Below are 44,874 nucleotides of genomic sequence, written 5' to 3'. Positions count from 1 at the left end.
ATGCAGTTAGCAAGATCCAGAGCAAGAGGTTATAGAAATCCCGAGAATTTTATAAAAATGGTGTATTATTTAGGAAATACCTAAAAAATGCAAATCCACTAATTTAGGCGAAGAACCTTCTTGAATTTCATTTTCTTGTAAAAAGCATCAACGATTATTGTCTAAAAAAAGGCATTTGTAGTTGAATACAAAGAGGCTTAAGTATAGCATCTATTCAATAAAAGCGGGGTGTTCTTTGTAAAAGGAAAGGGATTTACTGAAAAATTAAATAAGTAAATTATTATTTATATTTTCACCAAAACCAAACGCAACAACAAGTAGCTATACAGGCCAATAGTTCATTCACCAGATTGTTTTGGCATATTGGCGATCATCCATCAACCAAAGTATTCTACAAAATAAACATGCCGAATACGGAAAACACTTACGGAAGATATTTTGAAGAAAAAAATCTTCGACGAATGATGCAATTTGCTGATCAATTTTCAGACAAACAAATTGTCGTGACACTGTCACGACAATTGAGTTGGCCCCATTTTTTAGCTATATTACCCATCAAAAACATGGATGCCAAGTGTTTTCTATGCACACCAAGTGAGCAATCAGTCAATGAGCGTTATGGTTAAGCGTTGTTATGCGTCTTTTTTCTTTAGACACCGCCCTCTTGGCTCATCACCCTCATGAAGCACAATTTCGGAATGTAGGAACTGTGCGGCCTCCGCTGAATCTTTCACTTTGGAAGCACTTCGTTCTAACATTTCTGATTCAAACTCAGTTAATACACTTTCCCTCACACCAGCTTTTCTCCATTGAGATAAAGATCTACATCCTCTTGAGATTCCCCGAGCCAGCGTCAGAGCATCAAGCAGAGCTTGATTCGCCCCCTGTCCTTTGAATGGACTCATTGGGTGAGCCGCATCTCCGATCAGAGTCACTTGCCCCCCTTTCTCCAACAATTCTGACGCGAGTAATTCTCGGTCATACACGGGATATCCTGAAATCTGGGCTTCCAGCGTCGCCGTTAAAATTTGAGGAATGGGATCGTGCCACTGAGTTCTACGACACGCTTCTTCTTTGAGTGCTTGAGGTCCTTTAGCACTTAATGCCTTAGCTTCTTTTTCTGGCACTGGGAAGCTAAGTTGCCACATCACCGAGTCTGACGTATAAGGCATCATGTAGATCCGCTCATTGCCATTGGCGGTTTGAAATACAGTGGCCGAATCCAGTAAAGAACTGGTAAGACCTTCGAGAGCCCTCAAAGGACAAATACCCAATATCACAATACAACCTAGGTAACGTAAAGGGGTAATATCCTCACCAATCAGCAACCTCCGCACCGAACTACGAATACCATCGGCTCCAACCACAAGATCCGCCTTAAAACTCTTCATCTCCCCGTCCACTTGAAAGCTTAGATCAACACCTTCACCCGTACATTCCTTAAAATCTACTAACTGGTGCCCCCACTGTATGGCATCATGTCCGCCGAGCTGCTCAAGTAGAGCTAAGCGTAAAGATTGCCGTGCGATATGTACATTTGAACGTTTCGGAGTCGTTTTCGCATCTGACTGCATCCACTTTCTGATCCCCCATTCACCAATCACTTTTCCTTCTGTAGTATGAACCACATGTCTTGTCGAAATCACCCCTTCTTCTAACGAGAAAACACCCAATCCCTCGATCGCTTTACTAGCTTGTTGCAAAGTGAGCCCGTAACCCTGAGATCGAGCGTCAAAGTCGCTATCGCGCTCATAAAGAGTGAAGGGGATTCCACGGTGCAAACAAGCCACAGCTAGAGCCACTCCTCCTATACCACCACCAATAATAGCAACGTGCGGGTAGTTTTCTTTATCCGCTATAGGATGGCTTGCAGAATGAAGCAACCCAGATCCGCAACAGGTCAAGCACGAGTATAGATGGCCCTTAGGACGAACTGGAGCCGTACCCTTGCCTTTCGTTTTTTCAAATTGATCGAATGCAATCTGGTAGCGGAGTCGTACTTTATTGCTGAGCCCTCGACTTTTTTTGCCACGCCCCTGACATTCCTGACAAGTAGTCCAGCTTGCTTTTTCACTTTCCACTTTTTTCAATTCCTCTTTATTTAACTTGATCTTGACTCCCCTCTATAAGAAAAAACTTAGCCGATGCAATTAATGCTGGACCTAATAGTAAAGTAGTCATTTTGACTTTCGTTACTTCTATATAATTTGACGAGAGAAATTTATATTTTTCAGCATTATGCCGCTTGTGGCAGTTGCGCAAATTTAAGACAAAAGATTACCAGTACAAAACTACCAGAATTTTCGGAGAAAACTCCAAAACACAAACTGAATCAGCAATTGCTACAAAGGTTTGGTGACAGTTTTACTATTGTTTTACTATAAACTTAAAAGGATTTCTCAGAGCTATTTTATTGAAAATTTCTTCAAATTCTGCAAAAAATGGTTCGCAAACAAATTCTTAAGAACCACAAAACTTCTCAAGAAATTGAGAAGTTTTTTTGCCCTTTTGTAAAATTATTGAATTAACGGGAATCAAGGGGATTAAAATCGATAAAAAAAGTAGCCCAAACTTAGTTGCCGTCACAAAGCCCAAAAGACTTCCAAGAAAATTATTCCTAATTGGAAATTCTGAAAGTAAAATAAAAACAATTAAATTTTCTAGTAAATCAAAAGATAACCAAATAAATGGTAAAACAATAATGGCATTCACTAAATATTTAGATAATGAGGTTCGCTGTGTAACAAATCGAGCCAGTGTAATAAGAAAACTAAAAAAAGTGAGTGGAAAAATTATGTCAATTGTATAAGTGAATCGCTTATATACCTCCAAACCTTCTAAAAGAAAGGATTGTAAACGATTATAAACTTCGTTGCTTGAAAATGATGGTTGTTTATCAAATATCTCTAAACCTCCTAATGCATTATGCACTATTTCCAATCCGTATGGAACAGGAAATAAGTGAGTAACAATAAATATACAAATAAAAATAAAAAAAGTGAATAGCAAAATCTTCCCTGATGTCCCTCGCGCTGAATCAGGCAATTCAGAATGTGTTACTGTCAGTTTATTTCGTCTTCTTTCAGAAATTAATGTTCCAAATAGGAACCCTAGAAGGAAATGGTTGGAATAAAAAAAATGTGTTGAAATGTCATTTTAACTATCTTTTTTGGTGTTGATTTTTGAATGTTTTTTAAACAGATTACAGTTTCGCTCTGGATTGGCTGGTCAACGAAAAAAGCTACAGGTAAGTCAGAACTCACCGTAATATAACTTTTATTTAACTTGAATTTATTTTTTAAATTTTAAATTTAAATTCATTTTTAAAACTGAAACTAATATGAAACCAAAAAAAATATGGGCAAATCTTGGCGTAAAAGATGTTGAGCAGACCAAAAAATTTTATAGTGCATTGGGTTTTAAACGCAATGGACACGGTAATGCAAAAGAACTTGTCAGTTTCTTTATCGGAAATGATGACTTTATAGTACACTTCTTTGCAAATGACACTTTAAATAAAGCTATGGAAGGAACACTTTCTGATCCGAAACAGGGAAATGAAATTATGTTCACTCTTTCTGCCGAAAATAAAGACGAAGTGAACGCATGGGCAGAAGAAGTTAGGAATGCAGGCGGAAATATATTCAGTGAACCTGCTGAATTTGGAGAAGGCTATTATGGCTTTAGTTTTGCAGACCCGGACGGGCACAAATGGAACGTGTTTTACATGTAATAAAAAAGTCGCATAAAAAGTCTTTTAGGCTTTCTCATTGTTTAATGTTACTTCACGACTATTGCGAGGAAAGAAAAGGATCTGTAATTTGCAAAGATCTGATTGAAGAAAGACTTACTTGACATGAAGTAAACCAGACTACCTTAAGATTTATGTTTTATATCAATCACATCAGGCTTCTCCTGACACTAAACCGTCAATACATAATTTAAAAACGGTCTTGTCTATGAGTAGTAAGGAACATCATGGCTCATTCTCCTCAAATTACCGATCATTCAATCCCTTTCCACTGAGAATTTGCTGCATCCATTTTTCAATCCTTGACTCCCGGGTTTTGGATTGTTTAGGGGCTGAAAAATGCAGTATGTATGCTCTTTGCCGTCCCGGCGTCAATGCATCAAAAGCAGTTTTCAAGGCGGGGATCTCCTTTAATTTATTTTGAAATTCCTCGGGAATGACGAATTCTGTACTCTTCTTAAAATTCACTTTCAAACCAGCTTTTTCCACTTCAATGGCTTCGTAAATATAGGCTTTTATGATGCTTTCCATCTCAGCTATTTCTTTAACGTTGGAGAACCGAATCAGGCGCGCCGACTGCGTATTGTCCCCTGGCCTGCTCAAAACACCAGTAGCATCTTCTAACAAGGCTCCTTTGAAAAAACTAAGCACGCAGTATTCTTTTAATCCACCTATTATAACTATATTTTTTTTCTGAAACGTATAACAAGCAGCGCCCCACTTCAATTCTTCGGTCAGCGGACAGTCAAGAAGTATCCTTCTCAATTGCTCCAATTCTTCCCGCCACTGTTCTACTTTCCTTAAATATTCATCAACCTTAGGATTCTTTTTATTCATATATTGATAATCTGAAATTGATTAAGTAATATTGATTAACTGAAATGATTTTCTATCAGCTGGCCTGAAAGACCATAGCACTACAATCAGCATTAGAGATAAATAAGGAGACTATTTCATCACTAATCATTTAATCCCTTTCCATTGAAAATTTGCGGCATCCATTTCTCAACCCTCGACTCCCTGGTTTTGGATTGTTTAGGGGCTGAAAAATGCAGTATGTATGCCCTTTGCCGTCCCGGAGTCAATGCATCAAAAGCAGTTTTCAAGGCGGGAATCTCCTTTAATTTATTTTGAAATTCCTCAGGAATGATAAATTCTTCAGTCTTTTTAAAATCCACTTTCAAGCCGGCTTTTTCCACTTCAATGGCTTCATAAACATACGCTTTCAAAACAGTTTCCATATCAACGATTTCCCGGACACTGGCGAACCGAATCTGGCGCGCCGCCTGCGTATTATTCGTTTGTTGGATTAGAATGCGATGGGTATCTTTTAACAAAGCTCCTTTGAAAAACAAAAGCGCACAGTATTCTTTAAACACGTGTATTAAAACTATGTTCCTTTTCTGAAACGTGTAACAAGGAACGCCCCACTTCAATTCTTCGGTCAGCTGGCAGTCAAAAAGGATCATTCTCAATTGCTCCACTTCTTCCCTCCACTTTTCGATTTTACTTAAATAGACATCAACCTTAGGATTCGTTCCAATCTTCGTCATAGCGTGTTATTTTATTTCAAGTGTTTGTCTGTAAGTTATTTAAATTTTAGAAGCCCTTTCATTATAGTTGTAAAATGGCAGTTATGAGCTCAATTTATGTTAGACCTGTATCATGAATTCATTTTGTTTAGCTAATATAAAACTTATTTAATTACAAATAACAAACTGCTTTATGACAAATTCTCCAGTGGCAGCTACACCCAATTTTACCATTATTTTCAGGTTAGCTACTTCAAATCAGGTATAAATTGGCTCGTAAATAGTTGCTTCCGCATGGTCCCTCAAAAACGAACAAACCTCCAAAGGCTTAGCTTTGGAGGTTTGTGATGGTTCGAAAGAGTGGGTGCCTACCAACTCCTGAATTTAAATTAAACGGAATCCCTGTCAATAAAATTGAATGGATTTTTTACTTTACCTATTTCTTTATTGAGAATCATCCTTGCCGCGGTTTCCCCCATCATTTTAAAATCTGTTGAAATCACCGTTATTCCCAGCAACTCTTTTAAAGGGGTATCATTATAAGAAATGACCCCTATGTCTTTTCCTAATTGAAATTCATAATCTCTGATCTGTTTTATTAAACTAACCAGATCAGATTCTTCAATTGTTATAAATAAATCGCCTTTTATCAAAACCATATCATCACAGATCTCCTCCAGGATTTCAAAATCTATAGCATGTTCAATGCAGAATTTCTTAAAACCATGTAAAATTCTCCTGGGATAGGGATAAACAGCATGCTCCGGATAAATTAATATTAATTTATCATACCGGGCTATTTTGGAAAGGCCTTCTTTCAAAGCATTATAAATGTCATTTTCAAAATCTTGGTAAATCTCAACGATTCCATCTTCTATTAAACTATTTTTTTCATCTAAAATAATTAGTTTTTCCTTTGGTATTTTTTTTATGACTTTTAACGCTTTATCAGTAAGGCTGACATGTTTTAAATCTTTTGTTTTAAAATGAGGCATGATAACATACTTGTCATAAGCGAACATATTTTTTTCTAATAAATTTAAAAATAAGGTTTCATCAAAATGATATACATGAAGATCCACATGTGAATTCCCTCCTATACTATCAATAAAAGAATTAAAAACACTCATCTTATACGAACTTAATTTATTGACCAGAAACAAAATATTTATTTTAGAAATTAATTTTGTTCTGGTAACATAATAGCCTTTGCCCAGGATTGGTGAAATTACATTTCTCTCTTTTAATATATTATAAGCCTTTTCTACAGTATCCCTTGACAGATTAAACCTTTCACTAAGCATGTTAATTGATGGGATTTTCTGATCCATTGAAAGCTTCCCAATCGATACATTATAAATAACTGAATCTACTATTTGTTTGTATTTTGGCATCCTGGAAGTTTCATCAATTTCAATATATTTAAATGTTTCCATTAGAATAGTTTTTTAGGTTAAAAGAACAGGGTATTAATAACTCATAGTATAGATTGGTGTGTCCATAAAAATCGGACGATTCCGTAACATTTCAAAAATAACAACAAGTCCTCATTAAAAAAAGCTTGTTCCCCAACAAAAAAATGCTGTATTTCATTATTTTTAGTGTTTAACTGACGTACTGGCGGCGGTTGGAACTGTCGCTTTCTGACCAATTATGACATCATTCATTGTTACATTTTCAGCGTTGAGAATAGTCAGCCCGTTTTTCGCTGATTTAACTTCTACAGTATCCAAATATACATTTCGCACTTTTTTTTGTGCATATCCCTGAATAATAATCGCAGTTTCTCTTACTTTTGCACAGCTAATATTGGACAGGAAAATATCGGATACATCCGATGGAAAACCGCCAGTACCTTCACCCATATAATTAGCTGTGATGTAAATGCAATCTTCAACTTCATCCAACTGAAGATTTCTGACATGTATATTTTTAATAAATCCACCTCTATCGGCATTAGTCTTCAAATAGACCGCTCTCTTTAAATATCCGCTTGTCCTGCAGTTATCAATAAAAATGTTTTTAACACCCGCCGACATTTCACTGCCAATGACCACGCCATGCAACCCCTTGAAATTACAATTGCGAATCACTATATTTTCACTTGGGGTTTCACTATTAGCTCTGCCTTCATGATCCCTGCCCGCTTTAATGGCTATATTATCATCTCCATTATCAAAAGCAATGTTTTCTATTAAAACATCTTTGGCATACTCGGGATCAACCCCATCATTATTGGCGTTCAATGCTTTGTATTTTAAACCTCTAACGGTGATGCTTTGTGATTTTAGTAAATGAAGACACCAGAATGGCGAATCTTCAATTTTTACATTTTCGACTAAAATGTTTTTGCAATTAAAAAACTGAATCAGTTGCGGTCTCAGAAAATGTCCAGCACCAAATTTTCTGTCCTTCAAAGGCACATTATTGTGATTCATGTCACGCGTTAATTTTTTATCATCTCCTTCTTTTGCTTTGTAACTATTCCAAACGTTACTTCCTTCTCCATCAATAGTTCCTTCTCCGGTTATGGCAATATTAGTGCAACCAGAAGCATAAATAAGCGGGCTGTAATTATAAATCATGGTTCCTTCCCAACTCGTGAGAACCATAGGTAAGTACTGTTTCGGATTGTCACTAAAGCGGATTTTAGCCCCCTTTTCAATTAATAGCTTTACATTACTTACAAAGTGAATCGGTCCATTTAGCGTGTAAACACCTTTAGGAACAATGACTGTTCCTCCCTTATTCTTTTTACAAAGTGCCATGGCTTTGTCAAAAGCAGGTTTGGCATCACTAATGGAATCCCCTTTTGCTCCTAATCGTGTGACTTCAATTTTAAACGAGGGAATTTGAGGCAATTGAATCCGTTTGACTATAGAATCAACGGTGTCAGATGGAAAACTACTGTTTTGGGCTAAACAATTTAAAGAAATAAGCAAGAAAATGAGCAGTTTATGTTTCATGATTTTTTATTGTAACGCTGCTGTGAAAACAACTTTGTGAGGATTTATTTTGACCTAAATGGAATTCTTTTATTTTGTTAGAGAAGTCCAATCCTTAAATATTTTTTCAATTGTATAGTCTGACTGAAATTGTTGGGCTGTCAGAACATGTGACCAAGCCACCCGGGCTTGTACATCAGCGCCCACCCCTTTACATTGATATTCTGCATAAAACAGCGTTCCCTCCGCTTCCGGCCTACCCCAGTTATCCCACCCTGCTGATTTGATATGATTGCCCATTTTACATTTAATAAAAACAGTCCGGGCATAATTTTCCCATGGCCTTCCTAAATAAAAAGAGTTATTTGCAGCGCTGCCTGTTAATTTACAATTCACAAACACAAAACCATAAGGATTTGCCTTGGGTGTATTAGCTGCTATAATATAAGACCCTCCTGCTTTTGCAAAAATTTCACAATTCTCAAATACGGCTGTTGCCGCTCCAAAAATAAAATCTGTAGTGCCTTCTATATAACAGTTTTTATAATATTGTCTGCTCTTATTGCCATGAGAATAAAGCGTGTCCTGAAATCCAAGGAATCTGCAGTTGGTAAAAATCACTTTATCACCGTCTATTCTTACGGCAACGGCCTGACCCACCGGACCGGAAGAATTTTCAAATGTGATATTTTCAGCTTTAAAATTAGCTCCGTTAACAGCAAAACTATAAGACCCTGAAGTTCCTATATTTTGTCCCTTTTCATTTTTTTTAGAAGCATAATCATCGTACGTAAGAATCGTTTTATTTTTATTCTCCCCTATTAAAGTGATGTTTATTTTATTTTGTGGCAGGATTAATTTTTCCTTATAAACACCATTTTTAATGAAAATAAGGGTCTCTTTCGCTTGTAGAAAAGGCACTGCATTTATTGCTTCCTGAACCGTTACAAAATCGCCTGTCCCTTTAACATCCACAATTATATCATATAATTTGGTTGCTTTATTGGAATTCCCGGCAGAACAACTAAGAATGAACAAAGAAACAATACAGAGATATGCGTTTATCATTTTCATTTTTACTACAGTGTTAGACCTCATGCGTTTTAAAAACAGTATAAAGTTGTCCTTTTGAATACTGATTATTTTTTAATTGCTTTTTTCAGCGTGCTAACTAAAGGGCTATCCAATAATCTGATTTGATTTACAACTAATTTTGCAACCTCAGTTGCCCCTTTTACACAAAGATGCGTATTGTCTTCCTTCCCTTCCGGATAATACGGAATTTCTCCTGCCTTATAATGTAAATGCAATTTTTTTGATTTTTCCGGTCCGTAAGACAGCTCCAATAGTTCTGTATAATATTCTAAATCAATAAATGGTACCTTGTATTCCTGAGCGACCAAACGAGTTTCTAAAGGGTATTCCCCATGCGTGGCTATCAAGACTCCATTTTCATTAAAATTTCTTCTGACTATGGAAGAGAATAATATTGGTATGGCACCTTTTTCTCTGCTTTCTTTTACAAAACGGATTAAGTTATAGCGATACGTTGTATGTGGATTGGTGTACCGAGTTGAATCAGCAAATTTTTCATCATTATGCCCAAATTGAATAAAAACATAATCGCCTGGTTTCAACGCTTTATAAACGGAATCCCAACGTTTTTCAGTAATAAAACTGCGGCTGCTTCTGCCATTTACCGCTCGGTTGTCTACCTTTATATTATCATTGAAAAAAGAAGATAACAGCTGTCCCCAACCTCGTTCCGGATTTTCTTCCGGCTTAATTTTATTAGCCATCGTAGAATCACCTATAGAATAAATAGTTGTTTGCTGAGCCAAACAGTTTATCGAAATTAGCAAAAAAAGGAAGATTCGGTATTTCATGATTTTGTTTTTAACGTTGTTAAAAATTGCTTGTTTGTTGCCTTACTTTAATTTCAGATACCATTCTTTTATTTTGTTGGAAAAATCCAATCCCATGATATTTTCGATTGTGTATTTATTTGCTTCCGCCTTTTTTAATTGGTGTGACCATGCAACTCTTTTTTCAGGACGATATCCTTCCCCCGTACAATTATATTCACCATAAAAAGAGGTCTTTGCCACTTCAGGTTTAGACCAGTCATTCCAGCCCTCAGGCTTTATGTGTTTTCCCATTTCGCAGTTAATAAAAACCGTTTTTGCGTAAATACGCCATGGTCTGCCGAGATAAACTTCAGTTGCTTTTGCAGCAGCGGTAAGGGTGCAATTCTTAAATACAAGCCCATAGGCTGCACCTTCAGCAGTAGAAGCTGCAGTAACATAAGCATTTTTCAAACTGTGAAGCACGCAGTTTTCAAATAAAACCGTTGCATTACCAAATATAAAATCGACCGTTCCGGCTATATAACAATCTTTCAAATACTGTTTGTTTCCCGCTCCGGTTACGTACAAAGTATCCTGATTACCCAAAACATTACAATTTGCAATAGCGACCCTATTGGCATGCAGTGCTAAAGCAATTCCCTGACCCACTTCTCCGCAACTGTTTTCTATGGTTAGATTGGCAGCAAAAAAATCATCCCCTTCAACTAACATCGTGTAGGTATAAAAAGTACTGTTTCTACCCAAATTTATCTTACTAAAATAATCCCCGTTGGTAACAATAGTTTTCTCTTTACTTTCTCCTATTAATGAAATATTGGTGTTCCATTCGTGAATTTTAATTTTCTCCTTATAGATTCCATTTTTTACGTTAATCGTAACGCGTTTATAAGGAAAGGATGGCGAATTGTTTATCGCTTCCTGAATACTTGTATAATCACCGCTTCCGTCTTGAGCAACAGTCACATTAAATTCGTCTTTGGCTTTATGCTGTTCCACCCCTGCTTTAGTCGCTGTAATTAAATGCTTTTCTTTCCACACCTCATATTTTTCCAGCACCTCTTTTGGTTCATTTGAATACCAGGAATATCCATTTCTGCGTTCCTCGCCGATTTCAGCTAACGATCCTTTTTTTATACCATCCCGATCACAGAAAAAGGGAGTATTGTTATCCAGTTCCATAAAACGAGCCCATAGATCAGGAGCATTTGCATCTGAAACCATTTTCTTGTTGCTTATTTTACCTTTTTCATCATAAGAACGTACTTCTCTCAGCCCTTTAATTTTTGCTTTATCAAACCATGCTGCAGCAAAATGAACTGCATTTATTATTTCTTTTGATGGATTTTCAATGGACATTAACAGCAATACAATTTGTGCCGATTCTTTTCCGCTCAAAGAAGGCAATTCGTAAGCACGTGCTTTCGCCGGAGCCAAGCTGTATTCATCGTGCTGCGCACACCAGCCTGTTAAAACCCCATTTTGCCTGTATTGTGTTTTTAGGATACAATCAATACCTTTATCAAATGCTTTCTGTGCTCTTTTAACCGTTTGTTCAGATGGCTTTATGGAGAAATAATCTGTTGAACTAATAATTTCTTTTAAAATATTCAGAATATTCACCATCGAGTCATCGTTATACGTAATATGCGTATAATACCCTTTTTTTAACGGATAAAACTGAGGCCATCCTCCATTTTCATATTGTGCTTCCAATACATAATCAAGTCCGGAAAGAAAGGCTTTTTTATATCTTTCATCAGGTACCTGTCTATAGCTTTTAGAAAGAAAAATCATTTGTTGGAATGTAGCACCATTGTCTGTGGTGATTTCGTTAGGATCGCTTTTAAGTGCAATTAAATGTTGCTTTTCATCATTCGAAAGCGTTCTCTGCATCTGAATGTTTTTGGGCCATCCGCCAATATTGCGCTGATATAACAGCACATTTTCGGCTATATCTTTTGCTTCATTTGAAGCAAACCAAGTCCCTTCTTTAGTAGTAACAATCTCTTTCCAGGATTTACCGGGATTTTGCGACTGTACACTAAAACTTCCCAAGCAAGAAATAATTACAATACTTGCAACTTTTTGAAAATAGTTCATTTTTTATTTATTAATTCGAATCCAATCAATACGAACACTTCCTGCGTCATTTATTATTCCGTTTCGAAGCGCTAAAAAACCTAATTTTGCTCCTATCCATTTGCCTTCCCTTGCTGTAAAACCAGTACCTATAGCCATGTATTTTACCCCATCTTCACTATAAAAGAAATCACATTTTCCGCCGGCACTTACTTTTACCTGAAGATAAAACAGGTTGCTTTTTAATTTAATGGATTCACTTTCTGTCTCTGTCCCTTTTTTATCTGCATTTTTACACAGCACCTGAGACAGGTAGAGCTCCCCTGCCGATTGTTTTACTTTCAGATAACTGTAGTCAAGCCCCATTACCAGCAGCCCTGTCTGCTCTTCATCAAAACGGGCATTAAAAGTCATTTTTGCCGTAGCTGTAAATTCTTCGGCAGGAAATTTTTGCAATAATAAATTCCCGACATCAAACAAATTTGTTGCTTCTTTTGGCATGGGACGACAATACATAGTATAGTACCCCATTGCTGAAGGAAAACCCCAATAAACCTGCTGATTCGCATGCCATTGCCATTGCAGACCTAACTTAGAAGTATTGAACTCATCGGAGTCATTTGGAGTTACAACAGGATACGTTTTTCCAACATTTGGTTTTTTATGGATTGCCACCGGCTCACCAATACCATCTCCATCTTGATCGCTGCCTATTACCGGCCAATTGTTTACCCATTTCATAGGCTGCAAATGGACAATTCTTCCATAAGCACCTTTGTCCTGAAAATGGAAAAACCAATCTTCTCCGGTTTTAGTTTGTACCCAAGCTCCCTGATGTGGGCCATTAATGTTTGTTTTTCCTTGATCCATAACCTTTCTCTTTTCGTATGGACCAAAAATATTTTTTGCTCTTAACACGGTTTGCCATCCAGTAGCAACACCTCCTGCCGGAGCAAAAATATAGTAGTAGCCGTTATGCTTGTATAATTTTGGTCCTTCAATCGTTGCCTCGCCATCATGGCCGTCAATAATGATAACATCATCATCATTTGCAACGGTTCCTTGAGCGTTAAGTGTACAAATTGCCAAAAGACTTTTAATTCCTGCCCTGCTTCCCGCAAAAGCAAAAGCAAGATATACTTTACCATCATCGTCCCATAACGGTGTCGGATCGATCAGACCTTTCCCCTCTTTGACCAAAATTGGTTTGGACCAAACACCTTTCGGATCTTTGGTCTTAATCATATAAATACCATAATCCGGATCTGGATAATAAATATACAATTCATTATTATGGTATCTAATGCAGGGCGCCCATACCCCATTTCCGTGCTGTGGTTTATCAAAGACGTCGAAAGGAGGCTGTTTTGGAAGTGCATAATTTACCAGTTCCCAATTTACCATATCTTTAGAATGTAGAATAGGCAATCCGGGAATACAGTTAAAAGAAGAAGATGTCATGTAATAATCATCTCCAACCCTAACGACATCCGGATCAGAATAATCGGCATGTAAGACTGGATTTTTATAGGTCCCGTCCCCATTATCAGATACCCATACCTGCGAATTACTATTATTTATTTTTGCCTGTCCAAAAATCAGCTGATTTGAAAGAGACATTAAAACGCAGGTAACCATCAGTATTCCTCTCATAGGTAAGAAATTAGTATTTAATGCTCCAGTTGTATTTAAAAAAATGAAACGGTTTTAGTAGACTGCAAACTTAATTGTGCAGTCTGTTTTTATTTATCCAACTCTAGTGCGGCTAATATAAACGGCCCTGTAGCTTTAGGATCGTTATCCTTTTTTCTTTCGTTTATATAGTATTCATACGATCCGTCTCTGTAAGGATTTCCTCCAAGTCCGGCAACGGCACAGGCTTGAGTGATATTAATTTCACCATCGGATTCAACCTGAATCAATTGGGTTGTTAAACCATCAAATGCTTTACTGGCAATTGTTTTAAATTTTTTTGGCAAATACCCTTTGTTTACCCCTTTTGCCAAAGCATAAGCAAACATGGAACTTCCTGATGATTCTAAATAATTTCCTGCTTTACCCCCCTTATCGGTAACTTGATACCACAAACCTGATTTGTCCTGGAATTTCTCTAAAGCATTCGCAACATTATTCAAATAACCCACCAATTCTTTTTGTTTTGGATGATCCTTTGGAAAGTGATCCAACGCATCTACCAATGCCATTGCGTACCATCCGATTGCTCTTGACCAAAAATTAGGTGAAGTTCCTGTTGCTGGATTTGCCCAAGGCATTTGTTTGCTTTCGTCCCAGGCATGGTACAACAATCCTGTTTTTTTATCAGTGGCATGCAATTGAATTAATTCAAATTGTTTCGCAACATCATCCAGTTTTTCTCCATTTTCAAAAGTAGCGGTATATTCTGCATAGAATGGTTCACCCATATACAAACCATCTAACCACATCTGGTTTGGATATATTTTTTTGTGCCAAAATCCTCCACTAGGCGTTCGAGGTTGTCCGTCCAGTTGCTTTCTTAATGTTTGCATTGCAATTAAGTAGCGGTTATCTTTCGTGGTAGCATACAAATTAAACAACAATCGTCCTGCAACAATCATATCAATATTGTACGCATCCATTTTATAGGTAGCAATAGTTCCGTCTTTATCAACCAGGACATTTACGTAACTTTTGATATAATCGTAATAGTTACTGTTCCCCTTTTCTTTATACAACTGTTCAAATGATTTTAGCACTAAACCATGAACATAATCCCAATGCGGTGCTTTAGCATCATCTATCATGTAAGACTCCTGATGGCGTTTCATAATGGAAAGGGCCATTCGTTCTGACCATTTTAAATGATCTGAAATAAGGAGCTCTTTTTTATTGTCAACTGATTTTGTACCGGTCTGAGAAATGGTTTTACAACTTGCAAATAGTACTGCAAGGAGGATCCCCAAAGTTGCAAAACAATTAGTTTTAATACTGTTTTTCATTTAAAATTATATTTGTTATTAGTAGTATTATTTTCTGAAACGTCTATTTATCCAATTCCAGCGCTGCCAAAAGAAAACCACCTAATCCATGAGAATTGTCAACTTTTATCTTTTCACTGATATAGTACTCAAACGATCCATCTCTATAAGGATTTCCACCAAGTCCTGCACTGGCACAAACCTGAGTAATATGTAGTTCCCCGTCAGCATCCACTTTTATGAGTTTTTTTGTTAAACCGTTAAAAGCTTTATTGGCTACGCCTTTAAATTTCGAAGGCAAATATCCTTTGTTTACGCCTTTAGCAAACGCATAAGCAAGCATCGATGAACCTGATGCTTCTAAATAATTTCCTTTTTTAGTTGCTAAATTCGGAACCTGATACCACAGTCCTGACGCATCCTGAAACTTGCTTGATGCTACCGCTAATTCATTCAAATACCCTACTAATTCCTTTTGTTTAGGATGATCTTTTGGAAAATAATCCAACACATCCACTAATGCCATTGCGTACCAGCCCAAAGCTCTCAACCAAATATGAGGTGCCGTTCCAGTTGTTGCATTTGCCCAGGCCATTTGCTTACTTTCATCCCAAGCATGAAAAAACAAACCGGTCTTTTTATCCAGTGCATGATCGTGCAGCAGTTCAAACTGATGCGCAACATCATTCAATTTCTCCCCTTTTTCAAATGTAGTAGTATATCTTGCGTAAAAAGGCTGCCCCATATACAAGCCATCCAGCCACATTTGGTTCGGATAGATTTTTTTATGCCAAAAACCGCCGGATGCAGTTCTGGGATGATCATCAAATTGTCTTCTTAATGTTTTTAATGCTGTAAAGTACCTTTGGTCTTTTGTTTTATCATACAAATTAAAAAGTATTTTCCCCGCATTAATAAAATCAATATTATGATCCTGAGGGTTAAAATTTTGAAAAGATCCGTTACTGTCAATCAATTCATCCGCATACCCTTTGATATAGTCGAAATATTTTTGATTTTTAGTTTTAGTGTATAATTTTTCATACCCGGTCAAAATCATGCCGATTTTATAATCCCATTTAGGGGCTTCATGATTATCAATCTGCCACGCTTTAGGATGCCGTTTCATTATCGATAATGCCATTCGCTCTGACCATTTTAGCGTATTTGGAATGGCCATTTCTTTTTTAGGCACAACAGCTTTAACCTGCTCCTGAGCCGTAGTTTTACAACTCACAAAGAGCACCGCCACTAGTAGGGTGCACGACAAAAATCTGTTTCTAAAAAACAATGACGAATCATCCTGAAACTGGAGGAAAGTTTCAGGTCTCAGTTTACAGCTTCCAAGTAAAAAGGATCGCTGAAAACTGGGATAATTAATTAAAAACAGCTTTTTATCGTGTATCCAATGTAGCAATTGTCTTCTATAAAAGCCTGTTTTAGGAGTATCGTTTTCCATTTCAATTATATTTTATTCTTAGCATTCAGCTCTTTCAATTTCTGATCCAGATAAGATATAAAAGCTTCTTTGGTTTTAATTCCGTTTGGTTCCTGTTCCCAGGCCCCTAAAAAATAAAACGAAGTCGGTGTCGCTCTGGGTTTAAAAACCAGAAGATAATCAAATTCCGCATCAACTAAATTTTCAATGGTATTGGTTTGATAAAAAATAGCCATTCCCAAATTATCAGGAACCAAAGATTGGGCTCCATAAGTAGCCAGGTAAGACCATTTTTTGTTTTGACTTACTTTTTTAAATACTTCAGTGTTTTTTTGTTTTACGATTCCCGTACAAATCCCCACTATTTCTTTTGATGGATGAATGGTATGTTTGGTATAACGCTGATTCGGATTAATGGTTAATTCGGAGGTAAAGTTAATTTTATCCGAAGCTGTTTTCCAGCCATAATACTGCACCTTTACATTAGAACTGTTGGGTTTATTTTCTACTTTGGCAATTGTGGAATCAACGGCATAAAAGTGTAATCTTTCCTTGTTAAGGTAGCGATCGATAGAACCAATTCCGATTCCCTTTCCTGCTTTTAAAATATCTGCTCCCCAAGCGCTCATTTCGTGATAGGAATCAAAATTATCCTGTCCCACTTGTGGCAAAACAATTTTTTCCGTTTTTTTTCCGAAAATATCAATTGCATTTCTCCAATCCAGATACAGGCGATACCCTATTTTATTACTTTCCCAACCTGGCCCTTCATAACGAATATCAAAAGAGTGATCGGTATGTTCTTTGGCTAATTTTAACTTTTGAACATTTTTAAAAGTCCCTCCTATGTATTTTCTGCCTTCCCATTTGCCTCCTTCTTTTACAGAAATTTCGGCATAGGTCTTAGCTGTTGCTGCTGATTTTTTCTCTTGTGCTTTACAAGAAAACAGAGATACCAATAATGATGCGGCAATGCTTTTTATTAATTTCATTTTTATGTTGTATTAGAATTATTCGTTTATTACAAAAAAAATTAAATCTTCGTAAGGAGTAAAAAAAGGAGCTTGACAACCAATCAAGCCCCTAGTAAAAAACAAAAAAATTAAACCAAAACTCATTTTATTGTATAGCACGCAGGATTTTGCGGACTTAGGTAATTAACTTTTGGGGCTCTTTATCAGTGCTCCGTTAACATAAGTATCGATTAATTGGAGCCCTTCCACATTTTCTATAGAATACGCTTCCCCCACTTTATCAATTTTTACGTTTTTAAATATTATATTTTTAATGGGAGCTTCTTTATAGCCTTTGGCCAAAATACCATACTTCCCACCATCTTTAACCTTTATATTTTCAAGAAAGACATTTTGGACCCGAGGAATAAAATTTCCCGACTGACTTCCATATACGTTATAAAACATATCTATTATCAAAACGGACTCTTTCACTTGGCCAATAGTTAAATTTCTCACATAAACGTTCTCAATCAGACCGCCTCTTTTAGAATTTGATTTTAGTCTGATAGCCCTGTCTAAATTGGGACTATCCATAACACAGTTTTCTACAAAGACATTTCTTACGCCCGCAGATATTTCACTTCCCATAACAACGCCTCCATGACCATCGATCATTTTGCAGTTTTGCACAATTATATTTTCACTTGGTATCGCAACGCGTCGACCATCAGCATCTCTTCCAGACTTAATAGCGATACAATCATCCCCTGTATTGAACGTACAATTTTTTATAATAACATTTTTTGAATATTCCGGATCACATCCGTCATTATTTGGTCCATGGCTCTGAACCGTAACCCCGTCTACTGTAACATTGGTAGACTTCATAGGATGTATCACCCAAAATGGAGCGTTAATAATTTTCACATCTTTTAAAAGCATATTGGTACATTCAAAAAACTCTATGAAATTTGGTCTCAAATAATGCCCTTCTCCAAAAACACGCTCCGAAACAGGGACTCCTTCTTCAGCCATAGCCACCAATCGCACTCTATTGGCAGGATCTCCCTGATTTGGCATTCCTTCTTTCCAGCCATATCTTTTGCTTCCACACCACCACAACCATTTTTCATTGTCTGCCTGACCATTTAATATTCCTTTTCCGGTTACAGCCACATTATTTTTCTTATAGGCATAGATTAATGGAGAATAATTCATCAATTCTGTTCCTTCAAAGGAGGTCTGAACAAGTGGATAATCCGCGGTATTAGTACTAAATAAAATTTCAGCACCTTCTTCTAAATGAAGATTTACATTGTTTTCCAAATGGATAGGACCGGTCAGATACTTTCCAGACGGAACCAAAACCTTTCCCCCACCATTTTCAGTACATTTTTGTATTGCTTTTTTAAATGCCTGAGTATTGTCAAAAACACCGCCCGACTGGGCGCCAAAATCAGTAATTGCATAGGTTTTATCACGAAAAGAAGGCACTTTAACACCGTCAATTACGAGCTGCATCGTTTTCCAGGGATCGGTAGCTACAATCGCTTGCTGCTGTTTTACCCCACAGGAAAGAAAAAACATTGAAAACAAAGCAAGAAAGACATTGTTCTTTGTTATAAAAAAATTTCTCATCATTGATTTTATTAAAATTTCTAAATTAACCGTATTCCTTTCTATTGAAAAATTATTGATGCAATCGATTACACAAACGTAAATATTAATTTTGAATAAACCAAAATAAAATCAATTAAAATATTATTCTTATAAAAAAAAACACTTATTAATACATTTAATATAAAGATTTTGCTCTAAAAGCACATTATTACTAGCAGTTCATACTAAAAATACCTACAAAAATAAGCAATTGTTAAAATTTTACGTAATCGATAACATTAACCAAAAACAAATAAAAAAAAACATTAATTTTGCTGATCTTAATAAACATTAATTCATAGTGAGTAAAAAAACAACAATTTACGATATTGCAAAAAAACTTGATACAACTGCCGCTACGGTCTCTCGAGCTTTAAATAACAATCCTAAAATAAGTGCCAGTACCCGCAAACTTGTTTTAGAAACAGCGGCACTCATGAATTACAAACAAAATAAGCTCGCCTTGGCACTTCAAAGTGGAAAGAGCGGTAATATCGGTGTCATCGTACCGCGTATCGACAGTAATTTTTTTGCTTCTGTCATACGCGGAATTGAAGATGAATTACAACCTGAAGGGTATCATGTTATCATATGTCAGACACACGAAAACGAGAAAAGAGAAATTGAAAATATAAACACACTATTAAATGCTCAGGTAGATGGCATTTTGATGTCTGTTTCCAATGTTTCCAAAGAGAACGATACTGTAATTAAAAGAGTGGTTGAAAAAAATGTTCCCCTGATCTTTTTTGACAGAAAGAAAAATATTGATGGGGTCAGTTCGGTTACCATAAACGATTTTGAAGGAGGTTATTTAGCCACTAAACACCTTATCGAAGAAGGATGCACTAAAATTGCCCATTTAACCGGGGATCAATCCTTAGAGATATATGAAAATCGAAATAAGGGCTACAAACAGGCTTTACTTGACAATGGAATAAAATTTGACGAAAATTATGTACTCCAGACAAAAAGTAGTGTTGAAGCCGGAAGAGAAGCCGTTCAAAAATTATTAAAATTAAAAAACCCGCCAGATGCCATATTTTCGTCAAGTGATTTTGCGGCCTTAGGAGCAATACAGGAACTAAAAGAACAGGGGATCAGAATCCCGGAAGATTTTTGTGTCTTCGGATTTGGTAACGAACCTTTTACAAAATTTATGGAACTTTCCATATCCTCAGTGGATCAGTCCCCTATGGAAATGGGTAAAATGGCAGCAAAAGTATTCTTAGAACAGATCAACAGTACCGAAAGGTTTAAAATAGAGAAAAAAGTAGTCCTGAATCCTGAATTACATATTAGAAAATCATCTTTAAGACATGCGCTTTAATAGCATAAAAAAAGTGTGAAGTAGTACCTCACACTTTTTCTTATGTTAAAAAAATTGTTTCTCCTCTTACAAAGAAACGCCTCTTTTCCAAGGAATAAAATCATTCTGATTTAAAATAGCCGCTTTGGTTTTAATAGTACCGCTGGCAACATTTATAATAAACTCCAGCAGTTCGTCTGCCATTTCGTCAATTGATTTTTCACCTGTAATAATTCCGCCGGTATCGATATCAATAATATCCGACATTTTTTTAGCCAGTTCAGAATTTGATGAAACTTTAATAACCGGTGCAATTGGATTTCCGGTCGGAGTCCCTAAACCAGTTGTAAACAAAACCATATTGGCTCCTGAACCCACCATTGCAGTAGTACATTCTACATCATTACCCGGAGTACATAATAAATTTAAACCTGGTTTCGAAATGTATTCTCCATAATCCGAAACGCCAACAATTGGAGAAGTTCCCCCTTTTTTGGCTGCACCTGCAGATTTCATCGCATCGGTAATTAATCCGTCTTTAATATTTCCCGGTGAAGGATTCATGTCAAATCCAGAACCGGCATCCACTACGGTTTTTTCATACCATTGCATTAATTCTAAGAAACGTTTACCGCCTTCATCTTCAACGCAACGGTTTACTAATTCCTGCTCTACACCACATAATTCCGGAAACTCGGAAAGAATTGTAGTTCCTCCTAATGCTGTTAACAAATCTGAAGTTACTCCTAGTGTTGGGTTAGCAGAAATTCCAGAGAATCCATCAGACCCACCACATTCCAAACCAATTTTTAATTTAGACAATGGAGCAGGCGTTCGTTCAATTTGATTTGCTTTTTTGATCGCTTCAAAAGAATCTTTTACCACACTGCTTAACATCGCTTCAATAGTTCCTATTTGTTGTTGATCGTAAATCAAAACAGGTTTGGTACTATTGGGGTTAATTTCGTTTAAGGCATCTTTGAATATTTGAATTTGCAAATTTTGACAACCTAAACTTAGCACGGTGGCTCCAGCCACATTTGGATTGTTTACGTAGCCTGCCAAAAGTTTTGCCAAACTGTGCGAATCTTGACGAATTCCTCCACAACCACCTTGATGCGTGATGAATTTTACCTCAATATTTTTAAATAAATCGGTATCATTTGGTTTTGCCTCATCCCCGGCAACCCCACTTTCACTACTTACTAAAGAACGCAGTAAAAGCTGATAATCATTTACTTTTTGCTTCAACAATTCTTTTTCAAAAATATCTTTTAATATTTCTATATTTCTATTTTCACAAAATACTAGTGGAAAAAACAACCAAACATTCTCGGTTCCAACTTGTCCGTCTTCTCTATGATAACCTTGAAAAGTTCTGTCTTTCCATTTATCAACATTAGGAATCGTCCAACCGATCGTTTCTGTTTTTCCAACTACTTTATCACTTTCATGTTTCACATTTACTGTAGAAAGCAATCCTCCTTTTTCAATTCTGGCGCTCGCTTTACCCACTAAAACACCATACATAATAATTCTGTCTCCTATATCAAAAGGATTCAGGGCAATTTTATGTTTTGCTTTCACATCACTCTCGATGGTGATGGCTTCTCCTTCAAAATTAATTACCTCTCCAGCCGTAAGATTTACTAAGGCTACAGCAACATTATCTGAAGGGTTTACTTTTATTAATTTTTTTTGCATGATTATAATTATATAATGATTGACTTGTTTTCATATTGCTTGTTAAAATTAACAAACCCCTGTTCAATACCGTTACTCTCAATTTCATTCAATGCGAGAATCAAAGCTGCTGACAAACCATTTACTTTTGACAAATCTTCACCCCAAAAATCAGTATTTTGAAGCGTTTGTTGCACTACTTGTTCGGTGTTTTGAGATTTCCAAATTTCCTGGAAAAAAGTTGTAATATCACTGCTGTCATCTACAGGTAAAGCCTGTCCTTTCCAAGACCCCTGATAGAAACGAATTAAGCAGGCAAATGCAAAAGTTAAATGCGCCGGTACTTTGTCGTATTTTGAAATATATCCCAATACACTTGGCAACACTCTTACTTTAAATTTCGAAATAGAATTTAGCGCGATACTTGATAAATTATGTTTGATAAAAGGATTTCTAAAACGATCCAAAACTTCCTCAGCAAAACTGTCCAATTCCGCTTTATCCATTGCGATAGTTTCATTAATCTCGTCAAAAATAGCTTTATTGATAAAACCTCCGGTAAACGGATTATCAATAGTTTCCTTAACTGTTTCGTTACCATATAGAACTGAAAACGGAACCATGGCCGTATGCGCACCATTCAGTATTCTTACTTTTCGAGTTCTGTAAGGTTGCATATCTGCAACAATTTTTACATCAAGATTTGTTTTGTGGAATGGTAACTTTTCTTTCAAAGCTGCTCCACCTTCAATTACCCAAAGGAAAAAAGTTTCGGCAGTAACAATTAAATTATCAACATAATCCAATTGTTTATTGTATTCCTCAATTTCAGTTCTTGGATAACCCGGTACAATTCTATCTACCAGCGTATTATGAAAGGTATTACTCTCCAGAATCCAGCTTTTAAATGCCGATTCCAATTGCCAATCATCACTGTATTTTAGGATAATTTCCTTTAAGGTATCCGCATTGTTATTAATCAATTCACAAGGAATGATAGCAAGCCCTTTTGCTGCATCTCCATTAAAATGTTTGAACCTTTCATACAAAAGAACAGTTAATTTTGCAGGATAAGAACTTGGCGGCTGCATGGTCGGCGTATCAGTGCTTACATACGCTATTCCGGATTCCGTCGTATTTGAAATAATAAATGCTAATGCTTCTTCTTTGGCTAAAGCCAAATAATCATTGAAGTTCGTATAGGGATTAATACCGCTAACAAGGTTAGTAATTAGCTTTTTTTCTTGAATTTCCTGGCCTTTTGTCAGCCCTTTCATAAACAAAGTATACAATCCGTCCTGATCGTTCAGCATATTTACCATTCCGTTCTCAATAGGCTGTACCACTGCAATACCGGCATTAAAATCCACGGTGTCGTTCAGCTCCTGAAAAGCATAATCGATAAAAGCTCTCAAAAAATTACCCTCGCCAAATTGAACAATTTTAATGGGAAGTTTATTTTCTAATCCTATATTTTTTCTATTTAATTTTTCCATTTTATTAAATAATTCGGTTTATATTTTTTTATTTTGAACAGGCTTTAGCGCTAATTCTTCTTTTATTTATTTCTGATTTTATCTATTATAGCTAAGGTCTCTTGTACTTTCAGCTTCAGTCCGTCAAAATCTTTATTGGCCAAAATGGCATTAGAAATCAATTGGGAACCAATCCCTACACAGGTTACACCAGCTTCAAACCAGCCTCTTAGGTTTTCTTCCGAGGTGGAAACACCTCCGGTAGGCATGATGCTTGTCCAGGGACAAGGTCCTTTTATTGCCTTTATGAAATTGGGTCCGTAGATATCTCCAGGAAATAATTTTACAATCTCACAACCCAATTCTTCTGCTCTCGCTATTTCAGTAAGTGTACCACAGCCCGGAGACCACAATACTTTTCGACGATTACAAGCAATAGCAATATCTTCTCTTAAAACCGGAGTGACGATAAAATTAGCTCCCAATTGCATGTAAAGTGAAGCCGCCGCCGCATCAGTTATAGAACCAACGCCCAAGATCATTCCCGGTAATTCTGCTAATGCATATTTATTAAGCGCTCCAAAAATCTCAAAAGCAAAATCACCTCTACTGGTAAATTCCATTAGACGTGCTCCACCATCGTAACAGGCTTTTACAATTTTTTTTCCTAGTTCCACATCGGTATGAAAAAACAAAGGAACCATTCCCGTTTTTGCCATTACACTTGCTACTTCTATTCTTGAATATTTTGCCATAATTTTTTTATTTATCTTGAAACTAATCCGGCGGAATCACCATCTAGCATATTTTCAACTTCTTTTAAGGTAACTAAATTATAATCTCCTGCTATGGTATGCTTTAAACAACAAGCCGCAACTGCAAAATCCAACGCTCTTTGATCATTATTGGGATATTCCAATAAACCATAAATTAATCCACCCATAAAAGCATCTCCACTGCCCACACGGTCTACCACGGGAGTCACTTCTTTTACAGCTGCATTATAAATGGTTTTTCCGTCAAACAAAATACCTCCAATTCTCTGATGAGAAGCACTTACGGAATACCGTAAGGTAGTGGCCACTGTTTTTAGGTTGGGACATAATTCAAACAACTTAGTATACAGCGCGGGAAGTGTTTTTTCGTCCTGATAATTGGGATTTACTTTCGCTTCTCCCAACATAAAATAAGCCGTATCAATATCTCCCAAAATCACACTACTGTAAGACAACAGTTCAGGCATCACCTCACTTGGCGTTTTACCGTATTGCCATAATTTAGACCTGTAATTTAAATCGCATGAAATAGGCAAGCCCAATTGATGCGCTATTTTAACCGCTTCCAGGCAGGCTTCAGCTGCGCTCTGTGATATGGCAGGTGTAATACCGCTCCAGTGAAACCAGGTCGCTCCTTCTAAAACTTTTTCCCAATCAATAGCCCCCTTTTCAATGGTTGCCATAGAACTATGGGCACGGTCATATACTACATTGCTCCCTCTGGTCCCTGCACCGGTCTCCAGAAAATAGATTCCCAAACGTTCTCCTCCATAAATTATATTTTTAGATTCTACGTTCATTTTTCGCATTTCCTTTAACGCGCAGGTACCTATTTCATTATTGGGTAACCTTGTTACAAACTCCGCATTTACACCATAATTAGCTAAAGAAACAGCCACATTAAACTCACCTCCACCATAGGAAGCTGTAAATGCTTTTGCCTGCTCAAAACGCAAATGCCTTTCTGTTGAAAGACGTAACATTATTTCGCCAAAAGAGACTACTTTATTCATTATATATAAAATTAAATGTTTGTCTATTTTATAAAATCTTCTCTTATAGGACTAAAAACGTCTATAAGAATCCCTTCTTCCAGGCACACAACACCGTGTATTTTATCAGAAGGAATATAAAAGGAATCTCCTTTTTTTAATATTCTTGTTTGCTCTTCAATAGTTACTTCAAATGTACCGGCGGCAATATGGGTAACCTGAGCGTGATGATGATGATGCAAAGAACCTATTGCTCCTGTGTCAAATTTAACATTGACCATCATAATCCGATCATCAAATCCCACTATTTGACGCTGCACCCCTTCTCCCACAACTTCCCATTCTGTCTCTTCTTCTTTAAAAAAAAGATTGCTTTTTACCAAATCGTTCCACATCACTATAAGATTATCGTCTTCGTTTAATCCTTAAAACTTGAAATATTCTTTGGCGTTGTTATAACTGATATCTGAAACCATTTTACCAATCCACTCCATGTCATTTGGAAGTTCGCCTCTTTTAATTTCATCTCCTAAAAGATTACAAAGAATACGTCTAAAATATTCATGTCTTGGAAAAGATAAGAAACTTCTTGAATCAGTTAACATTCCAATAAAACAACTAATCAATCCCATATTAGAAAGTGCATTCAATTGTTTAGTCATTCCGTCTTTCTGGTCCAAAAACCACCATCCGGAACCAAACTGTACTTTCCCCTTAACGCTTCCATCATTAAAATTTCCAATCATCGTAGCCATCACCTCGTTATCAGCAGGGTTTAGGTTATAAATAATTGTCTTTGTCAATTTATCTTTACTGTCTAAAGCATTTAAAAAACCGGATAATTTTTGAGCCTGTGGATAATCTCCAATAGAATCCCATCCTGTATCAGGTCCTAAAATTCTATGCATGCGCGCATTATTATTTCTTAGCGCCCCCAAATGGAACTGCTGAACCCATCCATATTGATGGTAGGTTTCACTTAAAAACAATAAAATAGCACTTTGAAACTTTAAAGCTTCCTCATTACTAATTTCCTGATGCTCTCTTTTCTTTTTGAAGATCGCATTCACTTCATTTTCTGTAAAGTTTTCAAAATAAATCTGATCCAATCCATGGTCACAAAGTTTGCAGCCATTTTTATCAAAATATTCAATTCTGTTTTTTAGGGCAGTACACAAATCAGCATACGAATTAACCGTTACACCTGCTGCTTCACCTAAAGTATCCACGTAGGAGTTATACCCGTCATTTGAAATCAAAATAGCTTTGTCGGGTCTAAAAGCGGTACTGACTTTAGTTTCAAAAGAACTTTTTGCCAGTTGCTGGTGAAATGCTAAGGTATCAATCGGATCCTCAGTCGTACATACGAATTCCGCATTTACTTTTCGAAGCAAATTCTGAGTACTATACCCCGGAGAGTTTATTTTTTCTGAAGCTTCAATATAAATTTTCTCTGCAGATTTCTCGTTCAATAAATCATAAATATCAAAATAACGCGCCAGTTCTAAATGCGTCCAATGGTATAATGGATTACGCATGGTATACGGAACTGTTTTGGCCCAATTCATAAACTTATCTTTATCCGAACCATTCCCTGTGATAAATTGCTCGCTTATTCCCAAAGTTCGCATCGCACGCCATTTGTAGTGATCTCCATTTATCCATACTTTTGTAATGGTATCGAAAATGGTATTTTCAGCAATATGTTGTGGCGATAAGTGGTTGTGATAATCAATAATAGGCAGATTTTTAGAATAATTATGATATAATTCTTCAGCGTATTTATTCTCTAATAAAAAATTGTCGTTTATAAATGTTGTTGCCATTCTAAGTTTTTAAAATATTAATTTTCATTTGAAGGTTTTCCGATCGTAGCTAAAATCCCACCATCAACATATACAATTTGTCCGTTGACAAAATCACTCGCTTTTGACGCCAAAAAGACAGCAGCACCTGCTAAATCTTCTGGATTACCCCAACGCGCAGCTGGTGTTCTATTAATTATAAAATCGTTAAATGGATGTCCGTCTACACGAATAGGTTCCGTTTGTGTTGTTGCAAAATAGCCTGGTCCTATACCATTTACCTGCACATTATATTTTGCCCATTCGGTGGCTAAATTTCGGGTAAGCATTTTCAAACCTCCTTTTGCCGAAGCATAAGCACTTACATTGTTCCTTCCTAATTCACTCATCATCGAGCAAATGTTTATTATTTTTCCGCTTTTGCGATCAATCATCCTTCTCCCGATCAATTGAGACATAATAAATGCTCCGACTAAGTCTACATCAATTACTTTTCTAAAATCTGCGACGGACATGTCTACGGCTAATTCTCTTTTTATAATTCCGGCATTATTAACCAAAATATCTATTTCACCATCATTTTTTATAATATTTTCAACCTGTTCAGCAGCTCCTTTTTCATCAGTAATATCAAAAATATAGCCTGTTGCCTTATATCCTTTATCATTCAGATACGCCAGCGCCTCTTCTAGTTTTTTTTGAGTTGTACTGCTAATCACTAACTCAGCTCCTGCCTGCGCAAGACCTTCAGCTATAGCTAATCCCAGACCATGAGTTCCGCCAGTGATTAAAGCTCTTTTATTTGTTAGATTAAATAAATTCATCTTTAATTATCTTAATTCATTAGGTTGACAAATATCCATATCGCTATAATCTAAATTTTCTCCGGCCATTCCCCAGACAAAAGAATAATTGGAAGTTCCCGCACCAGAATGTATGGACCACTCAGGAGACAGAACCGCCTGATGGTTTTGCATAAAAATATGTCTTGTATTTTGAGGTTCCCCCATAAAATGACAAATCGTTTGTGGCGCCTCTATGTCAAAATAAAAATAAGCTTCCATGCGTCTGTTATGCGTATGAGAAGGCATTGTATTCCAGACATTCCCCGGAAGCAATTCGGTAAGCCCCATTTGCAACTGACAGGTTTCCACTATACTGTTCACTATTAGTTTGTTTAAAACTCTTCTATTAGCTAATTTTTCTTCACCCAGCTGAATCACTTCAGCATCCTCTTTTCCGATTTTTTTGTTTGGAAATTTTTTGTGCGCCGGCGCCGAATTAATATAAAATAAAGCCTGCTCCTCTTTTGCACTGGAAAAAATAACTTCCTTACATCCCTGACCTACATAAAGCGCTTCTTTTTTCTGTAAATCATAAGGCACTCCGTCAACCGTCACCGTTCCGTTTCCTCCCACATTTATAATTCCCAATTCTCTTCTGTCTAAAAAGTTTTCAGATTTCAAATACGGAATTGTTTCCAATTTCAAACTGCCACCAACTGGCATTATCCCACCAACTATATACCTATCATACATAGAATAAGTCAATTGGATTTCATTGGCAACGAATAACTTTTCAATTAAAAATTGTTCTCTCAACTCGTTTGTTCCATATTTGTTTACGTCCGTAGGATTTGAGGCGTATCTAAAAGAAAAATTTGTCATAATAAATAGTTTATGTAATCGATTGCACAAATATACTTTATAATTGCATTAATTTATATTTTTTTATAAAAAAAAATGTTACAAATGTAAAAAAAACAACATAATTAGTTTCATTTGATAAAATTTAAAGGAAATTATTTACAATTTTAAGATAAAAACAACGCAATAAACAAGTTACATTAAATATTTCTAATAATCCTGTCCATAATCCAGCTGGTGTGTAATCCTGATTGTCCAGTGGAAGGATGCTCCCTGTTTCCAGACAAATGCTCCCGCATATTTTCGACATGATACAGCTGAACATTTTCCGGATGTTTTATAACCAATTCAATCTGACTCTGTTTAGTAGTCATCCGAATTGGTTTTTCATCAAATACAGCAAACTCTATCTTCCCTTTAGTCCCCACAATCTGAACATGATCTTCCTCAATCCCTGAACCAAAATTCCAACTGCCGGTTCCTGTAATTCCGGATTCATGTATCCAGCAGGCTGCTATTGCATCATTTGCAGAATACAATTGCTGCTGATTAACACTAAAACCAGATACGTCTTTTATAGCGCCCAGCAAGTGTACAAACAGGTCCAGACCATGACTGGCTAAATCATCAAAATAGCCACTTTGGGCTACTGCAGCATCTGTTCTCCAATTGTAATTCCCCGATAAATCAATATCGGATGCTCCCTTATTTAAATTCCAGCTGATGCTTCTGACAGTGCCAATTTCATTCGCATCAAGCCATTTTTTCACTTCATTAAATCGGGGCAGGGAACGCCTGTAATACGCCACAAATAACGGGATATCCTTTTCCTTAAATGCATTGTAAATTGTCAGGCTATCTTCATAAGTGGGGGCCATCGGTTTTTCAATACAGCATGGTTTTCCGGCCTGGGCGACTTTAAGCGCATAAAATTTATGAGAATCAGGCGGAGTGGCAATATAAATCGCATCAATTTCGGGATCATTAATCATACTATCAGCATCTGAATAGTATTTCTTAATCCGATGTCTTTTTGCATAATCCGCACTTTTAAGAGCATCTCTTCTCATTACGGCTGAAAGCTCAAATCCTTTGGTTTTCTGATAGGCTGGTCCGCTTTTGATTTCAGTGACATCACCACAACCAATTATACCCCAATGAATTATTTTTGATTCCAGTTCTATATTGTTCATCCGTTTTTATTTAAAATTATACGATCCCATTAAAAAAACAGGTTTAAAGAGGGTATTGCATTTGATTGGCACGTAACCTAAAAAAGGACAAAGCAGTCGCCTTATCCTTTTTAAATTTATTTACTTTTCCATAGTACCATTAATCATTCGCCAAATATGCAAGGGATTTTCATTTCTGAGTGCAACAGGCAAAAGTGTATCCGGGTAATCCTGATAACATATCGGTCTGGCAAAACGCTTGATTGCATTGCTGCCTACTGATGTTGTTTGAGAGGCTGTAGTGGCAGGATATGGCCCTCCATGCACCATGGAATGGCACACTTCTACTCCGGTAGGATAACCGTTAACAAGCAATCTGCCTACCTTTAATTCCAAAATATCGAAGAGTTCCTTAAATTCAGAAAAATCTTTGTCAGTGCCGTGAACAGTAGCCGTAAGATGTCCCTCAAGATTACTGGCCGCATCTAAAATATCTTGCTTTGATTGCGCTTCCACTACAACATTGGAGGGCCCAAAATTCTCTTCCGATAAAGCAGTATTCCCTAAAAAAGTAGCTATTGTTGTTTTAAAAATTCTCGCTTGAGCACTATTAAGTAAATCCACTGATTGTCCAATGGCAATTTCTTTTACATTGCTAATTTCCAATGTGCTTTTAATTTTTTTGTCATAGGCTGTGTGGATTCCCGCTGTTAACATTGTTGCAGCAGAGGCTTCCTTTATTTTAGCAATTAAGTCTGTAATAAATGTATCGGCAGCATCGGATTTCTGAACAAACGTCAAACCTGGATTAGTGCAAAATTGCCCGACACCCTGCGTTATGGAACCAGCCATTCCTGTTGCAATTGCTTCCGCTTTCTCCTTAAGGATGCCCGGCAAAATAAAAACCGGATTGGTACTTCCCATTTCCGCAAAAACGGGGATAGGTTCTGACCTTGTGTTGGCAATATCAAAGAGTGCTTTTCCTCCTTTAAATGAACCGGTAAATCCAACCGCTTTTATTCCTGGATGTTTCACTAAAGCGACGCCTACCTCATTGGTATTCCCTTGAATTAATGAAAAAATACCTTCAGGCATTCCGCACTCGTTTACAGCTTTTTCTATAGCGCCGGCAACCATCGCTGATGTTCCGGGATGTGCGGGATGCGCTTTTACAACAACAGGACAGCCTGCCGCTAGAGCGGACACCGTATCTCCTCCTGCTACAGAAAATGCCAAAGGAAAATTACTTGCTCCAAATACTGCTACAGGCCCTAAAGGCAATAACATATGTCGGATATCCGATTTTGGTAGCGGAGCCCTGTCCGGAATAGCCGTATCAATACGCGCATCTACCCAAGAGCCTTCTCTTACCACTGAAGCAAATAACTTTAATTGACCGATAGTTCTTCCTCTTTCACCTTGTAACCTTGCCAATGGCAATGCGGTTTCCAAATGACATCGTTCCAAAAGTGCATCACCAAGGTTTAAAATTTCCTCACCAATGCGCTCTAAGAAATCAGCTATGCTGTCTTTATCTTTCTTTCTGTAAACAGCAAAAGCCTGTATCGCTTTTTTTACTACAGTATCAATCTGATTTTCCGTTGAATTTATAAACTCCCCGTCCAATAATTCATTGTTCGTTGGATTTACTGCGTAGAATTTTTCGAGATTACTCATTTGTATTTTTTTATATGGTTTATCAACTTCTGACAACAGAACAGTCCTTACGGAAATTAGCTTTTCCGCCTGCTTTGTATTAATTCAGCAGTTCCTCTTCCTTATCAATAATTTTTTGAAGTTCCAATAATTCCTCTGGAGAAGGCATGATTAATGGAGCACGAACAGCTCCCGCACTTTTGCCTATTAATTGACAGCCCGCTTTAATCAAACTCACAGAATACCCTTGGTTTTTACTTCTTAGGCGAATAAAAGGAACGAAAAATTCTTTTACGATTCGATTTACTTTCTCCGTATCACCCGCGCGAAGCGACTTATAAAAGTGATTTGCCAGCTTTGGAACAAAGTTAAATACTGCAGAAGAATACGTATTTACCCCAATTGATAAATAGGCTTCCGAAATAATTTCTGCAGTAGGAACCCCACCAATATAAACCAAGCGATCTCCTATTGATTTAATGGTAACGTTTAATTCTTCTATGTTTCCGGTTCCGTCTTTCAAAGCAATGAAATTGGGACAGGCAGCTGCCAGTTTTTTTATTTGTTCGCCTGACAATACCCCATTGCCACGATTGTAATAAATCACAGGTAATTTTGTGTTTTGCATTATCGTTTTGGCATATTCCACTATTCCGCTTTGAGGACATTCCGTTAAATAAGGAGGCATCAGAAGTAAAGCATCTATACCTGCTGCTTCAGCAATTTTGGCAAATTCAATAGCTTCAGGAATACTTCTTCCAATACTTGAAACAGTGGGTACTCTCCCGTTAATAATTTTAGAAGTTACCCCTACAATTTGTTTGTATTCTTCCTTTGACAAGGAAAAGAATTCACCTGTTCCACCTGCAACAAAAACAGCCGAAACTTCATGGCTTACAAACCATTCCAATCTGTCTGCAAAAGTGACTGCATTAAACTGACCTTTTTCATCCATATCCGTTACTGGAAAAGATAATAATCCATCACGTAATGCATTTTCAATTCTTGTATACGATAACTCCATTGTAAATAATGTTTAAAAATTTATATTCAATTTCTAGGTCAACGGTCCCGGGTTAAACAAAACCAAATCATTGTGCAATCCCAATACGTCACAAGCAACCTGTTTTTTGCCGCTTGCTACTTCCAGAATTAAACTAAAAAGCTCCCAACCCATTTCCTCAATTGTCTTTTCTCCTGTAGCAATCCGACCCGCATCCAAATCAATTAAATCAAACCATCTCTGACTTAATTTAGAATTTGATCCGACTTTAATAACAGGTACCATCGACAAACCATAAGGTGTTCCTCTGCCAGTCATAAATACATGCATATTCATACCTGCTGCCAGTTGCAACGTTCCACAAACAAAATCACTGGCGGGTGTAGCAGCAAAAGAGAGTCCTTTTTGACGAATTTTTTCCCCAGGTCCAAGCACATCCACAATTGGACTTGTACCTGATTTAGCGATGGAACCCAAAGCCTTTTCTACTATTGTACTCAAACCACCCAATTTATTACCAGGTGTTGTATTCGCACTTCGATCTACCTGCCCTTGCAAAAGGTACTCATCATACCATTTCATTTCATCCAAAAGCGCTCTTCCTACTGTAGGATTTATGGTCCTTGGAACCAGCAAATGAATCGCATCCCTAACTTCGGTTACTTCAGAAAACATAACGCTTCCCCCGGCCCGAACGATTAGATCCGCTGCAAATCCTGCTGCCGGATTGGCGGTCAGTCCTGAAAAAGCATCACTTCCTCCACATTGCATCCCTACAACTAAATCTGAAGCAGGACAGGTTTCTCTTTTACGCTTGTTCAAACTTTTTAAATGGGCTTCAGCCGTTTTCATAATTCCTTTCACCATATCATTGAAGCCATGAAAGGATTCATCCTGCATATAGGTTATACTGGAATTTCCTCCCTCTTCACTGCTATTGATCGCGGGGCTGTTTTCAGGCAGAAGACTTTCGGGCCTTAATTTTTCACATCCTAATCCTATTATCATTATTCCTCCGCCAAAATTTGGATTTGTCGCAATATTCCTAATGGTCCTAATTGGAACAATAGCGGCAGGAGCATTTATAGCAACACCGCATCCATAGGAATGATTGAGCGCCACCACATCATCAACATTTGGATATAAGGGAAGTAATTCTTGTTTAATTTTCTTTACCAGATGTTCGGTCAAACCAGCCACACACTGCACACTGGTTGTAATACCTAAAACATTCTTCGTCCCGACGCTACCATCAGCATTTCGATAGCCCTCAAAAGTGTACCCTTCCAAAGGTTCAATCTCCGGTGTCATTGCATCAGGCATGGAAATAAATTGCAGATCAGGAGGATTGGGTAAGGACATCTTTGATTCATCTATCCATTCTCCATGCCTAATTGATTTATTGGCATATCCGATCGTTTGAGCGTATCGGATAATTGGTCCTCCATGGGCTATATCGCATAAGGCAACTTTATGTCCGGAAGGTATATATTGCAGTAGCGTTGTCCCGTCCTGAAGCAAAGTCCCCTCACCTAAACCGAGTGTATTGGCCACGATCCCAACATTATCTAATGGCGTAGTTTTAATTACTATGTTGTTAGTCACTTGCATTTTAAATAAAAGGTAAAAATTTTGAAAGAATCATAATTAGAATTAAACCTGAAAATCCCATAACCATTGATAGAAAAGAAAAATGACGTATCGTTTCCTTTTCTTCCATCGCACACATTTCAGTTACAATCCAGAAAGCACTGTCATTCATCCAAGTGAATATTTTAGAGCCGCACCCTATAGCTAAGGCGACATAAACAGCATTAAATTCAAGACCGGTACTCCCAATACCGCTCATAATACCTGCAGCGGTTACCATAGCAACCATTGCTGAACCTTGTACGGTTCGAACAGCGGCAGTTATAAAAAAAGCCAAGGGCAAAACGGCAACCTGATAACTTGCTGCCAAGTCACCTAAACTAATTCCGATTCCTGTCTGCTCAAGCATTTTTCCAAACACACCTCCTGCTGTTGTTATAAGGATAATCACTCCGGCACTACTTATCGATTCGGTGATGAATTTTTGAAATTTCTTAGTATCCTTTGTTCTGGACCATAATAAAAAGATAGCCACTGCTGAAGAAATAGCCAGTGCAATATTTGCGTCCCCCAAAACAGAAAAAATAGAAATCCAGTATTTTTGAAACGAACTTAAATTCGCCGGATTTGCTCCGCTGCTAATTTCAGAGAAAGCATTCGCGGTTATCAGTAGCAAAGGAAGAACAACCGGTAAAACAGAAATCCACAATACCGGTAACTCTGCATTGTCTTTTTCGGCCAGTGTTTTCAAATCTTCAACAGTGACATCAGCCGTATCTCTCATGGGTAAATCCCATTTTTTATTTGCCCAAAGTGCGTAAATGTATCCGCATAAACTGGTGAACAATCCAACAACAATTCCTCCGACAATCATTGTTCCCGTATCTACTCCCAGGGCCTGAGCCACAAACAGCGGACCCGCAGATGGCGGCACCAATGAATGAGCCATAACTCCTCCTGCAATTACCATCATTAAATAAAGACTGTATTTTTTAGGATTATGAATACCTAAACTTTTAATCAAAGGCAACATCAGATAAAAAACGGTTTGAAAAAACACAGGAATTGCCAGCAAAAAACTCCCGCTCATTAGTGCTAAAGAAGCATTCTTCTTGCCAAACAACCCTAAAAAACTACGTACAATACGCTCGGCACCACCACTTTTCATCAGTGAAGTTCCGATAATAGAACCTAAGGCAATCAAAATACCTATTTTCCCGCTGGTATTACCAAATGCATCAGCCAATCGCTTGCCAATTACTTCGTTTGAAAGCAGCTTTGCATCTTGAATTGACATCCCTTTGTGGGTCGCATATTCAAAAATAAGTGCCGGAGAAGTCAATAAACCAGTAACTAAGGCAGCCAGTAATAACGAAATTACGGCATGTAATTTTAACACAATTATGCAAAATAGAATAACTAAAGTTCCTATTAAAATGATAAAAATTGGGTCCATATGATGAATTAATTACTTTATTTATCTAAAATTCAATTGTTTCTGTCAGCTTCTTGCTCCAAATTTGATGCATTGAAAATTAGTGCGGCTCCAATTTTTATTTCAACCCATTGAATTGAATTTAAAAGGAGCCGCTCTTCTCAAAATAAAAGTATACGTTTAAATCCCGGAATACTTCCAAGTGCGTTATACGTTAGCTTTTTTTAATTATAAAAAAGCGGCTTGTAACTAAGTTGTACTACAAATCTCTAATTGGACTATATTTTGGGACTAAAAGTTTCATTACTCCCCAGGCTATAAGATACGCTACGGCACAAATAACAAACATGATCGAATAACCCGTCTGAATATGTCCCAGACCTTCATAATAATCAAATAAGGCTCCGCCCAGTTTTGTTACTAATACGCCCCCTATTCCACCGGCCATACCACCAATACCAATAACAGAACCAATCGCTTTCTTAGGAAACATATCAGAAACTGTAGTAAAGATATTTGCAGACCATGCCTGATGGGCAGAAGCACCGACCCCGATTAATAAAACGGGTATCCAAAAACTAATGTACCCCAAAGGCTGGGCTAACAAAACAACCATAGGAAAACAGGCTATAACTAACATCGCCTTCATTCTGCCGTCATAAGGCGTATATCCTTTTTTAATAAAATATACCGGAAACCATCCACCACCAATACTGCCGATCATCGTCATACTGTAAAGCACCGCTATAGGAAAGACAATATCCGTTTTTACCATACCGAATTGCGCTTCAAGATACTTTGGCAACCAAAACAAAAAGAACCACCAAATACCGTCAGTCATGAATTTACCAAATACAAATGCCCATGTCTGTCTGTAGCCTAATAGTTTAAACCAAGATACTTTTTCTTCATTTACATCTTCCTTAATTTCAACTTCAGCTTCATGCCCGGCATTGATGTAATCCAATTCTGATTTTGACAGTCTCTTTTGTTTTTCTGGCCTTTCATAAAATACAAACCAAAAAAACATCCACATAAAACCAACGGCACCAATTATAATAAAGGCGGATTGCCAACCCCAGTTCACCGCAATCCATGGAACGGTCAACGGCGCCAGTATCGCTCCGATATTTGATCCCGAGTTAAAAATACCCGTTGCGAATGATCTTTCTTTTTTAGGAAAATATTCCGCAGTCGCTTTAATTGCCGCAGGGAAATTTCCAGATTCTCCAAATCCTAAAACGGCTCTTGAAAGCATAAATCCAGCAATGGAAATAGGTACTGCACCAAGACCTACCCAGGTAAGAACGTTTGAAAACACCCCTCCAATCGGAATAGCATAGGCATGCATTATCGCCCCTAGTGACCAAATTATTATAGCAATAATATAACCCCATTTCGTACCCAATTTATCAATTAATCTTCCTGCAAATAACATTGAAAAGGCATATACGAATTGAAACACAGCAGTAATATTTGCATAATCACTATTACTCCAATTAAATTCTTTCGATAAACTTGGAGCTAAAAGACTTAATACCTGTCGGTCTAAATAGTTAATAGTGGTAGCAAAGAAAAGTAGCGCACAAATCGTCCACCGGTAGTTTCCAATAGCTTTGTTTGTTTCGTTCATAGTTTCAATTAATTATAGAAGGTTAAAGATTAAATGAGTTTTGATTACATCTTGCTTTGTAAAAGCAGTTGCATACTATTTGAACTTCCAATTAAAAATAAAATACTGTCCTTAAAATTAATCCATTAGGCCTCTTTTGACAGAAATTCCAAATTCAATTAGCACATAATGTAATCGATTGCACAAATATACTTTTTAATATTTATATTCCAAACTTTTTAAATATTATTTTAAATTTGCAACATAAATAAACATATAGTATAAAAAAAGTATTATTAAATTAAATATTTTAGAAAATAAATGTTAAAGATGAAATTTACATAAAAGCAGCTAATTTAAGCAATTTGGACTTCAACTAAAATTATATATTTGACAAAATCAGACAACTAAAACGCCTCATTTTTGCAATAAAAAAAGAAATTTAATCTTTTAAGAAGTAAAAAGCGATTTATTTTCCTTTTTCGCTTCCTATCCCCATAGCAGATCCGGAGCCTTTAAAAGGCTCGAAAACCAAACAAAAACAGTAACTCTTGAATGATAAAGTGTCACATTTACACTTGTAGGTGTTGTACAATCCAATCTTATCTCTACATTTGCAATTGTCATTTTGACTTTTTTACATTTATTGAGGGACTCTATAAACTAATTACAAGAAATAAAATGAAGAGATTAAAAGGAATAACTTGGAATCACACCAGAGGCTTGTTACCAATGGTAGCAACCGCTCAGCGTTTTACTGAACTAAATCCGGGAATCGAGATCAGCTGGGAAAAAAGAAGTTTACAAGATTTTGCAGATAGTTCCATAGACGATTTGGCCAAGCGATTTGACCTGCTGGTGATTGACCACCCGTGGACTGGTTTTGGCGCTCAGACAAATGCCATTTTGCCTTTATCGGAGTATCTCTCGTCAGCCTATATAAAAGACCAGGAAATTAATTCTGTTGGTCGCTCTTACGAAAGCTATGTTTTTAGCAATAAACTGTGGGCATTACCAATAGATGCTGCCACACCGGTAGCAGCGGCTCGATTGGATATTTTAGAAAAACAAGGATTAAAAGTTCCAGAAACTTTTGAAGATTTGTTGGCATTAGCTAAAAAAGGACTGGTTGCTTTTGCCGGCATCCCCATTGATTCGCTGATGAGTTTTTATATGTTTTGCTGTAGTCTTGGCGAAGCCCCTTTTCAATCTGAAAAAAAAGTGATTTCTCCCGAGACCGGAAAAAAAGCATTACAAATGTTTCGAGAATTGGCGCAATTAATGGACGCCGCTAATTTCAACAGGAATCCCATTCAGGTTTATGAAGCCATGGTAAACTCAGATGAAATAGCGTATTGCCCTTTTGCATATGGGTATTCCAATTATTCCAGAATAGGATACAGTAGAAAACTACTTCATTTTTACGATCTGGTACGGTTGAATGACCAACCTATGATTAGCTCATTAGGCGGAACCGGTTTGGCCGTTTCTTCCTTTAGCAAACATATTCCGGAAGCAATAAAGTATGCTGAATTCACGGCTTCTTCTTCCGTTCAGCAAAACCTATTTGCCGACAATGGAGGACAGCCAGGTCACTTGCAAGCTTGGAAAAGCGAACGAATTAATCAATTGACCCACGACTATTTTAAAAACACTTTACCAACCCTGCAAAGAGCGTTCTTACGTCCAAGGTACTCCGGACACATGTTTTTTCAAGATCATGCTGGTGATGTTGTTCGTGATTATTTGATCACTGGCGGGAACGAGGACTTCATTTTAGAAGAATTAAATACACTTTATGCGAAGTCTTTAAACTTACAAACGACATGAAACCACTCGAAGGATTAGTTGTATTAGAATTTTGCCAATTTTTGGCAGGTCCGTCAGCGGGATTAAAATTAGCCGATTTAGGTGCGCGGGTAATAAAAATTGAACGCCCTGTAAAAGGCGAAGCCTGCAGACAATTAAGCATCAAAGATCTTTTTGTTGACGAAAGCAGCTTATTGTTTCACACCATCAACAGAAACAAGGAATCATTTGCTGCCGATCTTAAAAACCCGGAGGATTTCGCTTTGGTAAAAAAACTCATCGCTAAGGCCGATATTATGACCCATAATTTTAGACCGGGTGTAATGGAAAAAATAGGTTTAACTTTTGGCGACGCCCTGGCCCTTAATCCCCGAATAATTTATGGTGTAATTACCGGATACGGACCTACAGGGCCTTGGGCTAAAAAACCGGGACAGGATTTACTTTTACAATCCCTATCCGGACTCAGTTGGCTGAGTGGCAGGAAAAGTCAAGGACCAGTTCCTTTTGGTTTGGCAGTAGCAGACTTAATGTGCGGAAATCATTTTGTTCAGGGAATTTTAGCTGCATTACTCAAAAGAGCAAAAACAGCGAAAGGAGTTTTGGTAGAAGTAAGTTTACTGGAATCCGTTTTGGATATTCAGTTCGAATCGATTACCTCATTTTTAAATGACGGAGGACAATTACCTGAAAGAGGAGCGACTAAAGGCAGCGCGCATGCTTATTTAAGTGCACCGTACGGGATTTATCAAACCCAAGATGGCTATCTATCGCTAGCCATGGGTGATTTACTTTTCATTGGGACACTTTTAGAAATAGATTTAAAAAAATATACCGATAAACACCAGTGGTTTTCTTCAAGAGATGAAATAAGAGCACTATTGAGTACCCGATTATACAGCCAAACCTCCGACTATTGGTTGGATGTACTGCAAAGCAAAGGGGTCTGGTGCGGAAAAGTATTGGATTACAAAGACCTCAACAGTCAGCCTTTTGTAAATGAGCTGCAACTGAAACAAACCGTAAAAAATTCAGCCGGAGAAACATTGGATACCACCAGAAGCCCTATCCGATTGGATGGTGAAATTTTAGTTCACACCAAAGCTGCCCCTAAAGTGGGAGAAGACAATGCAACCCTGTACGAACAATTTTTAAGCAATTAGAAGTGAAACCATTAGAAGATTATTTAATAGTAGATTTTAGCCAGTTTCTTTCAGGTCCATCGGCCAGTTTGCGATTAGCTGATCTGGGCGCTCGTGTCATAAAAATTGAGAAACCGGGTACGGGAGATATCTGCCGAACCTTATATACTTCTGATTTGATAATGAATGGAGAATCTTCCCTATTTCATACCATTAATAGAAATAAAGAATCTTTCGCCATAGATTTTAAACAGCCGGAAGCACTGGAAATATTAAAAAAATTACTGGCTAAAGCCGATGTAGTGATGCATAATTTCAGGCCCGGAGTAATGGAACGCGTGGGTCTAGGTTATGATGTTGTAAAAGAAATCAATCCTCAGGTAGTGTATGCGGAGATTTCCGGCTACGGAAACCACCCCGATTTAAAAGATTTGCCTGGACAGGATCTTTTATTACAATCTTTAACAGGCTTAACGTGGTTAAGCGGAAATCAAGATGATGGCCCGGTACCAATGGGCCTGTCCATTGTAGATATGCTTGCAGGAGCCCATTTGGCGCAAGGTATCTTAGCTGCATTGTACAGAAAAGCAGTTCATACTATTGGGGCATTGGTCCAAGTGAGTATGCTGGAATCTGCCTTTGATTTTCAGTTTGAAACCATAACTACCTATTTTAACGACGGTGGAGAATTACCCGTGCGAACAAAAAGCAACAATGCACATGCTTACTTAGGAGCTCCCTATGGCATTTATAAAACTACGGACGGATATTTGGCTTTAGCTATGGGATCTATCCCGGTTTTGGCTGCACTTTTAAAATGCGATGCACTTTTAGAATTTCCTGAGAATAAATTTACGTTAAGAGATGAAATTAAAAATATTCTAGCCACTCATTTAAGTACTCAGAGTACAGCATTTTGGCTCGGCATTTTGGAACCGGCAGATATTTGGTGCGCTAGTGTCCTAAACTACCAGCAGCTTTTTGCTGAAGAAGGTTTTACCATTTTAGATTTTGTTCAGGAAGTTCAGATGAACGATGGCTATTCGTACAAAACGACCCGATGTCCCATCAAAATAGACGGTGAATTTTTTACTTCAGGTAAAGGGTCCCCAAAATTAGGACAGGATAATGAGAAAATTTTAAAAGAATTTATTGACTGCTAATGGAAAAAATAAGAATCGCTGTTAGAAAATTCGGGCCTTTTGAAAGCACTTTACAAAAGCTATGGGACTTATTTTGTCTGGAAAACAACCTACGGATTGAAGTCGAAATGATTCCGTTAGAGTTGCATGACCTCTATGAGGAAACCATTACAAAAGCAGGTTTAAAAAATGGAAATTGGGACATTGCACACCTCAATACGGATTGGATATTCGATGCTGTAAATGAAGAAGCCGTTCAAGATTTAACGCCATTCATTGCTCAAAACGCCCCTCAAAATTATCCTGACGGCTGGCATCAGTCGTTGTTGAATTTACAGCAAATCAATAATGGTACGTATGGATTGCCTTTTCATGACGGTCCGGAATGTTTGATTTTCAGAAAAGATTTATTTGAAGATACAACAGAACAACAAAATTTCAAAAAGCGATTTGGCTACGAACTTCATCCTCCAAAAACATGGGAAGCATACACCCAAATAGCGGAGTTTTTCAACAGACCCGAAGAAAACCTGTACGGATGTGTTTTTGCCAATTATCCTGACGGCCACAACATGGTCTTTGATTTTTGCTTACAGTTATGGACAAGGGGAGGATCAATATTAAATGCTCAAAATAAAATTGACATTAACCAGCCCGCAGCAGTGGAAGCTTTAGAGTATTACAGAAATATAGTCCATAATGAAAATGCTGTTCATCCCAATTCAAAAGATTTCGGTTCCGTAGAAGCAGGAATGGCTTTCGCAAAAGGAGAAGCCGCAATGGCAATCAATTGGTTTGGCTTTGCATCGATGTGTGAAGTGATCGACGAATCAAAAGTAAAAGGCAAAGTAGATATTACGGAACTTCCCCATGACAACAACCATAAAACGGCTTCGCTTAACGTGTATTGGTTGTATACTATTGGAGCAGGAAGCAAGCATCAAAAGCTGGCATTTGATTTTTTAAGATTTGCCACCACCCCGGAGGGAGATAAATTACTGACCCAAGAAGGAGGAATCGGCTGTCGCAAATCCACCTGGAATGATCCTGAAATTAATGAGACTATCCCCTTTTATCACAAATTGGGAATGCTTCACGAACACGCTTTAACCTTACCACAGACCCCAGTTTGGCCAAAAGTAGCCGAACTGATCGATCAGATGGTACTTAAAGCACTACAGAGTGATTTTTCATCTGAAAAACTCCTGGAAGAAACCCAAATTACTATTCAAAAAATTATTTAAAAAATATGAATATCCCGTACCAACCATTATTACCTAAAACGCAACAACCAATAATCATTATTGGAGCCAGTGGCATTGTGAAAGATGCCCATTTGCCTGCCTATGAAATGGCTGGGTTTAAAGTTTTTGGTATTACAAACAGAACGCTTTCAAAAGCACATGATCTTACTCAGAAATTCAAAATAGAGCATGTTTTTGAATCTGTTGCCGATGCGGTAAAAAATGCCCCACCAAACACTGTTTATGACATTACAGTGCTACCCGATCAATACATAGAAATATTAGAACAATTGCCAGATGGTGCTGCAGTTCTTATTCAAAAACCGATGGGCAATGATTTAGCGCAGGCCCGCGCAATTGTAGCGGTTTGCGAAAGAAAAAAATTAGTGGCAGCGATAAATTTTCAATTGCGTTTTGCCTCTTATGTAAGTGCGGCCAGACATCTGATCAGCCAAGGAATTATTGGAGAACTCTATGATTTAGAATTTAAAGTTACCGTCAATACCCCTTGGGAATTATTCCCGCTTATTAAAGAACATCCAAGGTTAGAAATACTTTTTCATAGTGTTCATTACATTGATTGTATTCGTTCCTTTTTAGGAAACCCTAAAAGTGTAATGGCAAAAACAGCCAAACATCCGTTAAAAAAATTATCTTCGAGTAGGTCCAGCATTATTTTGGATTATGGCGAAACGATGCATGTGGTCATCAATACCAATCATGATCATCACTTTGGCCCTAAGTACGAAGAAAGCTATATTAAATGGGAAGGAACAAAAGGTGCTATTAAAGCTAAAATGGGCTTGTTGATGAATTATCCTGACGGATTACCAGACCTGTTTGAATATGCGCTACCCATTGAAGGAAATGAAAAAGAATACGAATGGAAAAAAATTACACTGGAAGGCTCCTGGTTCCCGGAAGCCTTTATTGGCACCATGTCAAATCTGATGCGTTTTAAAGAAGGCTCCGACCAAAAATTGCATACAAGTGTGCAGGACATATTAGAAACCATGAAAGTGGTTGAAGCGTGTTATATTAGCAATAAAAATGGCGGCGTTTCACCAGATCAATTATAATATATAATAATTAAACCTATGTATTTTAAATCAACATTTTTCGAAGAGTATCAGATTAACGATAAACGAGTAACATTAGGCAGAACCATTACCGAAACCGATTTTGTAGTCCATGCAGGCCATACGGGCGATTTTTTTCCGCATCACATGGATGAAGAATGGTGTAAGACGCAGCCTTTTGGTCAGCGCATTGCACATGGGACCATGGTTTTTAGCATTGGCATCGGGTTAACAGCATCCGAAATTAATCCGGAAGCATTTTCCAAAGGATACGACCGTCTGCGATTTGTCAAACCAGTACATATAGGCGATACTATTCATTCAGAAATTACAATTTCCGAAAAAGGAGATGCAAAAAAACCCGAAATGGGTACTGTAACTGAGCATGTAGCAATCATTAATCAAAAAGGTGAAGTGGTGTTAGTCTGTGATCATTTATTATTAGTTAAGAGGAAATAACCTTAAAAATCTAAATACTACCATGCAAGTAACAAATCAAATTGGCGATCAACATGAAGTGCCATCGGAAAAGGGAGCGGGAGCAAAATACCTTTTACCTTTTATCTTAATTACCAGCTTATTTTTCCTTTGGGGAATGGCACACAATCTCGATTCCATTTTAATTCCGCATTTAAAAAAAGCGTGTGAATTAAACAACCGTCAATCAACATTGATCGATACATCCGTGTTTTTTGCTTATTTTATTATGGCAATTCCGGCCGGAATGCTGATCAAAAGATTTGGCTATAAAAACAGCATCATTATCGGTTTGTTGGTTTTTGCAACAGGAGCCTTTCTTTTTGTACCGGCCGCAAATACCAGAACCTATGAGTTATTCTTATTTGCTTTATTCGTGATTGGTTGTGGTTTAACTATTTTAGAAACCAGCGCCAATCCTTATGCTGCGATTTTAGGCCCACCGGAATCTTCCTCTAAAAGATTAAATCTTGCTGCCTCCTTTAATGGTCTGGCAGCTATGGTTGCTCCAATTGTAGGCTCCTTGTTTATCCTGTCCGGAAAAACAAATACTCCGGAACAAATGGCTGCAATGCCCAACACAGCAAGAGCGGCCTACTTATTAGAAGAAGCTTCCGCTGTAAAATTGCCCTATATTATCTT

The 44,874-nt window shown here is 37.3% G+C and carries 38 protein-coding genes and 1 pseudogene (1 of these 39 cut by a window edge); 10 read left to right on the top strand and 29 right to left on the bottom strand.

Going from position 1 to position 44,874, the window contains the following annotated elements; translation table 11 throughout:
* Positions 1–311: 311 nt before the first annotated feature.
* Positions 312–626: pseudogene (locus ACNQGH_RS12495) on the top strand (DUF1016 N-terminal domain-containing protein); the annotation flags it as partial.
* Positions 627–632: 6 nt separating this feature from the next.
* Here ACNQGH_RS12495 and ACNQGH_RS12490 read toward each other — a convergent pair.
* Entirely contained in the window at positions 633–2,090 is a 1,458-nt protein-coding gene (locus tag ACNQGH_RS12490) for an FAD-dependent oxidoreductase (protein WP_417956346.1), read from the bottom strand.
* A gap of 370 nt (positions 2,091–2,460) precedes the next feature.
* Positions 2,461–3,045, bottom strand: coding sequence for a hypothetical protein (locus ACNQGH_RS12485; RefSeq protein ID WP_417956345.1), 585 nt, complete (start codon positions 3,043–3,045; stop codon positions 2,461–2,463).
* A 295-nt stretch (positions 3,046–3,340) separates the two neighbouring features.
* Here ACNQGH_RS12485 and ACNQGH_RS12480 point away from each other — a divergent pair, with 295 nt between their 5' ends.
* On the top strand, positions 3,341–3,733 hold the full coding sequence (locus ACNQGH_RS12480; protein WP_417956344.1) for a VOC family protein: 393 nt from the start codon (positions 3,341–3,343) through the stop codon (positions 3,731–3,733).
* Positions 3,734–3,997: 264 nt separating this feature from the next.
* Here the strand turns inward: ACNQGH_RS12480 and ACNQGH_RS12475 are convergent, their stop codons facing one another.
* The 12 genes from ACNQGH_RS12475 to ACNQGH_RS12420 form a co-directional block, all read right to left on the bottom strand.
* Complete coding sequence (locus ACNQGH_RS12475; RefSeq protein WP_417956343.1) at positions 3,998–4,588, bottom strand: YdeI/OmpD-associated family protein; 591 nt, start codon at positions 4,586–4,588, stop codon at positions 3,998–4,000.
* Positions 4,589–4,710: 122 nt separating this feature from the next.
* Complete coding sequence (locus ACNQGH_RS12470; RefSeq protein WP_417956342.1) at positions 4,711–5,304, bottom strand: YdeI/OmpD-associated family protein; 594 nt, start codon at positions 5,302–5,304, stop codon at positions 4,711–4,713.
* 368 nt (positions 5,305–5,672) lie between these two features.
* Positions 5,673–6,719 carry a GntR family transcriptional regulator gene (locus ACNQGH_RS12465; protein ID WP_417956341.1) on the bottom strand — a complete coding sequence of 349 codons (1,047 nt, stop codon included), beginning with the start codon at positions 6,717–6,719 and terminating at the stop codon, positions 5,673–5,675.
* Positions 6,720–6,881: 162 nt separating this feature from the next.
* A complete protein-coding gene (locus tag ACNQGH_RS12460) occupies positions 6,882–8,249 on the bottom strand; it encodes a glycoside hydrolase family 28 protein (RefSeq protein ID WP_417956340.1) in 1,368 nt (455 codons plus the stop codon).
* Between the two features lie 69 nt (positions 8,250–8,318).
* Positions 8,319–9,302: a pectinesterase family protein gene (locus ACNQGH_RS12455; protein ID WP_417956339.1), complete on the bottom strand. Its 984-nt coding sequence runs from the start codon at positions 9,300–9,302 to the stop codon at positions 8,319–8,321.
* Between the two features lie 65 nt (positions 9,303–9,367).
* Positions 9,368–10,114, bottom strand: a complete 747-nt coding sequence (locus ACNQGH_RS12450) for a rhamnogalacturonan acetylesterase (protein ID WP_417956338.1) — start codon at positions 10,112–10,114, stop codon at positions 9,368–9,370.
* A gap of 42 nt (positions 10,115–10,156) precedes the next feature.
* The gene (gene pelA, locus ACNQGH_RS12445; RefSeq protein WP_417956337.1) at positions 10,157–12,196 is read right to left on the bottom strand and encodes a pectate lyase; all 2,040 of its coding nucleotides are present in this window, start codon (positions 12,194–12,196) and stop codon (positions 10,157–10,159) included.
* 3 nt (positions 12,197–12,199) lie between these two features.
* Complete coding sequence (locus tag ACNQGH_RS12440) at positions 12,200–13,828, bottom strand: glycoside hydrolase family 43 protein (RefSeq protein WP_417956336.1); 1,629 nt, start codon at positions 13,826–13,828, stop codon at positions 12,200–12,202.
* 89 nt (positions 13,829–13,917) lie between these two features.
* The gene (locus tag ACNQGH_RS12435) at positions 13,918–15,153 is read right to left on the bottom strand and encodes a glycoside hydrolase family 88/105 protein (RefSeq protein ID WP_417956335.1); all 1,236 of its coding nucleotides are present in this window, start codon (positions 15,151–15,153) and stop codon (positions 13,918–13,920) included.
* A 43-nt stretch (positions 15,154–15,196) separates the two neighbouring features.
* The gene (locus ACNQGH_RS12430; RefSeq protein WP_417956334.1) at positions 15,197–16,591 is read right to left on the bottom strand and encodes a glycoside hydrolase family 88/105 protein; all 1,395 of its coding nucleotides are present in this window, start codon (positions 16,589–16,591) and stop codon (positions 15,197–15,199) included.
* 5 nt (positions 16,592–16,596) lie between these two features.
* Complete coding sequence (locus ACNQGH_RS12425) at positions 16,597–17,562, bottom strand: DUF4861 family protein (protein ID WP_417956333.1); 966 nt, start codon at positions 17,560–17,562, stop codon at positions 16,597–16,599.
* 165 nt (positions 17,563–17,727) lie between these two features.
* A complete protein-coding gene (locus ACNQGH_RS12420; RefSeq protein WP_417956332.1) occupies positions 17,728–19,167 on the bottom strand; it encodes a glycoside hydrolase family 28 protein in 1,440 nt (479 codons plus the stop codon).
* 319 nt (positions 19,168–19,486) lie between these two features.
* Here ACNQGH_RS12420 and ACNQGH_RS12415 point away from each other — a divergent pair, with 319 nt between their 5' ends.
* A complete protein-coding gene (locus ACNQGH_RS12415; RefSeq protein ID WP_417956331.1) occupies positions 19,487–20,515 on the top strand; it encodes a LacI family DNA-binding transcriptional regulator in 1,029 nt (342 codons plus the stop codon).
* Positions 20,516–20,581: 66 nt separating this feature from the next.
* Here ACNQGH_RS12415 and ACNQGH_RS12410 read toward each other — a convergent pair whose 3' ends face one another.
* From ACNQGH_RS12410 to ACNQGH_RS12340, 15 genes are all read right to left on the bottom strand, one after another.
* The gene (locus tag ACNQGH_RS12410; RefSeq protein WP_417956330.1) at positions 20,582–22,198 is read right to left on the bottom strand and encodes a UxaA family hydrolase; all 1,617 of its coding nucleotides are present in this window, start codon (positions 22,196–22,198) and stop codon (positions 20,582–20,584) included.
* Positions 22,199–22,206: 8 nt separating this feature from the next.
* Positions 22,207–23,673 carry a tagaturonate reductase gene (locus ACNQGH_RS12405; RefSeq protein ID WP_417956329.1) on the bottom strand — a complete coding sequence of 489 codons (1,467 nt, stop codon included), beginning with the start codon at positions 23,671–23,673 and terminating at the stop codon, positions 22,207–22,209.
* Positions 23,674–23,735: 62 nt separating this feature from the next.
* Complete coding sequence (locus tag ACNQGH_RS12400) at positions 23,736–24,407, bottom strand: bifunctional 4-hydroxy-2-oxoglutarate aldolase/2-dehydro-3-deoxy-phosphogluconate aldolase (RefSeq protein WP_417956328.1); 672 nt, start codon at positions 24,405–24,407, stop codon at positions 23,736–23,738.
* Between the two features lie 11 nt (positions 24,408–24,418).
* Positions 24,419–25,441: a PfkB family carbohydrate kinase gene (locus ACNQGH_RS12395; RefSeq protein WP_417956327.1), complete on the bottom strand. Its 1,023-nt coding sequence runs from the start codon at positions 25,439–25,441 to the stop codon at positions 24,419–24,421.
* Between the two features lie 23 nt (positions 25,442–25,464).
* Positions 25,465–25,815: a cupin domain-containing protein gene (locus ACNQGH_RS12390; protein WP_417956326.1), complete on the bottom strand. Its 351-nt coding sequence runs from the start codon at positions 25,813–25,815 to the stop codon at positions 25,465–25,467.
* Positions 25,816–25,845: 30 nt separating this feature from the next.
* Positions 25,846–27,246, bottom strand: a complete 1,401-nt coding sequence (uxaC, locus tag ACNQGH_RS12385; protein WP_417956325.1) for a glucuronate isomerase — start codon at positions 27,244–27,246, stop codon at positions 25,846–25,848.
* A 17-nt stretch (positions 27,247–27,263) separates the two neighbouring features.
* On the bottom strand, positions 27,264–28,049 hold the full coding sequence (locus tag ACNQGH_RS12380) for a gluconate 5-dehydrogenase (RefSeq protein ID WP_417956324.1): 786 nt from the start codon (positions 28,047–28,049) through the stop codon (positions 27,264–27,266).
* 6 nt (positions 28,050–28,055) lie between these two features.
* A complete protein-coding gene (gene kduI / locus ACNQGH_RS12375; protein ID WP_417956323.1) occupies positions 28,056–28,892 on the bottom strand; it encodes a 5-dehydro-4-deoxy-D-glucuronate isomerase in 837 nt (278 codons plus the stop codon).
* A gap of 179 nt (positions 28,893–29,071) precedes the next feature.
* Positions 29,072–30,064: a Gfo/Idh/MocA family protein gene (locus ACNQGH_RS12370; RefSeq protein ID WP_417956322.1), complete on the bottom strand. Its 993-nt coding sequence runs from the start codon at positions 30,062–30,064 to the stop codon at positions 29,072–29,074.
* Positions 30,065–30,184: 120 nt separating this feature from the next.
* Positions 30,185–31,720, bottom strand: coding sequence for an aldehyde dehydrogenase (NADP(+)) (locus ACNQGH_RS12365; RefSeq protein WP_417956321.1), 1,536 nt, complete (start codon positions 31,718–31,720; stop codon positions 30,185–30,187).
* Between the two features lie 79 nt (positions 31,721–31,799).
* The gene (locus ACNQGH_RS12360) at positions 31,800–32,723 is read right to left on the bottom strand and encodes a 5-dehydro-4-deoxyglucarate dehydratase (protein WP_417956320.1); all 924 of its coding nucleotides are present in this window, start codon (positions 32,721–32,723) and stop codon (positions 31,800–31,802) included.
* Positions 32,724–32,756: 33 nt separating this feature from the next.
* Positions 32,757–34,313, bottom strand: coding sequence for a galactarate dehydratase (gene garD, locus ACNQGH_RS12355; protein WP_417956319.1), 1,557 nt, complete (start codon positions 34,311–34,313; stop codon positions 32,757–32,759).
* A gap of 1 nt (position 34,314) precedes the next feature.
* Positions 34,315–35,748 (bottom strand): GntP family permease, encoded by a 1,434-nt coding sequence (locus tag ACNQGH_RS12350; RefSeq protein ID WP_417956318.1) that lies wholly within the window; start codon positions 35,746–35,748, stop codon positions 34,315–34,317.
* A gap of 238 nt (positions 35,749–35,986) precedes the next feature.
* Positions 35,987–37,360, bottom strand: coding sequence for an MFS transporter (locus ACNQGH_RS12345; RefSeq protein ID WP_417956317.1), 1,374 nt, complete (start codon positions 37,358–37,360; stop codon positions 35,987–35,989).
* 468 nt (positions 37,361–37,828) lie between these two features.
* Complete coding sequence (locus ACNQGH_RS12340; RefSeq protein WP_417956316.1) at positions 37,829–37,966, bottom strand: hypothetical protein; 138 nt, start codon at positions 37,964–37,966, stop codon at positions 37,829–37,831.
* A 54-nt stretch (positions 37,967–38,020) separates the two neighbouring features.
* On the opposite strand from ACNQGH_RS12340, the gene ACNQGH_RS12335 reads away from it, so the two are divergent.
* The 7 genes in view from ACNQGH_RS12335 to fucP are tightly spaced (at most 22 nt apart) and all read left to right on the top strand, a layout consistent with a single transcriptional unit that may run on beyond the window.
* A complete protein-coding gene (locus ACNQGH_RS12335) occupies positions 38,021–39,169 on the top strand; it encodes an ABC transporter substrate-binding protein (RefSeq protein WP_417956315.1) in 1,149 nt (382 codons plus the stop codon).
* Entirely contained in the window at positions 39,166–40,311 is a 1,146-nt protein-coding gene (locus ACNQGH_RS12330; protein WP_417956314.1) for a CaiB/BaiF CoA transferase family protein, read from the top strand. The genes ACNQGH_RS12335 and ACNQGH_RS12330 overlap by 4 nt, the downstream gene beginning before the upstream one ends.
* A 2-nt stretch (positions 40,312–40,313) precedes the next feature.
* Positions 40,314–41,453 (top strand): CaiB/BaiF CoA transferase family protein, encoded by a 1,140-nt coding sequence (locus ACNQGH_RS12325; RefSeq protein ID WP_417956313.1) that lies wholly within the window; start codon positions 40,314–40,316, stop codon positions 41,451–41,453.
* Complete coding sequence (locus tag ACNQGH_RS12320; protein WP_417956312.1) at positions 41,453–42,676, top strand: ABC transporter substrate-binding protein; 1,224 nt, start codon at positions 41,453–41,455, stop codon at positions 42,674–42,676. The genes ACNQGH_RS12325 and ACNQGH_RS12320 overlap by 1 nt, the downstream gene beginning before the upstream one ends.
* Before the next feature lie 5 nt (positions 42,677–42,681).
* Positions 42,682–43,755 (top strand): Gfo/Idh/MocA family protein, encoded by a 1,074-nt coding sequence (locus tag ACNQGH_RS12315; RefSeq protein WP_417956311.1) that lies wholly within the window; start codon positions 42,682–42,684, stop codon positions 43,753–43,755.
* Positions 43,756–43,773: 18 nt separating this feature from the next.
* Positions 43,774–44,214, top strand: a complete 441-nt coding sequence (locus tag ACNQGH_RS12310; RefSeq protein WP_417956310.1) for a MaoC/PaaZ C-terminal domain-containing protein — start codon at positions 43,774–43,776, stop codon at positions 44,212–44,214.
* A gap of 22 nt (positions 44,215–44,236) precedes the next feature.
* Positions 44,237–44,874 carry the 5' portion of an L-fucose:H+ symporter permease gene (fucP, locus tag ACNQGH_RS12305; protein WP_417956309.1) on the top strand. Its footprint extends 694 nt past the window's final position, so 638 of the gene's 1,332 nt are visible here — the first part of the coding sequence; its start codon is at positions 44,237–44,239; its stop codon lies beyond the right edge, outside the window.

Source organism: Flavobacterium kochi (genome assembly GCF_048286715.1).
Taxonomy (GTDB): domain Bacteria; phylum Bacteroidota; class Bacteroidia; order Flavobacteriales; family Flavobacteriaceae; genus Flavobacterium.
Note: the sequence above shows the minus strand (reverse complement) of the source record. Positions and strands in the feature narration are given on the sequence as shown.

Coding starts and splice junctions, on each gene's coding strand:
- ACNQGH_RS12460 (WP_417956340.1), bottom strand. CDS start 8,249: ATGAAACATAAACTGCTCATTTTCTTGCTTATTTCTTTAAATTGTTTA.
- ACNQGH_RS12310 (WP_417956310.1), top strand. CDS start 43,774: ATGTATTTTAAATCAACATTTTTCGAAGAGTATCAGATTAACGATAAA.
- ACNQGH_RS12470 (WP_417956342.1), bottom strand. CDS start 5,304: ATGACGAAGATTGGAACGAATCCTAAGGTTGATGTCTATTTAAGTAAA.
- ACNQGH_RS12450 (WP_417956338.1), bottom strand. CDS start 10,114: ATGAAATACCGAATCTTCCTTTTTTTGCTAATTTCGATAAACTGTTTG.
- ACNQGH_RS12330 (WP_417956314.1), top strand. CDS start 39,166: ATGAAACCACTCGAAGGATTAGTTGTATTAGAATTTTGCCAATTTTTG.
- ACNQGH_RS12350 (WP_417956318.1), bottom strand. CDS start 35,748: ATGGACCCAATTTTTATCATTTTAATAGGAACTTTAGTTATTCTATTT.
- ACNQGH_RS12345 (WP_417956317.1), bottom strand. CDS start 37,360: ATGAACGAAACAAACAAAGCTATTGGAAACTACCGGTGGACGATTTGT.
- ACNQGH_RS12395 (WP_417956327.1), bottom strand. CDS start 25,441: ATGAATAAAGTAGTCTCTTTTGGCGAAATAATGTTACGTCTTTCAACA.
- ACNQGH_RS12370 (WP_417956322.1), bottom strand. CDS start 30,064: ATGAACAATATAGAACTGGAATCAAAAATAATTCATTGGGGTATAATT.
- ACNQGH_RS12465 (WP_417956341.1), bottom strand. CDS start 6,719: ATGGAAACATTTAAATATATTGAAATTGATGAAACTTCCAGGATGCCA.
- ACNQGH_RS12390 (WP_417956326.1), bottom strand. CDS start 25,815: ATGTGGAACGATTTGGTAAAAAGCAATCTTTTTTTTAAAGAAGAAGAG.
- garD (WP_417956319.1), bottom strand. CDS start 34,313: ATGCAAGTGACTAACAACATAGTAATTAAAACTACGCCATTAGATAAT.
- kduI (WP_417956323.1), bottom strand. CDS start 28,892: ATGACAAATTTTTCTTTTAGATACGCCTCAAATCCTACGGACGTAAAC.
- ACNQGH_RS12410 (WP_417956330.1), bottom strand. CDS start 22,198: ATGCAAAAAAAATTAATAAAAGTAAACCCTTCAGATAATGTTGCTGTA.
- ACNQGH_RS12455 (WP_417956339.1), bottom strand. CDS start 9,302: ATGAAAATGATAAACGCATATCTCTGTATTGTTTCTTTGTTCATTCTT.
- ACNQGH_RS12405 (WP_417956329.1), bottom strand. CDS start 23,673: ATGGAAAAATTAAATAGAAAAAATATAGGATTAGAAAATAAACTTCCC.
- ACNQGH_RS12480 (WP_417956344.1), top strand. CDS start 3,341: ATGAAACCAAAAAAAATATGGGCAAATCTTGGCGTAAAAGATGTTGAG.
- ACNQGH_RS12335 (WP_417956315.1), top strand. CDS start 38,021: ATGAAGAGATTAAAAGGAATAACTTGGAATCACACCAGAGGCTTGTTA.
- ACNQGH_RS12475 (WP_417956343.1), bottom strand. CDS start 4,588: ATGAATAAAAAGAATCCTAAGGTTGATGAATATTTAAGGAAAGTAGAA.
- ACNQGH_RS12365 (WP_417956321.1), bottom strand. CDS start 31,720: ATGAGTAATCTCGAAAAATTCTACGCAGTAAATCCAACGAACAATGAA.
- ACNQGH_RS12320 (WP_417956312.1), top strand. CDS start 41,453: ATGGAAAAAATAAGAATCGCTGTTAGAAAATTCGGGCCTTTTGAAAGC.
- ACNQGH_RS12420 (WP_417956332.1), bottom strand. CDS start 19,167: ATGATGAGAAATTTTTTTATAACAAAGAACAATGTCTTTCTTGCTTTG.
- ACNQGH_RS12435 (WP_417956335.1), bottom strand. CDS start 15,153: ATGAAAAACAGTATTAAAACTAATTGTTTTGCAACTTTGGGGATCCTC.
- ACNQGH_RS12400 (WP_417956328.1), bottom strand. CDS start 24,407: ATGGCAAAATATTCAAGAATAGAAGTAGCAAGTGTAATGGCAAAAACG.
- ACNQGH_RS12440 (WP_417956336.1), bottom strand. CDS start 13,828: ATGAGAGGAATACTGATGGTTACCTGCGTTTTAATGTCTCTTTCAAAT.
- ACNQGH_RS12315 (WP_417956311.1), top strand. CDS start 42,682: ATGAATATCCCGTACCAACCATTATTACCTAAAACGCAACAACCAATA.
- ACNQGH_RS12340 (WP_417956316.1), bottom strand. CDS start 37,966: ATGACAATTGCAAATGTAGAGATAAGATTGGATTGTACAACACCTACA.
- ACNQGH_RS12360 (WP_417956320.1), bottom strand. CDS start 32,723: ATGGAGTTATCGTATACAAGAATTGAAAATGCATTACGTGATGGATTA.
- ACNQGH_RS12430 (WP_417956334.1), bottom strand. CDS start 16,591: ATGGAAAACGATACTCCTAAAACAGGCTTTTATAGAAGACAATTGCTA.
- pelA (WP_417956337.1), bottom strand. CDS start 12,196: ATGAACTATTTTCAAAAAGTTGCAAGTATTGTAATTATTTCTTGCTTG.
- ACNQGH_RS12380 (WP_417956324.1), bottom strand. CDS start 28,049: ATGAATTTATTTAATCTAACAAATAAAAGAGCTTTAATCACTGGCGGA.
- uxaC (WP_417956325.1), bottom strand. CDS start 27,246: ATGGCAACAACATTTATAAACGACAATTTTTTATTAGAGAATAAATAC.
- ACNQGH_RS12425 (WP_417956333.1), bottom strand. CDS start 17,562: ATGAAATTAATAAAAAGCATTGCCGCATCATTATTGGTATCTCTGTTT.